The sequence below is a fragment of the Rhodococcus sp. (in: high G+C Gram-positive bacteria) genome (assembly GCF_049286785.1).
Taxonomy (GTDB): domain Bacteria; phylum Actinomycetota; class Actinomycetes; order Mycobacteriales; family Mycobacteriaceae; genus Rhodococcus_F.
Map to the genome: position 1 here is coordinate 1 of NZ_JBAQEO010000894.1, position 56,435 is coordinate 56,435.

Below are 56,435 nucleotides of genomic sequence, written 5' to 3' on the forward strand. Positions count from 1 at the left end.
CTGCGTGCCCCTGTGCGGAACGCCGGCGGTGGGCTGAACCGGCCGACCGGATGATGTCGACACCTGACCGGAGTGGATCGGTTGTGGACAACACCAAGCAGTGATTCGGAGCGCTCGCGTAGTAGCAGTCGCGGGCCGCCTTGACCGCGTCGCGGAGGGGACCGCTCGCATGATCGACGTTCAAGGGTGGCTTCAGTTTCTCGATGATCGCCAGCTCTACCTCCCGTGGGGTGGTGTGTTCGCACCACGAAAGCCGCAAGTGAGTTTCCATACAAGAAGTGAGTCGGATCTCGTCGGTGTCAGTGAGGACGACTCGATCGGTTCGGCGAGTTCGGTAGCCCTCACTCTCCAGGAGCAGTCCGGCGAGTGTGCGTCGCAGCGTCGAACTCCCACCGTGACCAGCGGTCACAGTGTCACAAAACTTGTCTCATTGCTTCTGTCCGAAAACCGGGCTGCGTCGGTGAGTTCCGCAACGCCCACCAACGGTCTCCAAGCGCAGCACATCGGACTTCGTCGCCGAACCCTGCAAGGTGACCAATCCCTGCCCGCCGGCGGTCTCGAGCACCACCGGATCGGTGTCGAACACCACGATGTCGAACACCACGATGTCGGACGGGGCGAGACCGTCACCGAGCATTGCGTGCGAGATTCTGTGCCTGCGCGCCGAGCACAAAATGCGGGCGACTTCACGCCCGATGTACTTGACCTGTCAGGTCGGGTCAATGCCCGCGTACCTTGTCGGTCAGGTCAGTTCGCTGAATCGTTCGGTGTCGCGGACCTGGCCGGAGACGATGATGGTGTCGCCCGGCGCGATGACGGTATCGGCGGTGGCGTAGGTGAAACCCTCGCCGGGTCGTTTGATCGCGACGACGGTGACCCCGTACGTGGTGCGGACGGTGGTGTCGCCGAGCCGTTTCCCTACCACGGCCGCGGGTGGGGTGGTCTTGACCATTGCGAAGCCGTCGTCGAATTCGATGTAGTCCATCATGCGGCCGCGCACCAAGTGCGCCACCCGCTTGCCCATGTCGTGCTCGGGCCGCACGACGTGCTGGACACCGATCTGGCGGAGGATCTTCGCGTGGGCGTTGCTGATGGCCTTGGCCCACACGTTCGGCACCGACATGTTGATCAACGCCGACGCGGTGAGCAGGCTGGCCTCGAGATCGGAGCCGATCCCGACGACAGCCCGGTCGTAGTCGGGCACCGACAGCTGGCGCAGCGATTCCTCGTCGGTGGTGTCGGCGACAGCGGCGTGCGTGAGGCGATGGGAGACTTTCTGGACCACCGCCTCGTTCGAGTCGATGCCGAGCACTTCGGTGCCCTGCTCCATCAGTTCGAGGGCGAGGGATTTGCCGAACCTGCCCAGGCCCAGCACCACGACGACGTCGGAGGACGGTTTCCTAGCCAATGAAGGGCCTTTCTTCGGGGAGTTGGTAGCGGCGATCCCGCTGCCGGGCAGCGAGGGCACTGACCAGGGTGATCGAGCCGATGCGGCCGAGGTACATCAGCAGGACCAAGGTCAGCTGGCCCCAGGCGGGTAGTTGCGCGGTGATACCGGTAGATAGTCCCACCGTCGCGAACGCGGAGGTGACCTCGAACAGCAGCACGTTCAGGTCGAAGTCGGTGCCCGCCAGCAGCACGATCGTCGGGATGATCACCAGGGCGACGCCGATGAGCGCGACCGACAGCGCCTGCCGCTGGACTCGCGGGGCGATCCGGCGATCGAACACGGTCACCGCACGATCACCGCGCACCTCGGCGACGATCGCGAACAGCAGTAGCGCGAAGGTGGTGACCTTGATGCCGCCGGCCGTGCCGCCGCTGCCGCCGCCGATGAACATCAGCACGTCCGTCACCAGCAGGGTCGCCGGATCCATCTGCGCGTAGTCGGCACTGTTGAAGCCGGCGGTGCGGGGCATGATGCCCTGAAACGCGGCCACCAGCAGCTTCGACCCGAGATCGTGGTGGCGCAGGGTATAGCCCCACTCGAGCGCCAGCACCAGCACCGGGCCCACGACCAGCAGCACCGCGGTGACCGCCAGGGTCAGCCGGGTGTGCAGGCTCCACCGGCCGGAGGTGGTGCCGCGGACCCGTCGCCCCACCTCGAAGAGCACCGGGAACCCGATGCCGCCGAGGATCACCGCGGCCAGCAACGGGACACAGATCCACGGGTCGTCGGCGAATCCGATGATGTTGTCACTGTAGAGCGCGAAACCGGCGTTGTTGAACGCCGAGATCGAATGGAACACCCCCAACCACAATGCCCGGCCGGGCGGCTCGTCGTAACCGATCGCGAACCTCGTTGCCAGGCACAGCGCGGTGACGGCCTCGATGAGGAGGCTGACACGGACGACGCCGACAACGACGCTGCGTACGTCCCCGAGCCCGGACGCCCGGACCTCGGCGGCAGCGTTGAGCCGGGCCCGCAGCCCGATCCGGTTTGCCAGCATCAGCCCGACCAGCGAGGCCATCGTCATGATCCCGAACCCGCCGACCTGGATCAGGCCCAGAATGACCCCCTGACCGAACCCCGACCAGTGGGTGGGGGTGTCGACCACGATCAGCCCGGTCAGGCACATCGCCGACGTCGCCGTGAACAGCGCGTCGATGACACCGGTGCCGGTGCCCGGCTGGGTCGCCGTGGGCAGGAGCAGCAGCCCGGTACCGACGGCGATCGCCGTCGCGAAACCCAGGGCCACCACCCGCACCGGGGTCAGCGTCACCCGTCCCACGGCACGCCGCAGCGCGGAGGCCGGTGACGTACCGGTGCGTGAAGTCACGAACAGGAGGGTAGACCCGGAGGTCACCGATGCCGTGCGCGGATGCGCAGTGCTTCTCGGGTGCGGCCGGTGTCACCAACTCCAAGGAGGGGCCGCGCCGCGGGTGCGACGGGGTGCGCACCGGGAGAACCGGGAGTCCAAAGGCCCGGTGTTGGTGGCACCGGTGAGACCGGGCCTTGGCCGGCGCAGCTCGGGCAGACCGACCACTTCGCGCCGCTGGCGATGTATGTGGCCCGTACCATGCCGGCCGGAGCGGGGCACCGAGGCGTTCTTCGATCACGATGAAGGACTGGTGTCGGGGAGTCGCAGTGATCTCGAACAGCACGCCCGCCCCCGCGAATCAAGTGCGGTGGTGCCCGATCCGCCGTCAGGTGGCAGGATCAACGCTATCGAGATCGGGAATTCGATGTGAGTGCCCGGATCGAGGATATAGGGAGTGTCGCATGGCGCAGGGCATTGTGAAGTGGTTCAACGGTGAGAAGGGCTTCGGGTTCATCGCACCCGACGACGGAACTCCGGACGTCTTCGTGCACTACTCGGAGATCTCGGGCAGTGGCTTCAAGTCGCTCGATGAGAACCAGCGTGTGGAGTTCGAGGTGGGCCAGGGACAGAAGGGCCCGCAGGCCACGAATGTGCGGGCTGTCTAACTAGTTTGCAGGACCGCATCCGGATGGGTGCGGTCCTGATTCGACTGCGAAATGAGCCTCGGCTCTGCGGGCCAGTTCGATCTGCTCGACGACGTCCAGGGATGTCGCCGCACCCATGCACAGGCCGCAGTGAGGGCCACTACGCACGCAACGAGCAGGGCTGCCACATGGCTGCGCCATTCGAGCGGCCCGACTGGCACACTCTGGTTGCTCACTGCGTCCGTGATGGTGCACGTCAGGCCGGGCCGATGCCGACTCCACCATTCTGTGATTCCGGCACCGACCCGCTCCGCGGTCTCAGGGAGGAGGCACTCATGTGGTGTCTCACGAATGCAATGCCACCGCGAGCGATTCCTCGGGGCGGAGTGATCCGCGCATTCACCTTCTTCAGGATCACGGTCAGAGCGACCACGACCCAGATAGTGACGGCGAAACCACTGGGCCCGCCGGCTGTGAAGGTCAGTGTGGCTGCCAGACCGACCAGCACCCACGACGCACAGGAGCGATCTTGCCGTGGCGCGCGATCCGGTCCATCTCGTTCAGCGAGTTGTCCACACAATGCTGTTCGTGGGCGCCGACACCACATGGTTACAGCCGACATGGGTCCCCGAACTCCGAGCCCTTCGATCCGGGAATGTCATCGCTTATTGGGCAGATGCGCCCACTGACGCCCGAGACGACACCACGTCACCGCTGATTGGCCGGCTCTGGGGAACTTTGCTCGGCGGCTCGACAACTCGACCCCCGACAGCCTGCCAACGACGACGGGCACTGTCCTCGGATTGCAGATCCGCTCTCAGCTCGACCGTGAACTCCGTCCCCACGAGTGGGCGCCGGCCCCGGCTCCGACGAGTTCCGTCGTCGGTGTTTTCGTTGGTCCCTCGTTTGCCAGTGCGTGTGTGGCGCTCAGAAGTACACGGGTATGCCGGTGGCGGTGGTGAATTCGTGGTGGCGGGCCGGCCGGTACCCTGAACCCAGGTCACCGAGCGGGCAAACTGCGCCGGAAGGACTTGCATCGTGGCGATGAGGGTGTCACGGACGATGTCCGGAGACCGCCCGCCGGGAAGGTGCAGGAGCATCACGTAGCGGCTGGTCCGCAGCAGTGGTTTCTTCCCGCGGATCAAGCCGCCGCGGACAGGCTGGTAGACGCCTGGTAGATGGTTTCGGGTGCGAGATGCAAATCGGTGAGGTGCGGAAAGTCTCGGCGCAGTCGCCGCACGATCTGCTCGGGACTCCACACCTTGTCGAGATGTCGTTGGATCCGACGCCGCAGCGTGGGGTACTTCACCAGCTTGGCCGTCTTGGATCGTGGGCGGCGCGCGCCGGCACGTTGCTGGGCCGCATACGGCCGGTACTGCCCGTCGGAAGGATCACGGTTGCGACGGATCTCGCGGCTGATCGTCGAGGGGCTCCGGTTCAACTCGCCGGCGATTGATCGAATCGAGCGGCCTTCCCGTATCCGGTCGGCGATGAGGATGCGTTCGGCAGTGCCCAGGTATCGTCCAGACTCTGTGTGCAGGTCCGACTCGCCACCGGCGGGGAACCCGGGTGACCGCCGGAGGGTTTGTGTCCGTTGCGCCACCGCTTGCCGGTGCGGTAATTGATTCCAACGATTCGGCGGGCCCCTTGACTGCTCACGCCCTTGTTCACGAGATCAAAATAGGCGCGCCGTTCCCGATGTAGTGCCTCGCCACGCGAGGGACCCCGTTGCTTCCGTATCTCGAATTCCGTCGCCACCCTGAACTGTCGGGTGTTGCTACGACCGGTGGAACCCAAGGGGTGGGACGCCGGGGCGGAGGGGGGAGCTGACGGGAGCAGGAAGGACCGATAAGCTGGTCAGTCAGCTCAGCATGCTGGTGATGGTGTCGAAGCCGAGGACGGAATCGACCGCGAGACCGACGAAGACGACGGCGAGGTAGTTGTTCGACTGCAGGAACAGCCGGAGCGGCTTGACGGCGGCTCCCCCGCGCACACTGCGGTACAGCTGATGCGCCATCAGCAGGAACCAGGCACCGGCCACGATCGTGACCGCGGCGTACACGACGCCGGCGGCGGGCACGAGAACCAGAGTGGTGACCACCATCGCCCAGCTGTAGAGGACGATCTGCTTGGTGACGTGTTCCTCGGTGGCGATCACCGGCAGCATCGGCACGCCCGCAGCCTTGTAGTCCTCCTTGTACCGCATCGCGAGGGCCCAGGTGTGGGGCGGCGTCCAGAAGAAGATGACCAGGAACAACACGATCGGTTCCCAGTCCAGCGAACCGGTGACGGCCGACCAGCCGACCAGGACCGGCATGCATCCTGCGGCGCCGCCCCAGACGACGTTCTGCCAGGTACGACGCTTGAGCACCATCGTGTAGACGAGGACGTAGAAGGCGATGGTGAGGACGACGAGACAGCCGGCGAGCAGATTGGCCCGCCACCACAGCCACAGGAACGACGCGATACCGAGCGTCACACCGAACACGAACGCGTGGGCGGTGGGCACCGCATCTCGTGCCAGCGGACGCAGTGCGGTTCGCTTCATCACCTTGTCGATGTCCGCGTCCACCACGCAATTGAGGGAGTTGGCACTGGCCGCACCCATCCATCCCCCGAACAGCGTGCTGAGGATCAGGAGGATGTCGACGCTGCCACGATCGGCCAGCAGCATCGCGGGAATGGTGGCGACCAGCAGGAGCTCGATGACTCTCGGCTTGGTCAGGGCGATGTACGCGAGAACTTTTCCCGTGGCGCGGCCGAACACCGTGTCCGGGCGGGTCACGTGGGGGGCGGCACTCGGGCTGCCGAAGCCGTGTCCGCCCGGCTGTTGCCCTGTCCGCACGTTTTCTCCTCGCACCACGCGTCATCCCACATCCGAATGCCGGTGTCTGCTTCACAAGTCGATCCCGGCAGCCGGCGTCCTACTACGAACGATGGTAGTCCGCGGTAATGCCTGAACCGAATCGACCCGGATAGGACCGCGCACTAGGCTGGAGTCGCACAAGAGGCTCACGCATCCTCAGGCTCACGTTCACCCATGTCAGGAGACTTCTGCCCGTGTCGATCACAGACGACATCCACGTCCTTACGCAACCGGTTCATCCAGCCGACTGGACCGACCTGGACACCAAGGCCGTCGACACCATTCGTGTGCTCGCCGCGGACGCGGTGCAGAAGGTGGGCAACGGCCATCCCGGCACGGCGATGAGTCTTGCCCCCCTTGCCTACACGCTCTTCCAGCGTGTCATGCGTCACGATCCGACGGATGCCGACTGGATCGGCCGCGACCGCTTCGTCCTCTCCTGCGGACACTCGAGTCTGACGCTGTACATCCAGCTGTACCTCGCCGGCTACGGCCTCGAACTCGAGGACCTGGAGTCGCTGCGCACCTGGGGTTCGAAGACCCCCGGTCACCCTGAGCACGGGCACACCCGCGGTGTCGAGATCACCACCGGGCCTCTCGGCCAGGGCCTCGCGTCGGCCGTGGGCATGGCCATGGCCGCCCGCCGTGAGCGTGGCCTGTTCGATCCGGAGCCGGCACCGGGCGAGAGCCCCTTCGATCACCACATCTACGTCATCGCCTCGGACGGCGACATCGAAGAAGGCGTCACCTCCGAGGCCTCCTCGATTGCCGGCACCCAGCAGCTCGGCAACCTGACGCTGATCTACGACGACAACAAGATTTCTATCGAGGACGACACCGCGATCGCCCTGTCCGAGGACACGGCCGCACGCTACGAGGCGTACGGCTGGCACGTCCAGGTCGTCGAGGGCGGCGAGAACGTGGTCGCGATCGAGGACGCATTACAAGCGGCACGCGAGGACACCTCCCGACCGTCACTCATCCTGCTGCGCACCATCATCGGCTACCCCGCGCCCACCAAGATGAACACCGGTGCCGCCCACGGTGCCGCACTGGGCGCCGACGAGGTCGCCGCCGTGAAGAAGGCACTCGGCTTCGACCCCGACCAGACGTTCGAGGTGGCGGACGAGGTCATCGCCCACACCCGCAAGGCGGTCGAGCGCGGAGCGCAGGCGCACAAGGAATGGCAGGCGAGCTACGACGACTGGGTCGTGCGGGCACCGGAGGGCAAGAAACTGCTCGACCGGCTCACCGGCCGCGATCTTCCGGAGGGCTGGGCGGACGTGCTCCCCACCTGGGAGCCGGACGGTAAGGGCCTGGCCACCCGAAAGGCGTCCGCCGCGGTCCTCAACGCGGTCGGACCGGTGCTGCCCGAACTGTGGGGCGGCTCGGCCGACCTCGCGGAAAGCAACAACACCACGATCAAGGGCGCCACCTCGTTCGGCCCCACATCGATCTCCACGAGCATGTGGAACGCCGAACCCTACGGCCGCACGCTGCACTTCGGTGTCCGCGAGCACGCCATGGGCTCGATCCTCAACGGCATCGCGTTGCACGGCCCCACCCGCCCGTACGGCGGCACGTTCCTGGTGTTCAGCGACTACATGCGTCCGGCTGTGCGTCTCGCCGCGATCATGAAGACGCCGGTCACCTACGTGTGGACCCACGATTCGATCGGGCTCGGCGAAGACGGCCCGACACACCAGCCGATCGAGCACCTCGCCGCGCTGCGTGCCATCCCCGGCCTGTACGTCGTCCGTCCGGGCGACGCCAACGAGACCGCACACGCGTGGCGCGCCGTGCTCGAGAAGGGTGCCGACGAGGCAACTCGTGCACCGGCGGGTCTGGCTCTCACCCGTCAGGACCTGCCGGTCCTGGAAGGAACCAGCTACGAGGGTGTGTCGCGCGGTGGTTACGTCCTCGCCGAGGCGTCCACCGGTGTTCCCGAGGTCGTCATCATCGGCACCGGCTCCGAACTGCAGCTCGCTGTGGCTGCGCGCGAGGCTCTCGAGGCCGAAGGCACGCCCACCCGGGTGGTGTCGATGCCGTGCGTCGAGTGGTTCGATGCCCAGGACGTGGCCTACCGCGACAGCGTGCTGCCGCCCACGGTCAAGGCCCGCGTGGCAGTCGAGGCCGGCATTTCGATGCCGTGGTACCGGTTCGTCGGCGACGCAGGTGAGATCGTCTCGATCGAGCACTTCGGGGCGTCCGCCGACCACAAGACCCTGTTCCGCGAGTTCGGCTTCACCGCCGAGGCCGTCACCGCGGCCGCACAGCGCTCGCTCGCACGTGTGAAGGGATGAATACAATGACCCAGAACGCCAATCTGAAGAAGCTGTCCGAGGCCGGTGTCTCGGTGTGGCTGGACGACCTCTCGCGAGATCGAATCGAGTCGGGCAACCTTGCCGAGCTCATCGCCACGAGGAGTGTCGTGGGTGTCACCACCAACCCGTCGATCTTCCAGGCCGCGCTGAGTAAGGGCCACGTCTACGACGCGCAGGTCAACGAACTGGCCGCACGCGGCGCCGACGTCGAGGCCACGGTCCGCACGATCACCACCGACGACGTGCGCGCCGCGTGCGACGTGCTCGCCCCGCAGTACGAGGCGAGCCACGGCGTCGACGGACGGGTGTCGATCGAGGTCGATCCGCGGTTGGCCCACGACGCCGACAAGTCCGTCGCGCAGGCAGTCGAACTGTGGAAGATCGTCGATCGCCCCAACCTGTTCATCAAGATTCCCGCCACCGAAGCCGGCATCCCGGCCATCGCCAAGGTGATCGGTGAGGGCATCAGCGTCAATGTCACCCTGATCTTCTCGGTCGAGCGGTACGAGCTGGTGATGGGCGCCTACCTCGACGGTCTCGAGGCCGCCAAGACTGCGGGCCACGATCTGTCGCGCATCCATTCGGTCGCCTCGTTCTTCGTGTCCCGCGTGGACACCGAGATCGACAACCGGCTCACCACGATCGGCACGCCGGCGGCACTGGAGCTGCGCGGTAAGGCCGGTGTCGCGAATGCTCGCCTCGCCTACGCCGCCTACCAGCAGGTGTTCGAGGTGCAGCCGCGCTTCCAGGCTCTCCTCGCGGACGGCGCCCGGCCGCAGCGGGCACTCTGGGCCTCGACTGGTGTCAAGAACCCGGACTATCCGGACACGTTGTACGTCACCGAACTCGTGGCGCCGAACACGGTCAACACGATGCCGGAGAAGACCCTCGAGGCCGTCGCCGACCACGGCAGCATCGTCGGCGACACGGTGTCCGGCACCGCGGTGGAGTCGCAGCAAGTGTTCGACAAGCTCGCTGGGGTGGGGATCGACCTCACGGACGTTTTCCTCGTACTCGAGAACGAAGGCGTCGACAAGTTCGAGGTGTCGTGGAACGAGCTCCTCGAGGCCACGGCGGAGCAACTACGGGCTGCGACCGAAAAGGCGGAGCAACTACGGGCTGCGACCGAAAAGTCGGAGCAGCTCCGCGCGGCGGGGCAGAAGAGCTGACGCGTGAGCGAGTCCGGAGCGTCAGAACACTGGATCAATCCACTCCGCGACGGTAGGGACAAGCGCCTACCACGAATTGCCGGGCCGTGCGCGTTGGTGATCTTCGGTGTCACCGGGGATCTCGCGCGGCGGAAGTTGATGCCCGCCATCTACGACCTGGCCAATCGTGGTCTTCTGCCGCCCGGATTCGCTCTCGTCGGTTTCGCCCGGAGGGACTGGGCCGCCGAGGATTTCGGCAAGGTCGTGCACGACGCCGTACGCGCGCATTCGCGTACCCCGTTCCGGGAGGATGTCTGGGATCGTCTCGCCGAGGGCCTGCGTTTCGTGCAGGGCAGCTTCGACGACCCCGCCTCGTTCGAGGAACTCGCGTCCACCCTTGCAATGCTCGAACGAGAACGTGGGACCGGCGGGAACCACGGGTTCTATCTCGCGATTCCGCCCGGCGCCTTCCCGTTGGTCCTCACACAGCTGTCCGAGGCCGGTCTCGCCCAGTCGACGGACAGCCAGTGGCGCCGCGTGGTCATCGAGAAGCCGTTCGGCCACGATCTCGCCAGCGCCCGTGAACTCAATGCCGTGGTCAATCAGGTGTTTCCCGAGGACACGGTCTTTCGTATCGACCACTATCTCGGCAAGGAAACCGTTCAGAACATCCTGGCGTTGCGGTTCGCCAATCAGTTGTTCGATCCGATCTGGAACGCCCACTACGTCGACCACGTCCAGATCACCATGGCGGAGGACATCGGGCTGGGCGGCCGGGCCGGATATTACGACGGCATCGGCGCGGCTCGAGATGTCATCCAGAACCATCTCCTCCAGCTCCTCGCGTTCACCGCGATGGAGGAGCCGATCAGCTTCGAACCCTCGGAACTGCAGGCGGAGAAGATCAAGGTGCTGTCCGCCACGCGGCTCGCAGAACCTCTCGACGAAACCACCGCCCGCGGCCAGTACGCCGGCGGCTGGCAGGGTGGACTCCCCGTCGTCGGGTTGCAGGACGAGACGGGATTCGCCGCCAACTCCACCACCGAGACCTTCGCCGCGATCACTCTGGAGGTGGATACCCGGCGCTGGGCGGGGGTGCCGTTCTACCTGCGCACCGGGAAGCGTCTGGGCCGTCGTGTCACCGAGATCGCTGTGGTCTTCAAGCGGGCACCACATCTTCCGTTCGATCAGACGATGACCGAGGAACTCGGCCAGAACGCTCTGGTCATCCGGGTACAGCCGGACGAGGGCGTCACCATGCGCTTCGGCTCCAAGGTGCCGGGGTCGAGTATGGAAGTGCGCGACGTCAACATGGATTTCAGTTACGGGCAGGCGTTCACCGAATCATCTCCGGAGGCCTACGAGCGGCTGATTCTCGACATGTTGCTCGGTGAGCCGTCGCTGTTCCCGGTGAACGCCGAGGTGGAGCTGTCCTGGGAGATCCTCGACCCGGTGCTCGAGGCGTGGGCGGCGGAGGGCAAGCCCGAACCGTACGAGGCCGGCACCTGGGGGCCGCCGTCCGCGGACGAAATGATGCACCGCACCGGTCGCGAATGGAGAAGGCCGTAGATGATCATCGACATTCCCTCGACCACGACCGGGCAGGTCAACAAGAAGCTCGTCGAACTCCGCAAGACCGGTGGCGCGGTGACGTTGGGCCGAGTTCTCACACTCGTGGTGTGCACGCGCGACAGTGCGAATTCCGAAGACATCATCGACGCAGCCAACGAGGCGAGCCGCGAGCATCCGTGTCGAGTAATCGTCGTAGCACGGGGATCGCGCGACGCGGCGCCCCGACTGGACGCCCAGATCCGTGTGGGCGGTGACGCAGGCGCCTCGGAGGTCGTGGTGCTTCGCCTGTTCGGAGAACTCGCCGACCACGAGAGCAGTGTGGTGGTGCCGTTCCTTCTTCCGGACACGCCGGTGGTCGCGTGGTGGCCCGAGACGGCGCCAGCTGTTCCCGCACGAGACCCGGTGGGCAAGCTTGCGATCCGGCGCATCACCGACGCCACGGACCGCGCGGACCCTGCCGCCGAGATCAAGGGACGTCTCGCGTCCTACACGGCCGGCGACTCCGATCTGGCCTGGAGCCGCATCACATACTGGCGTGCGCTCCTCGTCTCCGCGGTGGACCAGCCGCCGCACTCGCCGATCACATCCGCGGTCGTGTCGGGTCTGACCGACGAACCGGCCGTCGACATGATCGCGGGTTGGCTGGCGAGCCGTCTCGACGTGCCGGTCACGCGGCGGGCGGGGTCACTGTTCGTGGAACTGCGGTTCGCCGACGACGGCGTGCTGACGATCAGCCGGCCGCAGTCCGGAACCACCGCAACTCTCAGCCGCACGGGCAAACCGGACGCACTGGTTGCCCTGGGGAGACGTGAAACACGGGACTGTCTGGCCGAGGAACTGCGTCGGCTGGACGCGGACGAGGTCTACGAGGCCGCCCTCGCCGGACTGACGAAGGTGACGTATGAGTGACATTCATGTGGAAGTCCATCCCGACATCGACACCTTGGTTGCGGAGGCAGCTCGTCGATTCGTCGACACGGTCGTCGCAGCGCAGAAGACGCGCGGCATCGCGTCGGTGGTGCTCACCGGTGGCGGAACCGGGATCGGGCTGCTCGAGAAGGTCCGAGAGAGTCCCGGGGCCATCGACTGGCGGGCTCTCGACGTCTTCTGGGGCGACGAGCGTTTCCTGCCCGCCGGTGATCCGGAACGAAACGAGGTACAGGCGCGGGCTGCTCTGCTCGATCACGTCGACGTCGACCCGGATCGGGTGCACACCATGCCGGTGTCCGACGGGATCTACGAGGGCGATCCGGAAGCGGCTGCAGCGGCGTACACCCAGGTGCTCGGCGCGCATGCCGGCGGCCGGCAGGTTCCGGTCTTCGACGTCCACCTCCTCGGAATGGGCGGTGAGGGGCACATCAATTCGCTGTTTCCCGACACGGATGCCGTACGCGAGGAACAGCGGTTCGTCGTTGCCGTCACCGACTCCCCCAAACCACCGGCTGTTCGCGTCACGCTGACACTGCCCGCCGTCCGGCATGCGGACGAGGTTTGGCTGATCGTGTCCGGCCGATCGAAGGCCGAGGCGGTGGCCGCCGCGGTGGCCGGCGCCCCACCGGTGGAGGTTCCGGCGTCCGGTGCCCGTGGACTCACGGCCACCCGCTGGTTTCTCGACACGGCGGCTGCTTCCCTGTTGCCCTGCTGACCGCTCTCTCATCGCCCGGGATCCTCGTCTTCGTCGGCCGGTATCGCGGCCGGCGGGCGGGGATCGGTCTCGGTCGGCAGCCGAGTTACCTCACAACCGGCGATCGACCTCCTCGTCGACCGTGGCCCGCACACCCCTGACCCCTGCCGGCCCACTCCCCCACGCCGGTACCGGGAACCCCCTACGCAGTGCCTCATCCGTCACCCCATTCCGAGTTGGACGCCCGAGCCGGAGTCTCGAGCCCTTTCCCCGTTCGACGCAGGCGGCACCCATTCGGTTCCCACCCACACAAGGAGACGTCCACCCTCTCGGGCGCCGTGTCGGACAGATGATCATCCGCTGTTACGCAGTGCGGTCGCGAGGCCGTTCATCGTCAGCTGGATTCCTCGTCGGACCTCGTCGCTGTCATCTCCCGCACGGTAGCGCCGCAACAGTTCCACCTGCAGATGGTTGAGCGGTTCGAGATAGGGGAAACGGTTGTGCACCGACCTCTCCAGGCCCGGGTTGTCGGCGAACAGGGTGTCGTTGCCGGTGACGGCCTTGTACATGCGGATGGTGCGCTCATGCTCCGCAGCGATCTTCCCGAAGACCCGTTCGCGCAGATCGCGGTCGGGGACCAGTTCCGCATATCGGGCGGCGAGACCCATGTCGGATTTGGCCATCACCATTGCCAGGTTCGACAGCACGGTCCGGAAGAACGGCCACTGCCGGTACAGCCCCGACAGGGCGACTACCTTGTCGGTGTCGCCGTTCGTCCACTCCTCGAACGCCGTTCCTGTCCCGTACCAACCGGGCAGCATCACCCGCGACTGGCTCCACGACAGCACCCACGGAATGGCGCGGAGATCCGAGATGGACGTCGTCTGCTTCCGGGAGGCGGGGCGACTACCGATGTTGAGGGCACCGATCTCCGCCACCGGCGTCGACATCTCGAAGTACTGCACGAAACCTGGTGTCTCGTGCACTAATTCGCTGTACGCGCGGCGGGCCCGTGCGGCCAGGTCGTCGAGAATGAGGTAGGCGGGTTCGGCGTCGTCGCCGAGGCCCTCGATGTCGAGCAGGGTGGCCTCGAGTGTGGCCGCCAGCAGGGTCTCGAGGTTTCGCTGCGCCAGGCGCGGCTCCGCGTACTTGGCGGCGATCACCTCGCCCTGTTCGGTGATACGGAGTGACCCGGCGACGGCGCCGGGAGGCTGCGCCAGGATGGCCTCGTAACTGGGTCCACCGCCACGCCCGACGGTGCCGCCGCGACCGTGGAACAACCGCAATCGAATTCCCGTCTTACGCGCGGCATCGACCAGATCGAGTTCGGCGCGGTACAGTGCCCAGTTGGCAGCGAGGTACCCGCCGTCCTTGTTGGAATCGGAGTAGCCGAGCATCACCTCCTGAGCGTCGCCCCGCGACGCCACCAGTGCGCGGTACACCGGCACCTCGAGAGTGGCTTCGAGTGTCGCCGCACCCTGCTGCAAGTCCTCGATCGTTTCGAAGAGCGGCACGATTCCCATCGGACACGTGGGTTCGTGTCCCGCCCCCGGATCGAGTAGGCCCACTTCCTTCAGGAGAACCGCGGCCTCCAACATGTCGCTCACCGATGTGCACATGCTGATGATGAAGTTCGGAACAGCATTCGCGCCGAGGGCCCGCACCGCCTCCGCGCCGGCGGCGAGGATGGCGAGTTCCTTGGTGGTCAGCTCACCGAACTCCGCCTGTGGCGTCGTCAGTGGCCGTCTCGTGGACAGCTCCGCCGACAGCAACTCCACCCGTTGCTCCTCGCTCAACGAGGTGTAGTCCTCATGGACGCCGGCCCACGACAGCAGTTCGGCGACGACGGTCTCGTGCACTTCCGAGTTCTGTCGCATGTCGAGGCCCGAGAGGTGGAACCCGAACACCTCCACCGACTCCCGGAGCCGGGCGAGGCGATCGTCCGCGATCGCCCCGTCGCCACTCCGGCGCAGCGAGTCGTCGACGACGTCGAGTTGGTCGAGCATCTCGCGCGGCGTCTCGTAGGGTGCCAGCCCGAGGTCGAGCCCATGGTCGGGCACGGCGCCGAGGATCCGTTGTGCCGTCGCGGTGAGCCGCCCCCGTATCCCGCGCACCGCGCGCCGATAAGGCTCGTCCGCCCGGAACGGCGATTCGTCCTTCGAGTCGGCGGCAAGGAGGTCGAGAGCCGGTGTCATGGTGACGAGCCGGGCCGACATCGACAACTCACGTTCGAGGGTCGCGAGATGTTCGAGGTGGTGGGCGATGGCGGTGGCGGCGGCACGCTGCGTGGCCTGCCGGACGACATCATCGGTGACGTACGGATTGCCGTCCCGGTCGCCGCCGATCCACGAACCCGGGCGCAGGATCGGTTCCCGTCCGAGATCCGCGTCGGGCCAGCGCGCCTGCAACGCGTCCCGCACCTCCGCGTTGATCTGGGGAACCACCTCGAACAGCGCAGCGTCGTAATAGCGCAACCCCACCTCGATCTCGTCCTGAATACGCAACCGCGACAGGCGGATCAGAGCGGTCTGCCACAGCGTGAGGATCTGGCGGCGCACCCGGACGTCCACCTCCGCGAGTTCGGCGTCGGTGAGTGCGGTGCGTTCCCGGTAGCGCATCAGCTCGGTGATGCGCGTCTGCGTTTCGAACACCGTCCGGCGGCGGGTTTCGGTGGGGTGTGCGGTGATGACCGGCGAAACCAGTGCGTTGCGCAAGGCTTCGGCGACTACCGCACTGTCGAGGTGGACGGCGTCCAGTTTCGCGTAGGTGGCGGCCAGGGTACTGTCCGGGGCCGGTTCGCCGGCCGCGATATGGACGGCACGCCTGCGTTCCCGGTGAATGTCCTCGGCAAGATTTGCCAGCAACGCGAAGTGGCTGAAAGCTCGAATGACAGGGATGGCGTCGTCGGTGGACACCTGTGAGAACAGTTCTGCTAGTTCGGCCCGGTCGATCTCGGAACGACGGACGCGAAACGATTCGACGCGCGCCTTCTCGACCAGATCGAAGACCTGATCCCCCGCCTGTTCCCGGATGATCTCACCTAGGATTCCACCCAGCAGACGAATGTCTTCACGGAGCGGTTCGGTGGCCTCACGGGGCGTTTCGGTCATGCTCCCAGTATCGACCGGGGCCGTCGGCCCCGCAGGGCGAAGCCGGCCGGTGGATCAGCCGAACTTGATCTCCAGGCCGATGCCGACGATGGCGATCACCCAGATCAGGCCGGTGAAGACGGTGAGACGATCGAGGTTCTTCTCGACCACGGTGGAACCGGACAGGCTCGACTGGACGCCGCCACCGAAGAGGCTGGACAGTCCGCCGCCCTTACCACGGTGCAGGAGCACCAGCAGGATCAGCAGCAAGCTGGTGACGACCAGCAAGATATCCAGGAACAGTTCCATGTCTGTCTACGTCCACCCATCCAGAAGCTACAGCGACAACTTCGTACACCCTACAGGCGCGGCGCACCTGTGCACCCTTCCGGTAGCGACTGCCACCGGAAGGGTGCACGAGTGACGTAGCCGCCTACGGCAACGGGCCGCCTGCGGCAATCGCCGACAGCGTGGCGAATTCGTCCGCCTTGAGGGACGCACCACCCACGAGGGCGCCGTCCACGTCCGACTTCCCGACGATTTCGCCGACGTTCTTGGCGTTGACGCTGCCGCCGTAGAGCACTCTGACCGACGACGCCACTGCGGGAGATGCCAGCTTTCCGAGTTCCTCGCGGATCGCGTTGCACACTTGCTGCGCGTCGGCTGCCGACGCCACCTTGCCGGTGCCGATGGCCCACACGGGTTCGTACGCGATGACGACCTTGGCGATGTCCTCTTCGGACAGCCCGGCGAGTGAGCCCTGCAACTGCTCGACGTTGTATGCCACGTGGTCGCCGGCCTCGCGGATCTCCAAGCCCTCGCCGATGCAGACGATCGGGGTGATTCCGTTCTTCAGCGCTGCCTTGGTCTTGGCCAGGACAGTCTCGTTGTCCTCACCGTGCAGGGTCCGCCGTTCGGAGTGACCGACGATGACGTACGTGCAGCCCAGCTTGGCAAGCATCGAGCCGCTGATCTCGCCGGTGAAGGCACCCGCGTCGTGAGCAGACACGTCCTGAGCGCCGTAGGTGAGCAGGAGTTTGTCGCCCTCGATCAACGTCTGCACGCTGCGGATGTCGGTGAACGGCGGAATGACCGTCACGTCGACCTTGTCGAAATACTTTGCCGGGAGCGAGAAGGCGATCTTCTGAACCAGCGCGATGGCTTCGAGGTGGTTCAGATTCATCTTCCAGTTGCCGGCGATGAGGGGCTTGCGTGCCATCAGTCCTCCAGAACCGAGATGCCGGGCAGTACCTTGCCCTCGAGGTACTCGAGGGACGCACCACCGCCGGTCGAGATGTGCGAGAAGCCGTCCTCGGGGAGCCCGAGCAGACGCACCGCCGCTGCGGAGTCACCGCCGCCGACGACGCTGAACGCGCCCTTGCCGGTCGCTTCGATGATCGATTCGGCCACGCCCTTGGTGCCTGCCGCGAACTTCTCGAACTCGAACACACCCATGGGACCGTTCCAGAACACCGTCTTGGCCCCGGTGAGGATCGCCGCGAAACGCTTCACCGATGCCGGGCCGATGTCCAGACCCATCCAGCCGTCGGGAATCTCGAGCACGGACACGGTTTTCGCCTCGGCATCCGCGGAGAACGCATCGGCGATCACGACGTCCCGCGGAATGTGGATCACATCGCCGAAGCGCTCCAGCAGCCCCTTGCAGGTGTCGATCATCGACTCCTCGCACAGCGAGTTGCCGACCGGGACGCCTTGAGCGGCGAGGAATGTGTAGAACATTCCCCCACCGATCACCAGGGTGTCGACCTTGGGGGCCAGCGCCTCGATCACCGCAAGCTTGTCCGACACCTTCGAACCGCCGAGCACCACCGCATACGGGCGCTCCGGATCCTGCGTGAGCTTGCCGAGAACCTCGACCTCAGCGGCGACGAGCGCGCCCGCGTAGTGCGGGAGCAGCTTCGCCACGTCGTACACCGACGCCTGCTTGCGGTGGACGACCCCGAATCCGTCGGACACGAAGGCGCCGTCGTCACCGACGAGTTCGACCAGAGCCTGAGCGAGCTTGGTGCGCTCCGCGTCGTCCTTGCTGGTTTCCCGCGGATCGAAACGGATGTTCTCGAGCAGGAGAACGTCCCCGTCGGTCAAACCCTCCGAACGCGCCAGCGCATCCTGGCCGACGACATCGCCGGCGAGCTGGACGTTGCGGCCCAGCACGTCGGCGAGCTTGACGGCCACGGGAGCGAGGGACAGCGCGGGGTCGGGTTCACCCTTGGGCCGGCCCAGGTGAGCGGTCACGATCACCTTCGCGCCCGCCTCCGCCAATGCCTTCAGCGTCGGCGCGGACGCGATGATGCGTCCGGGATCGGTGATCTGATCACCGTCGAGCGGAACGTTGAGGTCCGAGCGCACCAGCACACCGCGCCCCTCCACCCCGGCGTTCAGCAGATCCTGGAGAGTCTGAACAGCCACTGTTATCCGACCTTCGCTCAGAGAGACTTGGCGACGAGGCCGATGAGGTCGGCCAGACGGTTGGAGTAACCCCACTCGTTGTCGTACCAGGAGACGATCTTGGCCTGGTCGTCGATGACCTTGGTGAGCCCGGAGTCGAAGATCGAGGAGTGCGGATCGGTGACGATGTCGGACGACACGATGGGAGCGTCCGTGTACTTGAGAATGCCCTTCAGCGGTCCCTCTGCGGCAGCCTTCATCGCAGCGTTGATGTCCTCGACGCTGGCCGACTTCTTCAGTTGGGCGGTGAGGTCGGTGACAGAGCCGGTGGGGATCGGCACGCGCAGTGCGTAACCGTCGAGCTTGCCGAGCAGCTGCGGAAGCACCAGGCCGATGGCCTTGGCCGCACCGGTGCCGGTGGGGACGACGTTGAGGGCCGCGGCGCGGGCCCGACGCAGGTCGCTGTGCGGGCCGTCCTGCAGGTTCTGGTCCTGGGTGTAGGCGTGGACCGTGGTCATCAGGCCCTTGACGATGCCGAACTCGTCGTCGAGCACCTTGGCGATGGGGCCGAGGCAGTTGGTGGTGCACGAGGCGTTCGAGATGATGTTCTGGCTGCCGTCGTACTTGTCATCGTTGACGCCCATCACGATGGTGATGTCCTCGCCCTTGGCGGGCGCCGAGATGATGACCTTCTTGGCGCCGGCGTCGAGGTGACCCTTCGCCTTGGCCGCATCGGTGAAGATGCCGGTGGACTCGACGACGACGTCGACACCGAGCTCACCCCAGGGCAGCTCGGCCAGCGGGCCGCGGTGCGCGAGTGCCTTGATCTTGCGGTCACCGACCACGATGGTGTCATCGCCCTCGAGCGACACGTCGTACGGAAGGCGACCCAGGATCGAGTCGTACTTCAGGAGATGCGCCAGCGTCGCGTTGTCCGTGAGGTCGTTGACCGCCACAATCTCGATGTCGGTGGTTCCCAGCGCCTTCTGCGCATCCACCGCCCTGAAGAAGTTACGTCCGATACGGCCGAAGCCGTTTACGCCTACCCGGACAGTCACAATCTGCTCCTTTGCGCACGATTCTGGTGTACAGCTCTGCTGCTCCCGCACCACTCCAGGTCCACGTGTGCGTGGCCGGGCGCGAGGGTTCATCGGTCGATGTGCGTCTTACCCTAGTGCGCGGGATCTCACCTTGCGCACTCCGCCCACGCACCGGGCGTCCCGTCGGTGGGACAAGGTGCGGCGTCGGCAGTCAGGCGTCGTCGAGCAGGTCCGCGGTGACGGCCGACTCTGTGTCGGGGATGCCGGTCTCCTTGGCCTTGCGATCGGCCATCGACAGGAGCCGGCGGATCCGTCCGGCAACGGCATCCTTGGTCATCGGAGGGTCCGCCAGCTGGCCGAGTTCCTCGAGCGAGGCCTGCCGATGCTCGACCCGGAGATGCCCCGCGGCCGCCAGATGGTCGGGGACCTCGTCACCCAGGATCTCGAGCGCCCGCTCCACCCTCGCGGCGGCGGCGACAGCAGCACGCGCCGAGCGCCGCAGGTTGGCGTCGTCGAAGTTGGCGAGACGGTTGGCGGTGGCCCGCACTTCCCGGCGCATCCGGCGTTCTTCCCACACGAGCCGGGTGTCCTGCGCGCCCATCCGGGTCAGCAACGCACCGATGGCTTCGCCGTCGCGGATCACCACTCGGTCGGTGCCACGGACCTCGCGCGCCTTGGCGGAGATTCCGAGACGGCGGGCCGCTCCGACGAGTGCGAGCGCCGCCTCGGGTCCGGGGCAGCTGACTTCGAGGGCGGACGACCGGCCGGGTTCGGTGAGCGAACCGTGCGCGAGGAATGCACCGCGCCATGCGGCCTCCGCGTCGGCGACGCTGCCACCGACCACCTGTGCGGGCAGGCCACGAACCGGTCGTCCACGCAGGTCGAGCAACCCGGTCTGGCGGGCGAGTGCCTCCCCCTCCTTCGCCACGCGCACGATGTATCGGGACGACTTGCGCAACCCACCTGCGCTCAGGACATGGACGTCCGCACTGTAGGTGAAGAGGTCGAAGATCTCCCGCCGCAGACGGCGTGCGGTGGAGCCGAGATCCACCTCGGCCTCGACCACAACCCGCCCCCCGACGATGTGCAGTCCCCCGGCGAACCGCAGCAGCGACGACACTTCGGCCTTCCGGCAACTCACGCGAGTGATGACGAGACGACTGAGTTCGTCTTTGACCTCTGCTGTCATTGCCACGAAGCGCTCTTCCTTTCGTCTGGTGCCCCGGCCGTGTCGGCCGCTGAAGCCCCGGCCGTGTCGGCCTGTGCTGCCCCGGCCGTGTCGGCCTGTGCTGCCTGGGCCCCGTCGCTTTCCCGGGATCCCGGATCAGGATCGTGCCAGAGCTTTTCGAGAACGGAGGCAAGTTTGCCCGCGTGATGTGTATGTGTACCGTTTTCCGCCACATCGGCGTACACGACGCGTGCCCCGATCTGGCCCGCGGCGCGGGCCAGATGTTCACGCTCTCGTCCGGGCGGCACCGATCCCGAATCCACCACGACGTAATCGACGGTGAGATCGGGTGCGTGCTGGCACAGTACGTGCAGGTGACGTTCGGTGGAAAATCCCGCGGTCTCCCCCGGCTCCGGGGCGAGGTTGAGGACCAGCACCTTCCGTGCCTTGGTTTCGATCAGAGTATCGAGTAGTTCCGGCACGAGGACGTGCGGGATCACGCTGGAGAACCAGGATCCGGGACCGAGCACCACCATGTCGGCGATCTCGATGGCGCGCACCGCGTCGGGGCACGCCGGCGGATTGGCCGGCAGCAGACGTACTCGCCGCACCTTTCCCGGAGTGGTGGCCACCGCGACCTGACCACGAATACACCGGCCGACTCGTGGGTCGGCCTCGAGACCCTGGACGTCTGCCTCGATGTCCAGGGCGATCGGTGACATCGGCAGCACCCGGCCGTTGATACGCAGGAGTTTGGCGAGTTCGTCCAGGGCTGCCACGGGATCACCGAGCACCTCGGTGAGTCCGGCCAGCATGAGATTGCCCACCGAATGCCCGGCGAGTGCTCCGATCCCCCCGAATCGATGCTGGATGGTGTCCGTCCAGTCCTGGACGTCGGGATCGTCGGCGGCGAGAGCGGCAAGCGCCATCCGCAGGTCACCCGGTGGAATCACACCGAGTTCGGAGCGTAACCGGCCCGAGGATCCTCCGTCGTCGGCCACGGTGACGACAGCCGTGACGGAACGGCTGAGCCTTCGCGCCGCGCTGAGCGTGGCGAACAATCCATGCCCCCCACCGAGGGCCACCATCACCGGCGAGTCGTCCGGTTCGCTCATTCGCGCCCCAGATCCCGGTGAACGACACGCACACCCAGTCCAGAGTCCTTCTCGAGACGGCTTGCCAACGCCTCCGACATCGCGACACTGCGATGCTTTCCGCCGGTGCAACCCACCGCGACAGTCATGTAACGCTTCCCCTCCCGGCGATACCCGGCGATCGTGAGATCGAGCAGATGGTGATAGGTGATCAGATAGTCTTCCGCACCTTCCTGCGACAGCACGTAGTCCCGCACCGGCGCACTCTGGCCGGTATGCGGGCGCAGGTCCGGGATCCAGTGCGGGTTGGGCAGGAACCGGACGTCGCACACCAGGTCTGCGTCCATCGGAAGACCGTACTTGAAACCGAACGATTGGATCGTTACCTGCAGCGTGCGGTGCGCTGCGTCGCCGAACGAGTCCTCGATCTTGTGCCGCAACTGATGCGCAGCAAGGGCGGACGTATCGATCACGAGGTCGGCCGCGGCCTTCACCTTCGCGAGCTGGTCACGTTCGGCGGCGATGCCCTCGGACAGTGTGCCCTCCGCCCCACCCCCGGACAGCGGGTGGCTTCGCCGGACCTGTTCGAACCTTCGGACCAGCACCTCGTCGGACGCGTCGAGGTACAGGACCCTTGTGTGTACCGGCTTGCTCTGGAGTTCGGTCAGGACCGAACCGAGGTCACCGGTGAACAGCCGGCTACGCACGTCGATGACGACGGCGAGCCGCTCGAGGCGTGAATCCGACTCCAGGCTCAGGTCCACCATCCGTGAGATCAAACCCGGCGGCAGATTGTCGGCCACGTACCATCCGAGATCCTCGAGGACCTTGGCTGCGGTCTGCAATCCGGCGCCCGAAAGTCCCGTGACGAGAAGGAAGTCCATCGGCCGGCCCCGGGGTGGGCGGCCACCCCCCGCGTGCTGATCGTTCACTCGACACTCTGCCCTGTCCGTTGCGAATCGCTGCGTCCTGCTGCGGTGGCCGGCCCGTTCGGCGCGGTCCCGTGGCGATCGGGTACATCATCCCCCACTACCGCGACGTCCGCAGACGGTTCTACGGCGCCGAGCGCCGCGAGCACCGCCCTGGCGGTTGCGGTACCGATCCCCGGCACAGCGGTGATCTCCTCGACGGACGCCTGCTCGAGACGTGCAACGGACCCGAAGTGCGTCACGAGCGCGGTGCGCCGCGCCTCGCCGAGGCCGCGGACCGAGTCGAGTGCCGACGCCGTCATGCGCCGGGACCTCTTGCTTCGGTGGAACGTGATCGCGAACCGGTGCGCCTCGTCCCGGACCCGCTGCAGCAGGTACAGCGATTCACTCGTGCGCGGGAGAATCACCGGATCCTCCTCACCCGGCACCCATACCTCTTCGAGTCGCTTGGCCAGCCCGATCACCGCTATGTCGGTGATACCCAGTTCGTCGAGGACCGCGGAAGCCGCGGCGACCTGAGGGGCGCCGCCGTCCACGACGAACAGATTCGGCGGATAGGCGAATCGTCTCGGCCGGCCGGTGCTCGGGTCGATGGCCGCCTCGGGTGCGAGGTCTCCGCCGTCCCCGCCCTGAGCCGCGACGGCGCCCGCCTCGGCCCGCAGCACACCGACGTCCCGGTTGTGCCGGAGGAAACGGCGTCTGGTGACCTCCGCGATACTCGCCACGTCGTCGGAACGCCCGTCACCCGCCGCCTCCTTGATCGCGTAGTGCCGGTAGTCGGACTTGCGGGGCAGACCGTCCTCGAAGACCACGAGGGACGCCACCACATCGGTGCCCTGCACGTGGCTGATATCCACGCATTCGATGCGAAGGGGAGCGGAATCGAGGTCCAGTGCCTCCTGGATTCCCTGCAGCGCCGCCGACCGCGAGGTGAAGTCACCCGCGCGCCGCAACTTGTGCTGAGCGAGCGCTTCCAGCGCGTTGCGTTGCACGGTCTCGGCAAGCGCCTTCTTGTCTCCGCGCTGCGGCACCCGTATCCGGACCGCCGATCCGCGCAGTCCGCTGAGCCACTCCTGCACCTGCTCCACGTCGGGCGGCAGGACGGGTACCAGCACTTCGCGTGGGACTGCGTTGGTGCCTGCCTCGGCGTCGGCGGCACCGGACAGGGTCGCCTGCTCACCGTAGAACTGGGTGAGGAACTGTTCCACCAGCAGCGGCAGGTCGGATCCGGCCTCGGAATCGACCGTCGCCCAGTCGATCACGTCGCCTGCCTTCTCCACCACCCAGCCACGCTGGCCCCGGACTCGGCCGCCGCGGACATGGAACACCTGCACCGCAGCCTCGAGTTCGTCTGTCGCGAACGCCACGAGATCGGCATCGGTACCGTCCCCGAGCACCACAGCCTGCTTCTCCAGTGCCCGGCGCAGAGCGGCGACGTCGTCCCGCAGTCGAGCGGCATGCTCGAAGTCGAGTTCCTCGGACGCCTTGTGCATGCGCGCCTCGATCTCGCGGACGAGCCTGTCGGTCTTGCCAGACAGGAAGTCGCAGAAGTCCACCACGATCTGGCGGTGCTCGGCCGGCGACACCCGTCCGACGCACGGGGCCGAGCACTTGTCGATGTATCCGAGCAGGCAGGGCCGGCCGATCTGAGTGTGACGCTTGAACACCCCGGCGGAGCAGGTCCGGGCCGGAAATACCCGGAGCAGCAGGTCGAGCGTCTCGCGGATCGCCCACGCGTGCGAGTAGGGCCCGAAGTAGCGCACACCCTTGCGCCGCGGACCGCGGTACACGAACAGCCGCGGGAACTCCTCGTTCAAGGTGACGGCCAGCACCGGGTAGGTCTTGTCGTCCCGGTAACGGACGTTGAATCGGGGATCGAATTCCTTGATCCAGTTGTACTCGAGTTGGAGTGCCTCCACCTCGGTGCTCACGACCGTCCACTCGACGCTGCCCGCGGACGTCACCATCTGCCGGGTACGCGGATGCAGGGTGGAGACGTCCGCGAAGTAAGAACTCAGGCGTGATCGGAGACTCTTCGCCTTACCGACATAGATGACCCTGCCGTGTGGGTCGCGGAACTTGTAGACCCCCGGCGCCACCGGAATGGTTCCGGGCGCGGGGCGATATGTCGAAGGATCGGGCACTCCTCCACGTTAGTCGGCGCCACCGACCGTCCCCGCAGCAGCGACCCCACCAGGTGTCACCGTCAGGACGGGGCGAACTCCGCTTCCGCCTCCCGAAAGCGGCGAACCGCGTCGACGGCGTACTCCCGATCATTGGACTGGATCGCCATCACCGAGATGTGTTCGTCGTCGGGAAGCTCGAGGCGCGCCCACGCCGCGCCATCCGGAAAGGACAGGCCCAGGCACAGATCCCAGTCCACGATCCGCTCGCCGAGCACATTGCGTACCGCCACTCCACGGCGGCTCACCCGCAGTCGCGGACGGGTGAGAAGAAGTACCGCAGCGGCGAGCAGGCAGCCGATCCCGGCGAAGGCGAGTTGGTCGGCAAGCCTGAAGTACACACCCGTCGATTCTCCACGCAGGAGTATCGCGAACGTCACATGAACCACGACGAGGAAGACCGCCGCCGCAATCGCCCACCGCTTCGACTTGCGCGGGGTCGCGACCAGTTCCCACTCGGTGCCGGTGTCGTCGGAGGTCACCGCTCGCCCCGATTCACGCGAAGGATTTCTCGACGCGGCCCCGGCGCAGCCGGGCCAGCGTGACCGCGGTGTCGAGTGCGGCGGCGCAGGCCTGCCCGCCCTTGTCCTCGACGGAGCCCGGAAGCCCGCTGCGATCGATAGCCTGCTGTTCGGTGTCGGTCGTCAGCACACCGTTGCCCACGGGGGTGCTCTCGTCGAGAGAGACCCGCGTGAGCCCGGCGGTCACCGCGTCGCACACGTACTCGAAGTGCGGGGTACCGCCGCGGATCACGACGCCGAGCGCCACGACTGCGTCATGTGTTCGTGCCAGCTGCTGCGCCACCACGGGAAGCTCGATCGCTCCGGCGACGCGAACGAGCGTGACGTTCTTCACGTTCGCCTCCGCGGCCACCCGCTGCGCACCATCGACGAGTGCATCGGAGATCGTGGCGTGCCAGCTCCCGGCGACGATCGCGAGCCTCAGATTCTCCGCGTCACCCAGTTGCAGCCCGGGTAGTCCCTCACCGCTCACAGCATCTCTCCCGCCTCGAAGTCGTCGAGCCCGATCAGGTCGTGGCCCATCCGGTCGCGCTTGGTGCGCAGGTACGTGAGGTTCTCGGCATTGGCGCGCAACGGCATCGACACCCGTTCGGTGATCTGCAGTCCGTAGCCGTCGAGTCCCACCCGCTTGGCCGGGTTGTTGGTGAGCAGACGCATCGAGGAGATACCGAGATCCACCAGGATCTGTGCGCCGATGCCGTAGTCGCGGGCATCGGCGGGCAATCCCAGCTCGAGGTTGGCGTCGACGGTGTCCGAACCCGCGTCCTGCAACTGGTACGCCTGCAGCTTGTGCATCAGGCCGATACCGCGGCCCTCGTGCCCGCGCATGTAGAGGACCACGCCGCGGCCTTCCTGTGCGACCATGTCGAGCGCCGCGTCGAGCTGAGGACCACAATCACATCGCAGCGAGCCGAAGACGTCACCGGTGAGGCATTCGGAATGGACGCGGACGAGGACGTCGCTGCCGTCACCGTCCGGTCCGGGAAGATCCCCGCGCACGAGCGCGACGTGTTCGACATCGTCGTAGATGCTGCGGTAGCCCACTGCGGTGAACTCACCGTGCCGGGTCGGGATCCGCGCCGCGGCCACCCGTTCCACATGCTTCTCGTGCTTGCGCCGCCACGCGATGAGGTCGGCGATCGAGATGAGTGCCAGGTCGTGGTCGTCGGCGAATACCCGCAGCTCGTCGGTCTGCGCCATCGCCCCCTCGTCCTTCTGGCTGACGATCTCGCAGATCACCCCGGCCGGACGCAGGTCCGCCATCCGGGCGAGGTCGACAGCCGCCTCGGTGTGACCGGGACGACGAAGCACGCCGCCCTCCTTGGCCCGCAGAGGAACCACATGGCCGGGCCGGGTGAAGTCGTGGGCATTGCTCGTGGGGTCGGCGAGGAGCCGCATGGTCGCCGCGCGGTCGGATGCCGAGATGCCGGTGCCGATTCCGTGGCGAGCATCGACGGTGACCGTGTAGGCGGTACCGTGCTTGTCCTGGTTCGTCGCGTACATCGGGGGCAGGCCCAGCCGATCGCAGTCGTCGCCGTCGAGCGGGACGCACAGGTACCCGGACGTGTACCGGACCATGAAGGCAACCAGTTCGGGGGTAGCTTTCTCAGCCGCGAAAATGAGGTCGCCCTCGTTCTCCCGGTCTTCGTCATCGACGACGACAACCGCTTTACCTGCGGCGATGTCGGCAACGGCGCGCTCGATAGTGTCGAACCTGGTCACGTGCTCGGTCTCCAAAGTCTTGACTCACGCATCTACGAATACATCCGATGCACCCGTGGGATGCCCTTCAACAGTACGACTCACCTTTCAGCGGCTCGTAAGCGCTCCACATACTTGGCGATCACGTCCACCTCGAGGTTGACGGCAGTTCCCACAGCGGCCGTCCCGAGCGTCGTCAGCTCGAGGGTGGTCGGAATCAGCGAAATCTCGAAGTACTCGTCGCCCGGATCACCGCCGAGAGCCGACACCGTCAGCGACACCCCGTCGACCGTGATCGATCCCTTCTCCACGACGTACCGGGAAATGGCGTCGGGCAGGGAGATCCGCACCACCTCCCAGTTCTCGGACTGGCTGCGGCCGATGACATGACCGGTGCCGTCCACATGCCCCTGGACGAGGTGTCCACCGAGCCTGCTGTTCAGTGCCGCCGCCCGCTCGAGGTTGACGCGGCTGCCGACGTCGAGTTTCTGCAGGCTCGACCTGTTCAACGTCTCCTGCATCACGTCGGCGGTGAACGAGCCGTCCGCGAGCACGTCGACCACGGTGAGGCACACTCCGTTCACGGCGATCGAATCGCCATGTGACGCATCGGAGGTCACCACCGGGCCACGCACGGTGAACCGTGCGGCGTCGGGCAGTTCTTCCTTGGCGACGACCTCACCCAATTCTTCAACGATCCCGGTGAACACAGCGGTTACTCCTCGACTCGGGTGACGACACGTGCGTCAGCACTTTCGGACACATCAGGAACCAGACTCGACAACAGGTCGGGGCCGATCATCTCGACGGACTCGTGCCGAAACCGCAGCGCACCGCTGAGGGTTCCGACGCCGGCGTCGGACACCGCGGGTGTGCCGGCACCGAGAACCAGCGGGGCCAGATACGCCTGGATCCGGTCCACCCGACGCGCCGCCAGAAACGCACCTGCCAGCCTCGGCCCGCCCTCGAGGAGCACATCGGTGAATTCGCCCAGCGCGGAGAGCACCTCGTCGACGTCCCGGGTGCGGAGCAGGAGGGTCGGCGCCGAGTCGTCCAGCACCCGCGCGGTGGCCGGAATGTCGGTGAGCCCTACAACCACTCGCACAGGCTGGTGCGCAGCCGGGGAGCCGTCCGGCATGCGGGCCGTCAGCCGGGGGTCGTCGGTGAGCACAGTGCCCGTGCCGACCACGATCGCGTCGAGCTTGGCCCGGTCTTCGTGCACCCGGGCCCGGGCCTGGGGTCCGGTGATCCACTGGCTCGTGCCGTCGGCTGCCGCGCTGCGCCCGTCGAGGGTGGCCGCGTATTTCAAGGTCACATGGGGTCGTCCGGTGCGCTGACGGTGAAGCCACGCCCGCAGCGGGCCCCGTTCGACGTCCTGCGCGCGCAGTCCACCCTTCACCTCGACACCGGCGGAGAGCAGTGTCTCCGCGCCTCCGGCCGCCTCCGGATTCGGATCTCCCACCGCGTAATGGACCGCGGCGATGCCGGCCTCGAGCAGAGCCTGCGAGCACGGGCCGGTTCGGCCGTGGTGGTTGCATGGTTCCAGCGTGACGACGACGGTGCCGCCACGTGCAGCGTCACCCGCTTCCCGCAGTGCCACGACCTCGGCATGGGGACCGCCCGGCGGCTGCGTCATCCCGACGCCCGCGATCCGCCCGGCGGAATCGAGGACCACTGCGCCGACCGGTGGGTTCGGGCTCGTATAGCCCCGTGCGGACTCTGCAGCGCCGATGGCAATCTGCATCGCCGCATCGAGATCGGCCGGTGAATTCTCGTGACGCGCGTGGCGGTTCACCGCGAATGTGCCGCCGTCACCGGATGATGCTCAGGTGCGGCGACGCCTTTGCCGCACTGGCACGAAGGGCGCGCACCGCCTCGGCCGGATCGGCGGCGCCGTAGACGGCCGACCCTGCGACGAAGCAGTCGACTCCGGCTTCCGCCGCGGCCTCCACGGTGTCGGCGTTGATGCCGCCGTCGATCTCCACGATCAGGGTCAGCTCCCCCGAGTCGACGAGGCGTCGGACGGCTTTCGCCTTCGCGAGCACCTCGGGCATGAAGGACTGCCCACCGAAACCGGGTTCCACGCTCATCACGAGGAGGGTGTCGAAATCCTTCAGGATTTCCAGGTAGGGCTCGATCGGAGTGCCGGGCTTGACGCTGAGTCCGGCCTTTGCGCCCGCGGCGCGAATGTCGCGGGCCACCCGGCGCGGATCGTCGGCCGCCTCCGCGTGGAACGTGACGTTGTGCGCGCCGGCCTCCGCGTAGGGCGGTGCCCACCGTCCGGGATCGTCGATCATGAGGTGGCAGTCGAGGGGAATGTCCGTCGCGGCGAGCAGGCTCTCGACCACCGGAAGGCCGAGGGTCAGATTCGGTACGAAGTGCGCATCCATCACATCGACGTGTAGCCAGTCGGCGCCGGCGACGGCCTCCGCCTCCTGGGCGAGGCGTGCAAAATCGGCAGCGAGGATGGACGGTGCAATCATCGGGGTTCCCACCTGCCGAAGTTTAGTCTCACACCGATTCCGGGGTCGCTCGGCGGTACCACGGACCGGGAACGACCCCGGGGACGAGCGTCAGAGCCCGAGCTTGAGACCTGCTCCGGCGTCGATGCGCAGTTGCTGCCCGGTGACGAACCGGGACTCGTCCGACGCGAGGTACACCACCGCATGCGACACGTCCTCGGGTTCCACCCACGGAGTGGGCATCGCCTGCATGAACGGAAAGGTGACCGCCGCGTCCTCTGCTGTCGGGTTCTCCAGATCCGGCCGGAAGATGCCGTACATCGGCGGGCTCTGCAGCATGTCGGTGTTGCAGTTGGTGGGATGGAGCGCATTCACTCGAATGGATTTCGGCCCCAGAGTCAGCGCGAGCGAGGTGGTGTAGGTCATCAGCATCTTCTTCGCCAGGCCGTAGCCGTCCCCACCGGGCCCCTGCAGCGCCTGCTGACCGTTGAAACCGGTCTGCGGAACCAGGCCTGCAACCGAACCGGTCGCAATGATGGAAGCACCACTGTCGAGATGCGGGATCGCCACGTGAATCGTGTTGATCACACCCACGAAATCGACGTCGAACGCATCGACGAACCCCTCGACGGGCACGTCGTTGCCGAGGGGTGCGATACCGGCGTTGGCGACCACTACATCGAGTCGGCCGAGTTTCGCGACGGCAGCGGCGAGTTCCCGCTTCAACGCCGCACGGTCACGCACGTCGACCTTCGCGGTGACGACCCGCCTACCCGACTTCTCGACCAATGCACCGGTCTCCTCGAGATCGGCCGGCGTTGCCAGCGGGTATCCGTTCGAGGCGATGTCCTCGCAGAGATCGAAGGCGATGATGTCGGCCCCCTCGTCCGCCAGATGTACTGCGTGACTGCGCCCCTGACCTCGTGCCGCCCCCGTGATGAGTACGACCTTGCCCGCAACCCTGTTCATCCCGACTCCCCTCGACATGTGACTTCCGTCTCCCGCAAGGTGAATTAGAACACGTTTTACCCCTCGATGGAACAGGTTCTACTTTTCGCGGATCGACCGAATTCACGGCTTCCGCAGTGCGGCGAAGAACATCGCGTCCGTGCCGTGCCGGTGCGGCCACAGCTGCACGCTCGGACCGTCACCCGGATTCGGGACGCCGGGGACGAGTTCACGCGTGTCGAGCTCGATGAGCCGATGGCGCCGGACGGCGTCGGCGACCACCCCTACCGTCTCCGACAGGTGCGGCGAGCAGGTGGAATACAGGATCACCCCGCCGGGACGCACCAGCCGCACAGCCGAGGCGAGCAGCTCCCGTTGCAGCCGGACCAACCCGGCCACATCGGACGGCTGCCGGCGCCACCGTGCTTCCGGGCGTCGTCGAAGCGCACCCAGACCGGTGCAGGGAGCGTCGACCAGGATGCGGTCGTAGCCACCCTCGAGCCCGGGATCCCGGCCGTCCGCCACATGGACGTCGACGGGAAGCTCACGCGTCGTCTTGCGGATCAGATCCGCCCGGTGCGCCACCGGCTCGACCGCGTCGAGGCGGCCGCCCTCGATACCCGCCAACGCGCCCAGCAGGGCGGCCTTGCCGCCCGGTCCGGCGCAGAGGTCGAGCCAGCGCCCCTTGTCCGGACCCTCGAGGGGTGCGAGCGACAAGGCACGGGCGACGAGCTGACTTCCCTCGTCCTGCACCCCCGCGAGTCCCTCGCGCACCGCGTCGAACAGGCCCGGGTCTCCGCCGTCGAGATACACCGCATACGGCGAATACCGGCCCACCTCGCCGCCGGTCGCGAGAGCCAGCTCCTCCGCCGAGATCTCCCCCGGTCGCGCTACCAGATGCACCGCGGGCCGGGTGTCGTCGGCAATCAGAACGTCCTCGAGCTCACCGGCCCGCTCCCCGAGTGCATCCGCGAACACCTGGGCGATCCACTTCGGATGGGCGTGGGCGAACGCGAGACGCCCCACCGGATCGGCCGGCGCCAGCCGTTCCACCCATTCGGACTCGGATCGCTCCGATACCCTGCGCAGCACGGCATTGACGAAGCCCGCCTTGCCCTGACCTGCTTCGGCACGCACGAGGTCCACCGACGTGGCGACCGCGGCATGCGGCGCCACTCGTGTCCGCAGGAGCTGGTATGCGCCCAGCTCGAGGACGTCGAGCAGCGGTCCGTCGATCTCCTCGATGGGCCGGCCCGCGCAGTCGGCGATCACGGCATCGAGCAGTCCCTTCGCACGCGCCGCACCGTAGGCCAGCTCCGTGGCGAGGGCGGCATCCCGGCCGTCGAGGCGCCGCTCGCGCAGCAGTCCCGGCAGCACAAGATTCGCGTAGGCGTCCCTCTCGCGGACGGCCCGCAGTACATCCCTGGCCGCGAGCCGCGGCTGGTCGAGCCCGGCCTGCGCGGCATCGGGCCGACGAGCCTGCCGAGGTCGGTTGTTCCGCGCCCCCGAACCCGACCCGCCCCGGCGTGCCGGTCTTCTGGATTCACTCACTGTGCTCGTACCTCCGCGTCGAGTCGTGCTCCCCGTGCCCAGTCGACAGCGGACATCTGTTTCTTGCCTTGGGGCTGGATACGATCGAGCGCGACCGCGGTCGTGGCCGTCCCGACGAGGAAGCCACGCCGGGTCACCGAGATCTCGCCCGGCTCGAGCGGTTCGTCGGTCGGGGTGACGGGTCCGACCTTCACGCGGACGTCGCCGATCATCGTCCAGGCCCCGGGCGACGGTGTGACCGAACGCACGTGCCGGTCGACGACGGAAGCCGTTCGGTCCCAACGGATCCGAGCCGATTCCACCGTCACCTTCGGGGCGTGGGACACTCCCTCGGAAGCCTGTGGAACGGCGGAGATTGTGCCGTCCTCGAGACCGTCGAGTACCGATTCCAGGAGTACCGCCCCGCTGTCCGCCAACCGGTTGAGCAGGTCTCCGGAGGTGTCGGTGGGCCGGATACGTTCTGTGACCACGCCGTACACGGGCCCGGTGTCGAGACCCGCCTCGAGCCGGAACGCGCTGGCCCCGGTCATGTCGTCACCGGCGTTGATCGCAGCCTGAACGGGCGCAGCGCCACGCCAGGCGGGCAGCAACGAGAAATGCAGGTTCACCCAGCCGTGAACCGGGATGTCCAGCACCTTCTGCGGAAGCAACGCCCCGTAGGCCACCACCGGCGCGCAGTCGGGCGCGATGTCGGCGAGACGTGCGACGAACTCGGGATCCGACGGTCGCTCGGGTGTCAGCACCTCGATACCAAGCGTGTCCGCGACCTCAGCGACGGGCGACCGCACCATCTTGCGACCACGTCCGGCCAACGTGTCGGGCCGGGTGATCACGGCGACCACCTCGTGACGCGGCGAACGAATCAACCGTTCGAGGGACGGAACCGCAGGCTGGGGCGTTCCTGCAAAGACTAGGCGCACGTCATCAACCCGCACGGGCGACGGTGGCCGGCGCTCCGGGCCCACACGATACTCACGAAAGAATGCTCCCTGGTTCGACGACTGTGCCGACCAGTCTAGGGATCGGGCGGAGCGGTGCGCGCACGCCGCCGGGTGCGACACGGATTGTGCAGGTCTTCCTGTGGGCGCAGGTTGTCGCGAAACTCGCGGAACAGGCCGCCGCGGCGGGCGAATGTATCGTTCAGCGCGCTGATGGCGTCGAAAGGTACATTCGCCCGTGCTAGGAGTCCGACTCGCCCGTGCTCCGGTCGTCCTCGGCGAGTAGCCGGTAGAGAGACCTGCGAGCCTCGGTGAGGATCTCGCCGGCGCGTCGGATCTGCTCGTCGTTGCCGACGGCTGCCACCTGCCCGGCGGCTCCCATGAGCGGACCGATCAGGCTCCGCAGATCCTCCGCGGGTCGTCCCACGGCCTCGCGGACGTCGTCCCACGGCGATCCCAGTTCTGCGGCATGAGCTTCGACGTACGCCTTGCCCTCCTCGGTCAGTTGTGCCGTCTTTCTGCCCGCCAGCTTCTCGATGATCACCAGCCCTTCGTCCTCGAGTTGCGACAACGCGGGATAGATGGAACCGGGACTCGGCTTCCAGACCCCGTCGCTACGTTCGACTATCTGCTGGATCAGTTCGTATCCGTGCATGGGCGATTCGGCGAGTAGCAACAGGATTGCCGCACGGACGTCACCTCGCCTTCCCCTTCCACCGCGTCCCCGCCCACGGCCGAAGTGCATTCCGGCACCGAAGGACGGGTCGCCCTCCGGGCCGAAGCGTCCGCGCCGATGGCCGCGACCGGGCGGGCCTTCCGGGCGTCCGGTGCGTCCGCGGCCGAATCGGTCGCCGCGAGGACCTCTGCGTTCGAAATTGACGTCTTCCATGTCAGCCTCCTCAGGCCTGATCTCGATACCTGTTGCATCGATGATGCATCAACGATATATCGCCAGTCCATCGATGACAAGAGGCCACCTACTTCAATCTCCGGGCTACCCGATGTGGATCGGATCGATCTGCACCCGTGCCGGCTGCGAGTCCCTGCGCGCGCTCCGCAGCGCCTGCGCCTCTCTCAGCGCCTTGCCCAGACGGGTTCCCTGCGCGCGAGGCACCCGAACCAGCATCCGCTCGACGTCCAGCGGTTCCGGTGCGTCGCCCGAGAAGGGCAGCCGCTCCCCCGGAGGCAACTCCACGGGCCCCAGTAATTCCGCGTTATCGGGAAGGTCGGCCACCGCGAGCAGATCCGCGATCGAGGTCGCGGTACCGTCGATCGCGGCCAGGTGTACGGCCGGCGGGAAACCCACCTCGGCACGCTCCTCATATTGTGCCCGGGCATGCCAGACGGGATCCCAGCGCACCAGCGCCTGAACCGTCGGGATACCCGAATCCGCAACCACGACGACCTCGCCGCCGTCACCGAACGGCCGGACGAGGGCCGACGCCGTCATCCACCGACGCATCGTCTCCTCGGCTGCCCGAAGATCGGGTCGTCCGAGTAGCGCCCACCCGTCGAGAAGCAGCGCGGCGCCGTACCCGCCCGTCATGATCGGTTCGGCCCCCACCGTCGCCACTACGAGAACCGGCCCCTGCTCCACTGCGTCGAGTACATCGGTGCCACCCGACATGCGGACCGCGACACCCGGAAACGCGCGCCCCAACTCCTCTGCCGTTCGTCCCGCCCCCACGACGACGGCGCGCAGCGCGCGTGCCCCGCACGCATGGCAGCGATGTGCGGTATCGGCCACACCGCACCAGCGGCACGTGGGTGTCGCCGCACCGTCCGGTCCGGCCGCCGACGGTAGTGCGAGCGGGCCGTTGCACCGCCGGCATCGGGCGGGCGCGCGACATTTTGCACACGCGAGACTGGGAACGTAGCCGCGGCGCGGTACCTGCACGAGAACCCCACTGCCCGCAGCCAGGGCTTTGCGGGCGGCGGCAAAGGCCACTGCCGGCAACCGGGCCGCTCGCGCACCCGGATCCCGGGCCAGCGCATGGTCGCTGTCCGCGAGGGCCGTGATCTTCGGGGCCGCAGCCCGCACGACGTCGCGCGAGGCCACCAGGTCGTGGGCCCACCCGGAATCGACGAGGGCCTGCGCCTCCGCAGTGCGGGCATGTCCGGCGAGAACCAGGGCGCATCCCGACGAGTAGGCGCGCAGCAACGCCACCTCCCGGGCATGCGGGTAAGGCGCCCGCGGCTCGGAATGGTTGTCGTCACCGTCGTCCCAGAGCACGATCAACCCGATCCGGGGTGTCGGCGCGAACACCGTGCTGCGGGTTCCGACGACGACTCTCGCCGTACCGCGCAGAGCCGACAGCCAACGCCGGTATCGGGCGGCGGGACCGAGACCCGCGGCAAGGCCGACCACGAGATCCGCACCCATGAGCGCCTCGCACGCGGCGACCACCCGGTCGAGATCCCGTTGATCGGGCACGACGACGACCGTGCTCGCCTCGGTACCGGCGCCGATCGATGCCAGTTCCGCCAGCCGGGCGGGCCAGTCTTCGCCGGGCAGCGCCTGCCAGACCGCACGCGGGTGACGGCCCGTCTCCAATGCGGTCAGAAAAGCCTCGCCGTGGACGTAGCGAGCCCAGGCGTCACGGGTGATCTCGACATCCGGAGTCGGAGCGCGCTCCCGCCCGGCTTCGGCTTCGGCTTCGGCCCGGGCATGCCGCGGCGGAATGGCCAGTCGCAGTACATCTGCCCGAGTTCCCGCATACCTGCCGGCAACCAGGTCGACCAGGCCGGCGATCTCGGGGGTCAGCACCGGTTCCGCGGAGATCACTCTCTCGAGCCAGCCGAACCGACCCTGATGCTCACTGGAGGCCGTCCTGGCGACGACAAAGCCGTCCACCAGGCGGCCTGCGAAACGGATACGCACGCGTACCCCGGGCCGGGCCTGCTCGGCGAGTTCGCGCGGCACCAGGTAGTCGAACTCACGATCCAGGTGGGCGAGCGGCAGCATCGGCAGAACCCGTGCGACCGGATCCGTCTCTGCCGCTACCTTGTCCCCGCTCACCGACGATTCCGGGAGGTGCGCGAAGCCGATCCGTTCCCGACGATCAGAGCCCTGCGGCTGCGCGCAGCTTCTCCGCCCGGTCGGTGCTCTCCCAGGGCAACGCGATGTCGGTACGCCCGAAGTGACCGTATGCAGCGGTCTGCGCGTAGATCGGACGCAGCAGATCGAGGTCCCGGATGATCGCGCCGGGACGCAGATCGAAGGTCTCGATGATGGCCTGCTGGATCCGGACGGGATCGGTCTTCTCCGTACCGAACGTCTCGACGAACAGACCCACGGGCGCAGCCTTGCCGATGGCGTAGGCCACCTGGACCTCGATGCGTTCGGCGAGACCGGCGGCCACCGCATTCTTGGCCACCCAGCGCATCGCGTACGCGGCGGAGCGGTCCACCTTCGACGGATCCTTGCCCGAGAACGCGCCGCCACCGTGACGGGCCATGCCGCCGTAGGTGTCGACGATGATCTTGCGGCCGGTCAGCCCGGCATCGCCCATGGGCCCGCCGAGCACGAATTTACCGGTGGGGTTGACCAGCAACCGGATGTCCGAGGTGTCGAGTTGCGGCATGGCGAGATCGGCGAGCACCGAGCCCAGGACCTTCTCCCGCAGATCGGGGGTGAGGAGGTTGTCGAGATCGATGTCGGCGGCGTGCTGGGTGGAGATGACGACGGTGTCGAGACGGACGGGCTTGTCGCCGTCGTACTCGATGGTGACCTGGGTCTTGCCGTCCGGTCGCAGGTACGGCAGCACACCGGTCTTGCGGACCTCGGTGAGCCGGCGCGACAGCCGATGCGCCAGCGCGATGGGCAGCGGCATCAGTTCGGGCGTGTCGGTGGTGGCGAAGCCGAACATCAGTCCCTGGTCGCCGGCACCCTGACGCTCGATCTCGTCGTCGGTGAGTCCACCCGTGCGGGCCTCGTGCGAGTGGTCGACGCCCTGTGCGATCTCGGGCGACTGTGCACCGATCGCCACGTTGACACCGCAGGAGTTCCCGTCGAAACCCTTGGCCGAGGAGTCGTAGCCGATCCCGAGGACGGTATCGCGCACGATCTTGGGGATATCGGCGTACGCGGTGGTCGTCACCTCACCGGCGACGTGGACCTGACCCGTGGTGACCAGGGTCTCCACGGCCACCCGGGCACGGGGGTCATCGGTGAGGATCGCGTCGAGAATGGAGTCGCTGATCGCATCACAGATCTTGTCCGGGTGACCCTCGGTCACAGACTCGCTGGTGAATAGCCGACTACCGGACTGGCTCACAGAATTCCCTCTCGACGCGTTGTCCCTGTACAGCACTGAAAACAGCTTAACTGCGTAATACCGCGAACGACCTTAACGCCACCATCCCCGCAGTGACACCCTTCGACTCACCGGAACTTCGGCCGGCTTCTACACCCGGTTCTGCAGGAGATGATTCACGGCGTCGAGCACACGACTCGCCATCAACGCCTTCGATCCGTGCTCGAGCGCCGCTTCCGACCCGTCGGCTCCCAGTAACCAGCCGTCGTTGTGATCGACCTCGAATGCTTTGCCTTCACCGACCGCATTGACGACCAGCAGGTCGCATCCCTTGCGCGCGAGCTTGGCACGCGCATACGACAGCACGTCTCCATCCGCGTCACCGGTCTCCGCCGCGAATCCGACGATCACCGACTCCGCAGGGATGTCGCCGTCACGCCGCGACTGCACCAGTCCCGCAAGGATGTCCGCATTCTTGGTCAGGGCGATGGAGTCGGGTTCACCGGCGCCCTTCTTGATCTTGCTCGCGACCGTCGTACTCGGCCGGAAATCGGCGACCGCCGCCGCCATGATGACGACGTCGAAGTCGGGAGCGTGCTTGGACACCGCCACATTCATGTCTTCGGCGGTGCGCACGTGAACCACGTCGACCGCCGCCGGCTCACCCAGATCCGCGGTGTATCCGGACACCAGGGTGACATCGGCGCCCCGCTGAACGGCCAGCCGGGCGATGGCGTATCCCTGCTTGCCCGAACTCCGGTTGCCGAGGAAACGCACCGGATCCAGTGGTTCGCGGGTACCGCCGGCCGACACGAGGATCCGACGACCCTCGAGGTCGCGAGGCAGCGCATCGGGACGCTCGAGCAGCAATGACGTCAGTCCCACGATCTCGTCGGGTTCCGGTAGTCGTCCCGCGCCGGTGTCCTTACCGGTCAGCCGGCCCGACGCCGGTTCGATGACCGTCACGCCGCGCACACGCAGGGTGGCGACGTTGGCGACCGTCGCGGGGTGCTCCCACATCTCGGTGTGCATGGCCGGCGCGAAGACCACCGGACACCGTGCGGTGAGAAGGGTGGCGGTGAGAAGGTCGTCGGCCCGGCCGGCGACGGCGCGAGCCATCAGATCCGCGGTGGCGGGCGCGACGACCACCAGGTCGGCTTCCTGCCCGAGTCGCACGTGGGGAACCTGCGGGACGTCGGCGAACACGCCTGTATGCACAGGATTGCCCGACAGCGCCTCGAAGGTGGCCCGTCCGACGAACTCCAGTGCCGACTCGGTGGGGATTACCCGGACATGGTGGCCGGCCTCGGTGAACGCGCGAACGATCGCGCAGCTCTTGTATGCGGCAATTCCGCCACCGACACCGACGACTATGCGTTTGCGCCCGGTCGCCGTGGGAGACGCTGCGGGTGAATCCGTGCCGTGGCCGTCGAGACGGCCCGCTGTGTGATCGGGCACGGCAGACGCTCCGCTCACTCGCCTTCGGTGTGCTCGAGCAGATCGGCGTGGATTTCGCGCAGTGCGATCGACAGCGGCTTTTCCTGCAGGCCCGGCTCCACGAGGGGGCCGACGTACTCGAGGATGCCGTCACCGAGCTGGTTGTAGTAGTCGTTGATCTGGCGGGCGCGCTTGGCCGCGAAGATCACCAGTGCATACTTCGACGACGTCCGCGAGAGCAGCTCGTCGATCGGCGGATTGGTGATTCCGAGCGGGGTGTCGTAGGCAGGCAGTGCGTGGCTGGGCGATGCGGACGCGACTGCGGGGGTGCTGCTCACTCGGTATCTCCTGAAATAGTTCTGGCTGGTTTGATGTGAGAACTAGTGGGTCGACTCGGACTGTTCCGGTCGTCCGACCAACAAGGATACCAATTCGTCGCACGAACGGCTGACATCCTTGTTGACGATGACCTCGTCGAACTCGTCCTGGGCGGCAAGTTCGACCCGGGCGGTCTCGAGTCGCCGCGCCACCACGTCGGCGGATTCGGTTCCCCTGCCGGTCAGTCGCTCGACCAGCACGTCCCAGCTCGGTGGGGCCATGAACGCGAGAACAGCTTCCGGCATCACGTCGCGGATGGCCCGCGCACCGGCCAGATCGACCTCGATCAACACCGGTTTGCCCCGTTCGAGCGCATCGCGGACGGGCGCTGCGGGGGTTCCCGACAGCTGCAGACCCCCGTGGATCTCCGCCCACTCGAGGAGCTCTCCGGACTCGATCATGCGCTGGAACTGCTCACGGGAGGTGAACCGGTAATCCCTGCCGTCCACCTCGCCCGGACGCGGATCCCGGGTAGTCGCGGACACGCTGAAGACGAGTTCGGGCATCCGTTCCCGCAGCACGCGCACCACGCTGGACTTGCCGACAGCCGAGGGGCCGGCCAGTACCACCAGCCGACCCCTCCGCACTCCGGTCTTGCTGTCCGACACTCGAGCGTCAGCTGTCACTGTCGTGCTCAGGCCTCGAAATCGAACTTGGTGAGCAGTGCCTTGCGCTGCCGATCGCCGAGGCCGCGCAGGCGACGGGTCGGAGCGATCTCGAGCTCGGTCATGATCTCCTGCGCCTTGACCTTGCCCACCTTGGGCAGGGCCTCGAGCAGTGCGGACACCTTCATCTTGCCCAGGATCTCGTCGTCCTCGGCGTCCTTGAGAACCTGCTTGAGGTCGGTGCCGCCACGCTTCAGGCGCTCCTTGAGCTCAGCCCTGGCCTTGCGGGCAGCAGCTGCCTTCTCCAAAGCAGCGGCGCGCTGCTCATCAGTCAACTGGGGAAGGGCCACGGTTCCTCCGTCTCGTCGTGTGCATTTGGTCCGAACCGCTGGATAACCAGCAGCGATAGCGACCGTACTCACGCCCGGCGCCGATTGCGAACCCACCCCCCAAGGTCAGAGCCGGATTCGGGTGGGTTATGAGAGCGCCGACTCGATCTCGTCACGCACCGCCACGGCGGCGTCACGCAGTGCCCCCGCCGACGGTCCGGCCCGAAGAACACCCCGAGATGTGTTCGGCAACAACAACTCTCGTGAATCGGGAAAAATCTCTGCGAGGTCCGCGGCCGTGGCGCCCTGCGCGCCGAGCCCGGGCGCGAGAATCGGTCCGGAAAATTCCGACAAATCCAGGCCGTGTCCGCGTGTCGCGCCCACGACGATGCCCACCATGTCCGGTTCGTCCTCGTTCCGGGCCACCGCGCTGTTCACCACGGACTGGGCGACGGACGCCCCTGCGGCTGTGCGTGCCACCTGCAGCTCGCCGCCCTCGGGATTGGACGTGCGCGCGAGCACGAAGACCCCGCGACCGTGCTCCGCCGCCAACGTCAGCGCCGGATCGAGCGCCCCGAACCCGAGGTACGGCGACACCGTCACGGCATCCGAGGACAGCGGGGAGTCCACACCGAGCCACGACTGCGCGTACGCCGCCATTGTCGAGCCGATGTCGCCGCGTTTCGCGTCGGCGACGACGAGCGTGCCTGCCTCTCTGAGGACACAGATGGTCCGTTCCAGCACCGCATACCCGGCGGAGCCGTACGCCTCGAAGAAGGCGATCTGAGGCTTGACCACGGCCACCTCACCGACGAAGGACTCCACGCAGATCTCCGCGAAGGTCTCGAGCCCCTCTGCGGAGACCGGCAGGCCCCACGCCTCGAGTAGCGCGGGGTGCGGGTCGATGCCGACACACAACCGTCCTCGTTCCCGCACCGCCGACCTCAGCCGCTGCCCCCAGGACTCTTCGCGCCGATCCGTCACGGGGCGACGGTTCCGGTTGCGACCGAATCCTGCGACGGCGCCCGCAGGCGTGCATGCAGTGTCTGAAGGGACTGCACACCGATGTCCCCGCGGATCGCGGCCTCGATGCCCTGCACCGCAGCCGACGCACCCTGCACCGTCGTCACGCACGGAATGTTCACCGACACCGCGGCGCTGCGAATCTCGTAGCCGTCGACGCGAGGACCCGAATTGCCGAACGGCGTGTTGATCACCATGTCGACCTCGCCGTCGCGGATCTGCTCCACGATGGTGCGGGCCCCCTCTTCCAGCGTCTCCCCGGAGTGCTTGTGGACGTTTTCGCAGGTGATGCCGTTGCGCCGCAGGACCGCGGCCGTGCCCTCCGTGGCGAGGATCCGGAAACCGAGGTCGGCGAGCCGCTTGACCGGGAAGATCAGCGAACGCTTGTCCTTGTTCGCCACCGAGACGAACACCGAACCCGACGTCGGAAGCGATCCGTACGCGGCGGTCTGGCTCTTCGCGAAGGCGGTACCGAAGTCCACGTCGATGCCCATGACCTCGCCCGTCGACTTCATCTCGGGGCTGAGCAGGGTGTCCACGCCGGTGCCGTCGGCGCGCCGGAACCGGTTGAACGGCAGGACGGCCTCCTTGACCGCGACAGGTGCATCCGCAGGCACCTCTCCCCCGTCACCGCTCGCCGGCAACAGCCCGATCTCACGCAGTTCGGCGATGCTCTGGCCGAGCATGACCCGCGCGCAGGCCTTCGCCAACTGCACGGCCGTCGCCTTGGACACGAAGGGCACCGTGCGGCTCGCGCGCGGGTTCGCCTCGAGGACGTACAGGACGTCGTCCTTGAGGGCGTACTGCACGTTGAGCAGCCCCTTCACGCCGATGCCCTTGGCGAGCGCCTCGGTGGACCGCCGGACGTTCTCGAGGTCGGCACGCCCGAGGGTGATCGGCGGCAGCGCACACGCCGAGTCGCCGGAATGGATGCCCGCTTCCTCGATGTGTTCCATGACGCCGCCGAGGTATACCTCGGTGCCGTCGCACAGCGCGTCGACGTCGATCTCGATGGCATCTTCCAGGAATCGGTCCACGAGCACCGGGCGGTCGTCGGAGATCTCGGTGGCGCGAGAGATGTAGTCCTGCAACGACTTCTCGTCGTAGACGATCTCCATGCCGCGACCGCCGAGCACGTACGACGGGCGCACGAGCACGGGGTAGCCGATACCCGCGGCGATGTCGCGGGCACCGTCGAACGTGGTGGCGGTGCCGAACTTGGGTGCAGGCAGGCCGGCCTCGGTGAGAACCCGGCCGAACTCGCCACGATCCTCCGCGAGGTCGATGGCTTCCGGGCTGGTGCCCACGATGGGAACCCCGGCCGCCTTCAAACGCTTCGCGAGCCCGAGCGGGGTCTGACCTCCCAACTGCACGATCACCCCCGTGACGGTGCCCGAGATCGACTCGGCGCGATACACCTCGAGGACGTCCTCGAACGTCAGCGGCTCGAAGTACAGGCGATCGGCGGTGTCGTAGTCGGTGGACACCGTTTCCGGGTTGCAGTTGACCATGACCGTCTCGTAGCCGGCCTCGGACAACGTCATCGCCGCGTGCACGCATGAGTAGTCGAATTCGATGCCCTGGCCGATCCGGTTGGGCCCGGAGCCGAGGATCAGGACCTTCGGGCGTTCCGTCTGCGGGGCCACCTCGGTCTCCGCGTCGGGGTCCAGCTCGTAGGTGGAGTAGTGGTAGGGGGTCTTGGCCTCGAACTCGGCCGCGCAAGTATCCACCGTCTTGTAGACGGGATGGACGTTCCACTCCTCGCGCAGCGCCCGGACCGCGTCCTCGTCACCGATGTCGGGTCGAAGCGCGGCGATCTGCCGATCCGACAGACCGTGGTGCTTCGCATGGCGCAGAACCCGGGCGTTCACCTCGGGTGCCCTCCGCAGCTCGTCGCCGAGCTCGGAGATCTGCTGCATCTGGTCGAGGAACCAGGGGTCGATCTTGGTGGCGTCGAACAGCTGCTCGATGGTGGCGCCGAGCTCGAAAGCCTTCTGGATTCCGTACATGCGGCCGTCGTGAGGGACGGCGAGTTCCTCGAGCAACGTGTCGAGACTGTCCGCTTCCACCTCGGGGCCCGTCCAGTACCCGGCCCGCTTGGTCTCGAGCGAGCGCATGACCTTGCCGAACGCCTCGGTGAAGTTGCGGCCGATCGACATGGCCTCACCGACCGACTTCATGGTGGTGGTGAGTGTGCCGTCCGCACCCGGGAACTTCTCGAACGCGAACCGCGGCGCCTTCACCACGACGTAGTCGAGGGTCGGCTCGAAGCAGGCAGGTGTTTCCCTGGTGATGTCGTTGACGATCTCGTCGAGGGTGTAGCCGATGGCGAGCTTGGCGGCCATCTTCGCGATCGGATAGCCCGTCGCCTTCGAGGCCAGTGCCGACGAGCGCGACACGCGTGGGTTCATTTCGATGACGACCAGGCGGCCGTCCGCCGGATCCATCGCGAATTGGATGTTGCAGCCGCCGGTATCGACACCGACCTCACGCAGGATGTCGATCGAAAGATCGCGCATCTTCTGGTACTCGCGGTCGGTGAGCGTCATCGCCGGCGCGACGGTGACCGAGTCACCGGTGTGCACGCCCACGGGATCGACGTTCTCGATCGAGCAGACGATCACGACGTTGTCGCGGCCGTCGCGCATCAGTTCGAGTTCGTATTCCTTCCATCCGAGGATCGACTCCTCGATCAGGACGTTGGCCGTCGGGGATGCCGCGAGGCCGCCGCCGGCGATCCGGGTGAGGTCGTCGTCGTCGTACGCCATGCCCGACCCGAGGCCACCCATGGTGAACGACGGCCGCACGACCACCGGGAAGCCGAGTTCGGTCACGGTGTCGCGCACCTCGTCCATCGTGTAGCACACCCGCGACTTCGCGGACTCGCCGCCGACCTTGGCGACGATGTCCTTGAACTTCTGCCGGTCCTCGCCGCGCTGGATGGCATCGAAGTCGGCGCCGATCAGTTCCACGTCGTACTTCTCGAGGATGCCCTGCTCGTGCAGAGCGACCGCGGTGTTGAGGGCGGTCTGGCCGCCGAGCGTCGCGAGGACGGCGTCGATCGGGTGCCCGTTCGCTGCCTCGAGGGCGATGACCTTCTCGACGAACTCGGCCGTGATGGGTTCGACGTAGGTGGAGTCCGCGAACTCGGGGTCGGTCATGATCGTGGCCGGATTGGAGTTGACCAGGCTGACCCGCAGGCCCTCCTCCTGCAGGACCCGGCAGGCCTGCGTACCCGAGTAGTCGAACTCACAGGCCTGGCCGATGACGATCGGACCGGAGCCGATCACCAGGATGTGCTTCAAATCTGTACGGCGTGGCATCAGTTCGTGACTCCGGTTTCTTTCCGTGCGGAGAGCAGACTCGTGAAGCGGTCGAAGAGGTACGCGGCGTCGTGCGGACCGGCAGCGGCCTCCGGGTGGTACTGGACGGAGAAGGCCGAGTCGTCGAGCAGCCGGACACCCTCGACGGCACCGTCGTTGGCGCAGGTGTGGCTCACCACTGCGCGTCCGAACGGGGTGTCGAACTCCTGGCCGGCCTCACCCTCGAGGGCGAAGCCGTGATTCTGGGCGGTGATCGCGATGCGACCCGTTTCGTGCTCGACCACCGGGATGTTGATACCCCGGTGCCCGAACTTCATCTTGTACGTGCCGAGGCCGAGTGCCCGGCCCAGGATCTGGTTGCCGAAGCAGATGCCGAACAGCGGCAGACCCTGACCGATGACCTCCTTGGTGAGGTGCACGACGCCGTCGGCGGTGGCCGGGTCGCCGGGACCGTTGGAGAGGAACACCCCGTCGGCCTTCACGTCGAGAATCTGCTCGAGGGTGGCGTCGGACGGCAGGACGTGCACCCGGATGCCGCGCTGGGCGAACATGCGCGGGGTGTTCGTCTTGATCCCGAGGTCGATGGCCGCCACGGTGAAGCGCGCCTCTCCCCCGGTCGGCTCGACGACGTATCCGGTGGTGGTGCTCACCTCACCGGCCAGGTCGGCGCCCAGCATCGACGGCTGGCTCTTCACCCGATCGAGCAGAACCTCGGTGTTCGCCAGCGCGCCGCCGGAGAAGATGCCGGCACGCATCGAACCGCGGGTACGCAGGTGCCGGACCAGGGCGCGGGTATCGATGCCCGCGATACCGACGACGTTCTGACGCACCAGTTCGTCCTGCAGCGACCCGGTAGCCCGCCAGCTGGAGGTGCGCCGCGAGGGGTCACGGACGACGTATCCGGCCACCCAGATCTTCGCCTCGGCCTGGCTGCCACCGGGGCCGACGGACTCGTCGTCCTCGTCGTTCCAACCGGTGTTGCCGATCTGCGGCGCCGTGGCGACAACGATCTGGCGGTGGTAGCTCGGATCGGTCAGGGTCTCCTGGTAACCGGTCATCCCGGTGCTGAAGACGGCCTCACCGAGGGTCTGGCCGACCGCACCGAACGTGGCGCCGCGAAACACGCGGCCGTCCTCGAGTACCAGGACTGCCGAGTCACTCTCATAGCCGCTCATGCGTTCTCTCCGTTCTGCAGGGTCTCACCAGAGCTCGCCGCATTCGCTGAATCTTCATTGTCCGTCTCGGCAACATCCGTGCCGGCAACCGACTTCACACCCGACACCCAGTCCGGGTACACCGACTTGTCGTCGCCACGGAACCCGGTGTCGATCTCGGTGCCCGTCGGCAGTTCCCACCGGATCACCAGGACGCCGTCCTTGCTCATGACCTTGCCCGCGAGGCCGCGCTCGGTGCGGATCGCCCGGATCGAATCCTGCGGAATCCAGATCGCCGAGGCCCCGTCGCGCTCGAGGAGGATCCCCGTCTCGTAGCGGGACAGCTCGCCGGCAGCACGGAACCCGAGGTCGCCGACGGCGATGCGGTCCTGCCAGCTGGGTGCGAGAGTGCTGCCCACGTAGAGGCCGGTACTCGGCGAAATCGTCTGCTGCCCGAGTTGCGCCGGCACGGCGGGCAGCTGCCCGATCCGGTCGTTCTGGCGACGCGCCCGGCCCCGCCAGCCCACATACATCAGGAACAGCGCCAGTGCCCAGAAGACCACGAGGCCGACGACCCAGAGGAGTCGTTCCATGTCCACCGCTATCGCCTGCCGTTCCGCGCCGGGACCCGGGCATGCCCGTCGCGCGCGGTGACACGGCCACGCAGGATCGTGGTGGTCACCCGCGCGGGCAGCGTCATCGACTCGTACGGAGTGTTCGACGCCACGCTGGCGAGCGCCGGTCCGGAGACCGTCCATTCGGCGTCGGGGTCGATCAACACCAGATTGGCGGGCTCGCCGACCTCGATCGGACGGCCCTGATCGTCGAGTCCGACGATCTCGGCGGGACGCTCGCTCATCACCCGCGCCACTCCTCTCCAGTCGAGAAGACCCGGCCGGACCATGGTCAGCGCGACGACCGACAGCGCAGTCTCGAGACCGAGCATGCCCGGGCGGGCGGCCGCGAACTCGCAGCACTTGTCCTGCTCCGCGTGCGGGGCGTGGTCGGTCGCGACACAATCCAGGACGCCTTCCGCGAGTCCGGCCCGCAGGGCGGCGACATCGCTGCTCTCGCGCAGCGGCGGGTTGACCCGGTTGATTCCGTCGTATGTCGCGAGCCGGGAATCGTCGAGCAGAAGATGATGCGGGGTCACCTCGGCGGTGATCGAGATTCCCTGGCCGCGGGCCCACCTCACCAACTCGACGGTGCCGGCCGTGGATGCGTGGCAGATGTGGACGCGCGCGCCGGCGTCCCGGGCGAGCAGAGCGTCACGCGCGACGATCGATTCCTCCGCTGCGCGGGGCCAGCCGGCGAGACCGAGACGGGCAGCCGTGGGTCCCTCGTGGGCAACCGCCCCGACCGTGAGCCGGGGTTCCTCCGCGTGCTGCGCAATGAGGACGCCGAGAGAGCTCGAGTACTCGAGTGCGCGGCGCATGATCAGCGGGTCATGGACGCAGTGGCCGTCGTCCGAGAACATCCGGACCCGGCCGACGCCGGCGGCCATCGTCGCCATCTCGGCAAGCTGCTTGCCCTCGAGTCCCACGGTGACCGCGCCGACCGGGTGCACGTCGACGAGGCCGACTTCCTGACCGCGCCGCCACACGTGATCGGTGACCACCACCGAGTCGGCGACGGGACTGGTGTTGGCCATCGCGAACACAGCGGTGTAGCCACCGAGCGCGGCCGCGGCGGAACCGGAGTCGATCGTCTCCGTGTCCTCGCGGCCGGGTTCACGCAGATGCGTGTGCAGGTCGACGAACCCGGGCAGCAGAATCTGCCCGGTGGCGTCGATCACCTCGGCGGCAGCATCGTTGTTCTTGCCGGCATCCGGGCCGATCGCGACGATCATGCCGTCGGCGATCAGGACATCGGTGGGTTCACCCTCGCCGTACAGCGATGCGTTCTTGATGAGCACTGTCACTCCCGTTCCTGCGTTGTCGCTCATCGGACGGCATCCTCCGCTCCGACGAGCAGTCGGAACAGCACGGCCATCCGCATATGCACCCCGTTGGTCACCTGCTGCAGCACGGCCGTTCTGGATGAATCGGCGACCGCCGACGCGATTTCCATTCCGCGCAGCATCGGACCGGGATGCAGTACCACCGCGTGGTCCGGGAGCAGCGCGAGCCGCTTCTCGGACAGGCCGTAGGTGATCGAGTACTCCCGCTGGGACGGGAAGAAGCCGCCGTTCATCCGCTCCGCCTGTACGCGCAGCATGAGGACCGCGTCGAGACCGGGCAGTTCGGCGTCGAACGAGTGTGCCACCGACACCGGCCAGGTCGACACACCGATCGGAAGCAGAGTGGGCGGAGCCACGAGCACCACCTAGGCACCGAGCATCGACAGCAGCAAAGCATTCTATCGGGCGACCCGGCTGTGCAGGATGTCGCCGACGATGGCGATTCGTCTTCCTTCGATATACCCGAGGCGTTGCCGGAGAGTGAGCGCGTCGAGCAATGCCTGCGTGGGATGTTCGTGCGTGCCGTCACCGGCATTGATCACCGACGGCCCGCCCTCACCTTGATGGGAGGTCCAGGAGGCGATCTGGTGGGCGGCACCCGACGCCGGGTGCCGGACGATGAGGGCGTCGGCGCCGGCGGCGCGCAGTGTCATCGCGGTGTCGCGCAGCGACTCACCCTTCGACACCGACGAACTCGAGGCGCTGACGTTGATCACGTCCGCGCTCATCCATTTACCCGCCACCTCGAACGACACCCGGGTGCGAGTGGAGTTCTCGAAGAAGACGGTCATCACCGTCCGTCCACGCAATGTGGGGAGCTTGCGCACCTCCCGGCCCAGGAGAGCCTGTTCGAAACGTTCCGCCTCGTCCAGGAGTTCGACGGCAGATTCCCGGTCGAGATCCGCAATCGACAGGAGGTGCTTCACGAGATCTTTCCCCCGGAGATCATGACCGCGTCGCGGCCATCGTGTTCGGACAGCAGAACCTTCACGTCCTCGGTGCGGGCTGTCGGAACGTTCTTGCCGACGTAATCCGCACGCAACGGGAGTTCGCGGTGGCCGCGGTCGATGAGGACCGCCAGCTGAACGGCCCGGGGGCGGCCGAGGTCGCGCAGCGCGTCGAGGGCCGACCGCACGGTGCGGCCCGAGAACAGCACGTCGTCGACGAGGACCACCAGCGCGTTGTCGATGCCGCCGTCGGGCACCGAGGTGCGCTCGAGCGGGCGATGCGGCTTGGTCCGCAGGTCGTCGCGGTACAGGGTGATGTCGAGGGAGCCGACGGGAGGACGCACTCCGGAGAATTCTTCGACCTTGCCGGCCAGACGTGCCGCGAGTGTGGTGCCCCGGGTGGGGATGCCGATGAGAACAACGCGGGGAGTGTCACCGTCCGCGCCGTCGAGGGCCGTCTTCTCGATGATCTGATGCGCGATGCGAGCGATCGTCCGGCCGACATCGGCTGCGGAGAGCAGCTCGCGGGCTGCCGAATCGACGGATGACGATGTTTCGGGTGTTGAATCTGCCGGATCTCCGGCAGAGCGGGGCCCTTCGGGCACGCGCATACAACGACCTCCTTCTCCGCCTCACTGGACGGATCGTTAAAGGATGCCTGACAGCTTCTCAGCCTAGCAGCGGCATCCGGCCGGGCAGAACGAAGAGCACGTGAGGATGCGCACATACGGTTGGCGGCGGAGATGGCGAGAGCCGGCACCGAGCGGGTGGACGCACCGAGAGGGTCGCCGACTACCGTCGAGGATCGATTCGATCGGCGGACCTACTGCGATCGACGCGCGCCTACTCCGACGGCTCGGGAGGTGGCGTAGAACCCTCGGCCGGTTCCGCGGAACGCGACGAGGTGGCCGCGGCGGCCGCCCGCACCTGCGGGGCCACCAGCACGACTTGTCCGAGGATGCCGTTGACGAACCCGGGCGAGTCGTCGGTGGAGAGCTGCTTGGCCAGCTCGACCGCCTCGTCGACCGCGACGACCGGCGGGACGTCGGTGGCGTGGAACAGCTCCCACACCGCGATACGCAGGATCGCGCGGTCGACGGCGGGGAGCCGTCCCAGCGTCCAGTCCTGCAGATGAGAGGAGATGACGTCGTCGATCCGATCGAGATTCTCCGCGACCCCCGTGACCACGGTCAGGGTATAGGGGGCGACCGGCGCGACCGATTCGTCCTTGCCCGATAGATCCGCGCGCTCGGTTGCGAGGTCGACGGGATCGAGATCCCGGGCCTCGGCCTCGAAAAGGAAGTCGACAGCGCGCTTACGGGCCTTGTGCCGTGCGCCGAGCTTCTTATGGGTACCGGACACTCAGGAATTCACACGCCCGAGGTAGTTGCCGTCACGGGAGTCGACCTTCAGCTTGTCGCCGGTGTTGATGAACAGCGGCACCTGGATCTCGGCGCCGGTCTCGAGCGTCGCAGGCTTGGTGCCACCCGTGGAGCGGTCGCCCTGCAGTCCGGGATCGGTGTGCTTGACGTGGAGTTCGACGGTGACCGGCAATTCCACGAACAACGGCACATCCTCGTGCACAGCCACCTGGACGGCCATGTTCTCGAGCAGGAAGCGCGCACCGTCGCCCACCGTCGCCTCGTTGATGGATATCTGGTCGTAGGTGTCGCCGTCCATGAAGATGTAGTCCGAGCCGTCGTGGTACAGGTACGTCATGTCCCGGCGGTCGACCGTAGCCGTCTCCACCTTGACACCGGCGTTGAACGTCTTGTCGACGACCTTGCCGGAGAGAACGTTCTTCAGCTTGGTCCGCACGAACGCGGGACCCTTGCCGGGCTTCACGTGCTGGAACTCGATGATCGTCCACAGCTGCCCCTCGATCTGAAGGACAAGGCCGTTCTTGAAATCACTGGTGGAAGCCACTTGCTTCGCGTCTCCTCGATAAGGTCGTAACCGTCTACACGACAGTCAGGTCTTTGGTGGTGAGTGTCAGCAGCTCCGGCCCCTGTTCGCGAACCACGAGCGTGTCCTCGATCCGAACGCCTCCGCGCCCGGAGAAATACACGCCCGGTTCGACGGTCACAGCCGCACCGTCCAGAAGTGTACCGGTGCCCAACTTGCCGATTCCCGGTGCTTCGTGGATCTCGAGTCCGACACCGTGTCCGAGTCCGTGCAGAAACAGGTCCCCGAAGCCGGCGTCCTCGATCACGGAGCGTGCCGCGGCGTCGACGGCGGTGACCTCGGCCCCGGGCCGCAGCGCCTCCCGGCCGGCCTCCTGCGCCCGCGCGACCAACGCGTAAAGATCCCGCTGCCACACCGAAACATGCTCCAGCACATAGGTTCTTGTCATATCGGAGTGGTAGCCACCGACCACGGCACCGAAGTCGAGTTTGATGAAGTCCCCGCTCTGCAGGACCGCGTCCGTCGGACGATGGTGAGGAATCGCCGAGTTCGCGCCAGCCGCGACGATCGTCTCGAACGAGATACCGTCCGCACCGGAATCGAGCATCAGTGCCTCGAGTTCGCGACCCACCTCCTTCTCCGTCCGCCCCGGCCGGAGCCCGCCGCGTTCGATCAACGCGGCAAGGGCGGTATCCGCCGCGGCACAGGCGGCGCGCAGCAACCCCACCTCGTAGTCGTCCTTCACCATGCGCAATTCCTCGACGAGACCCGGAACGGGCGCCAGTCGCAGGTCCGGCGCCAGGAGCGACCAGGAAGCGAACTCGTCCACCGTGACCACATGGCTCTCGAATCCGAGCGAGACAGGTGCCCGCCTGAGCGTCGACTCGATCAGATGGGCCGCGCTGGAGCGGGCGATCGTGGCGTTCAGGTCGGGAACCTGTGCGGCCACCTGCGTAAGGTACCGGCCGTCGGTACAGATGACCGTGCGTTCCTCCGCTCCCGCTGCGTCGGCCGTATGGACGAGCAGCGCGGCATTCGAACCGGTGAACCCCGTGAGGTAGCGGACGTTCACGAGATTCGTCACCAGGTACGCATCGAGGTCTCGTTCGGTCAGTATTCTTCGCAGCGCCGCGCGCCGGGCCCCGTGATCAGCTGACATATCCCGAACCTACCGGCAATCGCACGGCACCACGGGCGCGATCGGCATGTGCGCATGCCCGAGAACCTGTTACAGAAGGGCGGATGTGGGTTAGCCCACACCGAAAAATTCCTCGAGGTTACGCTGTGCCCATGAATGCGTGGGTGGTACGCGGCCTCGGCATGGCCCTGATACATGTTTTCGTTCGTGTGATCCTGGGTGTGTCGATCACTCAGTGGCCCCTTCAGGGGACCACTCTGAGATGGTTCGCACTCCTGATCGTCATTCTCTTCGCCCTGGTCTGGGCCGGTATCGACGGGATTCGGGACCGTCGGAGCCATCCCGATCCCGGCGACAGCGCCGACCTCACGATGCTGTGGCTGAAGGCGTCGCTGCTCGCTGGCATCGTGGCCGGCGTGGTCTCGTGGCTCGTCAATCTCGTGCCCTCCCTCAACGTCACCCAGAACACGTTCTTCTTCGAGATCACGTCCGGTGCAGCCTTCACGGTGCTGCTGGTGTTCGTGCCGGCAATGCTGGCCGTCTTCCTCGGCCGGTTCTTCGTCGAACGTGAGGCGAAGAGGTCGGTGCGGAAAGGCGAGAACCAGGAGGCGCCACGAAGCGCCGGAGTTGCGGCAGCAGCGGGGGCGGGGGCTGCCGGCTCTGCGGCCGCGGCGGTGACCGACGCCGAAGGCTACGCCCAGGGCTATCCCCCGCAGGGTTACGACTACCCGGCGGACACCGGCTACACCGACCCCGACGCCGAGACGACCTCGTTCGAACCCGTGCACGACTACCGCGAGGACACCTCCGATCTCGCTGGCCGGCAGGACACCTCCGACCTCGGTCGATCGGATCAGGCGAACACGCCGTGGCAGGCTCCGGCGGATCTCGGCACATCGGAGACCGACACTCCGCGGCGCGAGCAGTAACGAATCCTCGTCGGCGAAGACCCGGCGGTGTCTTCGCCGCTACCCGTTACCGCTCACAGAAGAACGGCGTCCCCGCCGGAGGACTGCTCGTCCCGGGCCACCGCCGAGTACGCGGCGAACAGAAGCGACGGATCGGGCCCCTCGAGTCGACCGGGCTTGGCCAGTCCGTCGAGTACGACGAACCGCAGAAGCCCCGCACGGTTCTTCTTGTCGGTCCGCATGCCTTCGAGCAGCTGACCGAACGCATCGGCATCGTAGGTGGTGGGAAGTCCGACGAGCTGCAGAATGCTGCGGTGCCGATCGGCGGTCGCGTCATCGAGCCGTCCCGCGAGCCGACCCAGTTCGGCCGCGAAGACGAGGCCCACCGCGACTGCCGCGCCGTGGCGCCAGCGGTACCGCTCCCGCCGCTCGATCGCGTGCCCGAGAGTGTGCCCGTAGTTCAAGATCTCACGGAGATCGGACTCGCGGAGATCGGCGGCCACGACCTTCGCCTTGACCTCCACCGAACGGCGGATCAGCTCCGGCAACACGGTTCCGGTCGGATCCAGAGCGGCCTCGGGATCGCTCTCGATGAGGTCGAGGATGACAGGGTCGGCGATGAACCCGGTCTTGATGACCTCGGCCATACCGGCGACGATCTCGTTGCGGGGAACGGTCTCGAGTGTCGCGAGATCGACGAATACCGCGGAGGGCTCGTGGAAGGCGCCCACCAGGTTCTTGCCGGCCTCGGTGTTGATGCCCGTCTTTCCACCCACGGCCGCGTCGACCATTGCCAGCAACGTGGTGGGCACGTGCACGACCCGCACACCGCGCATCCAGGTGGCTGCCACGAAACCGGCGAGATCGGTTGCCGCCCCGCCGCCGAGGCTGACCACCGCATCGCTGCGGGTGAGCCCGATGCGGCCGAGCACCTCCCAGCAGAAACCGGCGACAGCCAAGTCCTTGCCGTCCTCGGCATCCGGGATCTCGATGCGGTGGGCATCGACACCCGTCTCGGCCAGCGCCGCCCGCACCGCTTCCGCTGTCGCGGCCAGCGGTGGCTGATGGAAGATCGCGACCGTTCGGGTACCGGTCAGCTCCTCCACCAGGTCACCGAGCAAGCCACGCCCGATGACGACCGGATAGGGATCAGCCGTCTTCACCTCTACACGTACGGGTTCGGTCACTGTCTGCTGCTCCGCTCCGTCTGTTTCCAAGTTCGTCTTCAGGTTCTCACCCGGGCAGCCGGTCACTGCGCGAGTTTCTCCACCAGCTGCTGCACCACTCGTGCGGGACTCCGCCCGTCGGTCCGTATGCGGATGGTCGCCACCTGCCGGTACAGCGGGCGACGCCGTCGCATCAGCTCGGTGTATTTCTTTCGCGGGTCGCTGCCCGCCAGAAGTGGACGACCCGTGTTGGTTCCCGTCCGCTTGAGCCCCTCCGCGACACTGATTTCCAGGTAGATGACTTTCTGACCCTTCAGCAATTCACGGGTGCGCTCGGACAGGATCGACCCGCCGCCGAGCGAGACTATGCCGTCGGAATTCTCGATGGCCTTGCGGACCACGTCTTCCTCGATCGCCCGGAAGGCCGGCTCGCCGTCCTCGCGAAAGATTTCCGGGATGGTGCGTCCGGTTTCTTCCTCGATCGCCGCGTCGGTGTCGAACAGCGGAACATCGAGGGCCTGGGCGAGGCGCCTGCCGATGGTCGATTTACCGGCTCCGGGTGGACCGACGAGCACTGCTCTGGGTGGCATCACCGATCACGACCGAGGAATCCGGACCGACCGGTCATCGGGCGAGCCGGGCGGCGACTCCCGATGCGTACCGTTCGAAGTTGTCGGAGGTCTCGGCGATCGAGTCGCCCCCGAACTTCTCGAGCGCCGCCTGCGCCACGACGAGTGCCACCATCGCCTCGGCCACCACACCTGCGGCAGGAACCGCGCAGACGTCGGAGCGCTGGTGAATGGCCACCGCTTCGTCTCCGGTCGACATGTCTACCGTGGCGAGCGCCCGGGGCACCGTGGAGATCGGCTTCATCGCAGCCCGCACCCGCAGGGCCTCACCGTTTGTCATCCCGCCTTCGAGTCCGCCGGCCCTGTTGGTCGACCGTACGATGCCGTCGGAACCCGGCCGCATCTCGTCGTGTGCCTCGCTGCCGCGGCGGCGGGCGGTCTCGAAGCCGTCACCGACCTCGACGCCCTTGATGGCCTGGATTCCCATGAGTGCCGCCGCGAGACGCGAGTCGAGCCGATCGGCGCCGCTGATGAACGAGCCGAGTCCGACGGGAAGTCCGTGCACGACCACCTCGACCACACCACCGAGGGTGTCGCCGTCGCGCTTGGCGGCCTCGATCTCGGCGATCATCGATTCCTCTGCGGCCTTGTCGAAGGCGCGCACCGGGCTGGCGTCGATCGCCGCGAGGTCGGCCGCGGTGGGCTCGGGTCCCACGTACGGCTCGGACGCTCCGATGGAGATCACGTGCGAGATCACCTCGACACTGAACAACTGGCGCAGAAGGGCGCGAGCGAAGGTGCCCGCGGCGACCCGTGCGGCGGTTTCCCGGGCGCTCGCGCGCTCGAGCACCGGACGGGCGTCGTCGAAGCCGTACTTGAGCATTCCCGAGTAGTCGGCGTGCCCGGGCCGGGGCCGGGTGAGAGGGGCGTTCCGCGCCTGATCGGCCAGGAGTTCGGCATCGACAGGGTCGGCTGACATGATGGTTTCCCACTTGGGCCACTCGGTGTTGCCCACCTCGACCGCGATCGGACCACCGAGGGTACGCCCGTGGCGAACCCCTCCGATGATCGTGACCTTGTCGGCCTCGAACTTCATTCGCGCGCCGCGTCCGTATCCGAGACGACGGCGCGCCAGTTGGGTCGAGATGTCCTCGGATGTCACTTCGACACCCGCAATCATCCCCTCGAGCACGGCAACGAGGGCGGGACCATGGGATTCTCCGGCAGTTATCCAGCGCAGCACACCGATATCCTTCCACGTCGCCGCCTGCGGCCGTGACAGTGGTCCTCCCGGCCACCGCGGCTCGGGGCCGTGCTCAGGACATCTGTGCGCACAACAGTGCCAGTAGTGTTCCGGCACACATCGCGGGACCGTGCGGGACTCTCACGCGTGCCGGTGCGCCCCGTCGCACACAGAGCACCACGCATCCGGCCGCGGCCGTCAGCACCGGGGCGAGTCCGGCCGCGTACAGCCAGGTGTCACCTCCTGCCATCCCCGTGACGGCGCCCGTGGCCAGTGCCAGCTTCACGTCCCCGGCCCCCAGTGATCGGGGTGCGCACAGGTATGCCGTGAGATACATCGCCGCGAGCAGCAGGCCACCCACCACTGCAGCGGTCGCTCTCCCGGTCCCGACCCCGAATCCGACGATGACCGGGAGCGCAGGGAGGGTGAGTAGATTCGGCAGGCGCTGGGAGCAGAGGTCGGTGGCCGCGAGCGTGAGGCACCACCACAGCAACAGCGCCGCCGCGGGTAGCAGCCACACGCGTGGTTCGCGGCCGAAGACGAGGCACCAGCCGGTGACCGCCGCACCCAGCGCGCCGAGTGCCTCGTACCCGCTGCCCCGGATCGCGGTGTCGCCCACAAACAGATTCGCCGTCCGTTGTGCACCCCAGCCGAGGCCCGCACCGGCGAGGAGCGCCGCCGAGAGAAACACCCACATGCCGCTGAGCGTGCCCTGACAGGGCATGCACCCGCGATCACGACCTGCACGAACATTCCGGGCTGTGGATGGGACGGCGGGTTGTGGACAACTACGCCAGAGCGGCCGCCATCTCCGCGCGCGGGGCCGGGAGACCGGTAAACTGCTCGACCTGCCCGTAAGCCTGGTTGAGGAGCATCGCCAATCCGCCGACGATGACTCCTCCGGCCGCCTGCACCGCTCTCGCCAGTGGTGTCGGCCACGGGTCGTAGATCGCATCGAGAACGAACGGCGCCCGGCCCAGAACCTCGGCGCGGTCGGCGATGGCGGTGGACGGAACCGTGCTGACGAGGACCGCGGACGCCTCACAGCGCGCACCCAGGTCCGGACTCGCGAAGCCCAGCAACCGCACAACCAGTCCCGCAGCCTCCGCGCACTCCAGTGC

Annotated in this window: 50 protein-coding genes and 4 pseudogenes; 7 read left to right on the forward strand and 47 right to left on the reverse strand. The window is 67.0% G+C overall.

Translation table 11 applies throughout. The features are described from left to right. The 4 genes and pseudogenes from WAW17_RS31880 to WAW17_RS31895 form a co-directional block, all read right to left on the reverse strand. Window positions 1-409 (reverse strand): GIY-YIG nuclease family protein (locus tag WAW17_RS31880; RefSeq protein WP_422336827.1); only part of this gene is annotated, 409 nt, incomplete at its 3' end. A gap of 72 nt (window positions 410-481) precedes the next feature. Beyond that, window positions 482-640 (reverse strand): annotated as a pseudogene (locus tag WAW17_RS31885) (potassium transporter Kef); the annotation flags it as partial. 102 nt (window positions 641-742) lie between these two features. Then, window positions 743-1,408, reverse strand: a complete 666-nt coding sequence (locus WAW17_RS31890; RefSeq protein ID WP_422336828.1) for a potassium channel family protein — start codon at window positions 1,406-1,408, stop codon at window positions 743-745. Then, window positions 1,401-2,780: a TrkH family potassium uptake protein gene (locus WAW17_RS31895; protein ID WP_422336829.1), complete on the reverse strand. Its 1,380-nt coding sequence runs from the start codon at window positions 2,778-2,780 to the stop codon at window positions 1,401-1,403. The genes WAW17_RS31890 and WAW17_RS31895 overlap by 8 nt, the downstream gene beginning before the upstream one ends. A 443-nt stretch (window positions 2,781-3,223) precedes the next feature. Here WAW17_RS31895 and WAW17_RS31900 point away from each other — a divergent pair, with 443 nt between their 5' ends. Further along, entirely contained in the window at window positions 3,224-3,427 is a 204-nt protein-coding gene (locus WAW17_RS31900; RefSeq protein ID WP_073365012.1) for a cold-shock protein, read from the forward strand. A 1,120-nt stretch (window positions 3,428-4,547) separates the two neighbouring features. Here the strand turns inward: WAW17_RS31900 and WAW17_RS31905 are convergent. The 3 genes and pseudogenes from WAW17_RS31905 to WAW17_RS31915 form a co-directional block, all read right to left on the reverse strand. Next, a complete protein-coding gene (locus tag WAW17_RS31905; RefSeq protein WP_422336875.1) occupies window positions 4,548-4,847 on the reverse strand; it encodes a hypothetical protein in 300 nt (99 codons plus the stop codon). Between the two features lie 9 nt (window positions 4,848-4,856). Further along, a pseudogene (locus tag WAW17_RS31910) lies at window positions 4,857-5,009 on the reverse strand (hypothetical protein); the annotation flags it as partial. Window positions 5,010-5,267: 258 nt separating this feature from the next. Next, window positions 5,268-6,251 carry a heme o synthase gene (locus tag WAW17_RS31915; RefSeq protein ID WP_422336830.1) on the reverse strand — a complete coding sequence of 328 codons (984 nt, stop codon included), beginning with the start codon at window positions 6,249-6,251 and terminating at the stop codon, window positions 5,268-5,270. Between the two features lie 215 nt (window positions 6,252-6,466). Between WAW17_RS31915 and tkt the strand changes: the two genes are divergently transcribed. The 5 genes from tkt to pgl are packed head-to-tail and all read left to right on the forward strand — an operon-like array spanning window position 6,467 to window position 12,961. Further along, complete coding sequence (gene tkt, locus WAW17_RS31920; RefSeq protein ID WP_422336831.1) at window positions 6,467-8,575, forward strand: transketolase; 2,109 nt, start codon at window positions 6,467-6,469, stop codon at window positions 8,573-8,575. Between the two features lie 5 nt (window positions 8,576-8,580). Further along, window positions 8,581-9,765: a transaldolase gene (gene tal, locus WAW17_RS31925; protein WP_422336832.1), complete on the forward strand. Its 1,185-nt coding sequence runs from the start codon at window positions 8,581-8,583 to the stop codon at window positions 9,763-9,765. Between the two features lie 3 nt (window positions 9,766-9,768). Beyond that, window positions 9,769-11,313: a glucose-6-phosphate dehydrogenase gene (gene zwf, locus WAW17_RS31930; protein WP_422336833.1), complete on the forward strand. Its 1,545-nt coding sequence runs from the start codon at window positions 9,769-9,771 to the stop codon at window positions 11,311-11,313. Beyond that, window positions 11,314-12,225 carry a glucose-6-phosphate dehydrogenase assembly protein OpcA gene (gene opcA, locus WAW17_RS31935; protein ID WP_422336834.1) on the forward strand — a complete coding sequence of 304 codons (912 nt, stop codon included), beginning with the start codon at window positions 11,314-11,316 and terminating at the stop codon, window positions 12,223-12,225. Next, a complete protein-coding gene (gene pgl, locus WAW17_RS31940; protein ID WP_422336835.1) occupies window positions 12,218-12,961 on the forward strand; it encodes a 6-phosphogluconolactonase in 744 nt (247 codons plus the stop codon). The genes opcA and pgl overlap by 8 nt, the downstream gene beginning before the upstream one ends. 332 nt (window positions 12,962-13,293) lie before the next feature. Here the strand turns inward: pgl and ppc are convergent, their stop codons facing one another. The 35 genes and pseudogenes from ppc to WAW17_RS32115 form a co-directional block, all read right to left on the reverse strand. Next, complete coding sequence (gene ppc, locus WAW17_RS31945) at window positions 13,294-16,050, reverse strand: phosphoenolpyruvate carboxylase (protein ID WP_422336836.1); 2,757 nt, start codon at window positions 16,048-16,050, stop codon at window positions 13,294-13,296. A 54-nt stretch (window positions 16,051-16,104) separates the two neighbouring features. Continuing rightward, window positions 16,105-16,338: a preprotein translocase subunit SecG gene (gene secG / locus WAW17_RS31950; protein ID WP_422336837.1), complete on the reverse strand. Its 234-nt coding sequence runs from the start codon at window positions 16,336-16,338 to the stop codon at window positions 16,105-16,107. Between the two features lie 124 nt (window positions 16,339-16,462). Continuing rightward, window positions 16,463-17,248 (reverse strand): triose-phosphate isomerase, encoded by a 786-nt coding sequence (gene tpiA, locus WAW17_RS31955; protein WP_422336838.1) that lies wholly within the window; start codon window positions 17,246-17,248, stop codon window positions 16,463-16,465. Then, the gene (locus tag WAW17_RS31960; protein WP_422336839.1) at window positions 17,248-18,459 is read right to left on the reverse strand and encodes a phosphoglycerate kinase; all 1,212 of its coding nucleotides are present in this window, start codon (window positions 18,457-18,459) and stop codon (window positions 17,248-17,250) included. Before WAW17_RS31960 ends, tpiA begins: the two co-directional genes overlap by 1 nt. 17 nt (window positions 18,460-18,476) lie before the next feature. After that, entirely contained in the window at window positions 18,477-19,496 is a 1,020-nt protein-coding gene (gap, locus tag WAW17_RS31965; RefSeq protein ID WP_422336840.1) for a type I glyceraldehyde-3-phosphate dehydrogenase, read from the reverse strand. A gap of 193 nt (window positions 19,497-19,689) precedes the next feature. Beyond that, window positions 19,690-20,673, reverse strand: coding sequence for a DNA-binding protein WhiA (gene whiA, locus WAW17_RS31970; RefSeq protein WP_422336841.1), 984 nt, complete (start codon window positions 20,671-20,673; stop codon window positions 19,690-19,692). Beyond that, entirely contained in the window at window positions 20,664-21,761 is a 1,098-nt protein-coding gene (locus tag WAW17_RS31975) for a gluconeogenesis factor YvcK family protein (protein ID WP_422336842.1), read from the reverse strand. Before WAW17_RS31975 ends, whiA begins: the two co-directional genes overlap by 10 nt. Further along, window positions 21,758-22,624, reverse strand: coding sequence for an RNase adapter RapZ (rapZ, locus tag WAW17_RS31980; protein WP_422336872.1), 867 nt, complete (start codon window positions 22,622-22,624; stop codon window positions 21,758-21,760). Before rapZ ends, WAW17_RS31975 begins: the two co-directional genes overlap by 4 nt. A 44-nt stretch (window positions 22,625-22,668) precedes the next feature. Further along, window positions 22,669-24,813 carry an excinuclease ABC subunit UvrC gene (gene uvrC / locus WAW17_RS31985; RefSeq protein ID WP_422336843.1) on the reverse strand — a complete coding sequence of 715 codons (2,145 nt, stop codon included), beginning with the start codon at window positions 24,811-24,813 and terminating at the stop codon, window positions 22,669-22,671. A gap of 62 nt (window positions 24,814-24,875) precedes the next feature. Next, the gene (locus WAW17_RS31990) at window positions 24,876-25,334 is read right to left on the reverse strand and encodes a PH domain-containing protein (RefSeq protein ID WP_422336844.1); all 459 of its coding nucleotides are present in this window, start codon (window positions 25,332-25,334) and stop codon (window positions 24,876-24,878) included. Between the two features lie 13 nt (window positions 25,335-25,347). Then, a complete protein-coding gene (gene ribH / locus WAW17_RS31995; RefSeq protein WP_422336845.1) occupies window positions 25,348-25,845 on the reverse strand; it encodes a 6,7-dimethyl-8-ribityllumazine synthase in 498 nt (165 codons plus the stop codon). After that, window positions 25,842-27,095 (reverse strand): bifunctional 3,4-dihydroxy-2-butanone-4-phosphate synthase/GTP cyclohydrolase II, encoded by a 1,254-nt coding sequence (locus WAW17_RS32000; protein WP_422336846.1) that lies wholly within the window; start codon window positions 27,093-27,095, stop codon window positions 25,842-25,844. The genes ribH and WAW17_RS32000 overlap by 4 nt, the downstream gene beginning before the upstream one ends. Before the next feature lie 80 nt (window positions 27,096-27,175). Next, the gene (locus WAW17_RS32005) at window positions 27,176-27,784 is read right to left on the reverse strand and encodes a riboflavin synthase (RefSeq protein WP_422336847.1); all 609 of its coding nucleotides are present in this window, start codon (window positions 27,782-27,784) and stop codon (window positions 27,176-27,178) included. 5 nt (window positions 27,785-27,789) lie between these two features. Continuing rightward, window positions 27,790-28,818 carry a bifunctional diaminohydroxyphosphoribosylaminopyrimidine deaminase/5-amino-6-(5-phosphoribosylamino)uracil reductase RibD gene (gene ribD / locus WAW17_RS32010; RefSeq protein WP_422336873.1) on the reverse strand — a complete coding sequence of 343 codons (1,029 nt, stop codon included), beginning with the start codon at window positions 28,816-28,818 and terminating at the stop codon, window positions 27,790-27,792. Window positions 28,819-28,885: 67 nt separating this feature from the next. Continuing rightward, window positions 28,886-29,557, reverse strand: a complete 672-nt coding sequence (gene rpe, locus WAW17_RS32015; RefSeq protein ID WP_422336848.1) for a ribulose-phosphate 3-epimerase — start codon at window positions 29,555-29,557, stop codon at window positions 28,886-28,888. Window positions 29,558-29,647: 90 nt separating this feature from the next. Beyond that, window positions 29,648-30,505 carry a mycofactocin-coupled SDR family oxidoreductase gene (locus tag WAW17_RS32020; protein ID WP_422336849.1) on the reverse strand — a complete coding sequence of 286 codons (858 nt, stop codon included), beginning with the start codon at window positions 30,503-30,505 and terminating at the stop codon, window positions 29,648-29,650. Window positions 30,506-30,607: 102 nt separating this feature from the next. Continuing rightward, window positions 30,608-32,035 carry an RsmB/NOP family class I SAM-dependent RNA methyltransferase gene (locus WAW17_RS32025; protein WP_422336850.1) on the reverse strand — a complete coding sequence of 476 codons (1,428 nt, stop codon included), beginning with the start codon at window positions 32,033-32,035 and terminating at the stop codon, window positions 30,608-30,610. Then, the gene (fmt, locus tag WAW17_RS32030) at window positions 32,032-32,955 is read right to left on the reverse strand and encodes a methionyl-tRNA formyltransferase (RefSeq protein ID WP_422336851.1); all 924 of its coding nucleotides are present in this window, start codon (window positions 32,953-32,955) and stop codon (window positions 32,032-32,034) included. The genes WAW17_RS32025 and fmt overlap by 4 nt, the downstream gene beginning before the upstream one ends. A gap of 259 nt (window positions 32,956-33,214) precedes the next feature. Next, complete coding sequence (locus WAW17_RS32035; RefSeq protein WP_422336852.1) at window positions 33,215-33,862, reverse strand: PadR family transcriptional regulator; 648 nt, start codon at window positions 33,860-33,862, stop codon at window positions 33,215-33,217. 105 nt (window positions 33,863-33,967) lie between these two features. Beyond that, window positions 33,968-35,992 (reverse strand): primosomal protein N', encoded by a 2,025-nt coding sequence (locus tag WAW17_RS32040; protein ID WP_422336853.1) that lies wholly within the window; start codon window positions 35,990-35,992, stop codon window positions 33,968-33,970. Between the two features lie 43 nt (window positions 35,993-36,035). Further along, the gene (gene metK, locus WAW17_RS32045) at window positions 36,036-37,250 is read right to left on the reverse strand and encodes a methionine adenosyltransferase (RefSeq protein WP_422336854.1); all 1,215 of its coding nucleotides are present in this window, start codon (window positions 37,248-37,250) and stop codon (window positions 36,036-36,038) included. A 129-nt stretch (window positions 37,251-37,379) separates the two neighbouring features. Beyond that, window positions 37,380-38,687, reverse strand: a complete 1,308-nt coding sequence (gene coaBC / locus WAW17_RS32050; protein WP_422336855.1) for a bifunctional phosphopantothenoylcysteine decarboxylase/phosphopantothenate--cysteine ligase CoaBC — start codon at window positions 38,685-38,687, stop codon at window positions 37,380-37,382. Window positions 38,688-38,701: 14 nt separating this feature from the next. After that, window positions 38,702-39,004 carry a DNA-directed RNA polymerase subunit omega gene (gene rpoZ, locus WAW17_RS32055; RefSeq protein WP_422336856.1) on the reverse strand — a complete coding sequence of 101 codons (303 nt, stop codon included), beginning with the start codon at window positions 39,002-39,004 and terminating at the stop codon, window positions 38,702-38,704. 42 nt (window positions 39,005-39,046) lie between these two features. Further along, window positions 39,047-39,613 (reverse strand): guanylate kinase, encoded by a 567-nt coding sequence (gene gmk, locus WAW17_RS32060; protein WP_422336874.1) that lies wholly within the window; start codon window positions 39,611-39,613, stop codon window positions 39,047-39,049. 65 nt (window positions 39,614-39,678) lie between these two features. Continuing rightward, window positions 39,679-39,999, reverse strand: a complete 321-nt coding sequence (gene mihF, locus WAW17_RS32065; RefSeq protein ID WP_422336857.1) for an integration host factor, actinobacterial type — start codon at window positions 39,997-39,999, stop codon at window positions 39,679-39,681. 126 nt (window positions 40,000-40,125) lie between these two features. Beyond that, window positions 40,126-40,962 (reverse strand): orotidine-5'-phosphate decarboxylase, encoded by an 837-nt coding sequence (pyrF, locus tag WAW17_RS32070; protein WP_422336858.1) that lies wholly within the window; start codon window positions 40,960-40,962, stop codon window positions 40,126-40,128. Then, window positions 40,959-44,324 (reverse strand): carbamoyl-phosphate synthase large subunit, encoded by a 3,366-nt coding sequence (gene carB, locus WAW17_RS32075; protein WP_422336859.1) that lies wholly within the window; start codon window positions 44,322-44,324, stop codon window positions 40,959-40,961. The genes pyrF and carB overlap by 4 nt, the downstream gene beginning before the upstream one ends. Next, window positions 44,324-45,499, reverse strand: coding sequence for a glutamine-hydrolyzing carbamoyl-phosphate synthase small subunit (carA, locus tag WAW17_RS32080; RefSeq protein WP_422336860.1), 1,176 nt, complete (start codon window positions 45,497-45,499; stop codon window positions 44,324-44,326). The genes carB and carA overlap by 1 nt, the downstream gene beginning before the upstream one ends. Next, window positions 45,496-46,071, reverse strand: coding sequence for a transporter (locus WAW17_RS32085; protein WP_422336861.1), 576 nt, complete (start codon window positions 46,069-46,071; stop codon window positions 45,496-45,498). The genes carA and WAW17_RS32085 overlap by 4 nt, the downstream gene beginning before the upstream one ends. Before the next feature lie 8 nt (window positions 46,072-46,079). Continuing rightward, on the reverse strand, window positions 46,080-47,423 hold the full coding sequence (locus tag WAW17_RS32090) for a dihydroorotase (protein WP_422336862.1): 1,344 nt from the start codon (window positions 47,421-47,423) through the stop codon (window positions 46,080-46,082). Further along, a pseudogene (locus tag WAW17_RS32095) lies at window positions 47,420-48,364 on the reverse strand (aspartate carbamoyltransferase catalytic subunit). Before WAW17_RS32095 ends, WAW17_RS32090 begins: the two are co-directional and overlap by 4 nt. Next, complete coding sequence (gene pyrR / locus WAW17_RS32100; RefSeq protein ID WP_422336863.1) at window positions 48,361-48,996, reverse strand: bifunctional pyr operon transcriptional regulator/uracil phosphoribosyltransferase PyrR; 636 nt, start codon at window positions 48,994-48,996, stop codon at window positions 48,361-48,363. The pseudogene WAW17_RS32095 and the gene pyrR overlap by 4 nt, the downstream one beginning before the upstream one ends. A gap of 232 nt (window positions 48,997-49,228) precedes the next feature. Further along, window positions 49,229-49,747 carry a transcription antitermination factor NusB gene (gene nusB, locus WAW17_RS32105; RefSeq protein WP_422336864.1) on the reverse strand — a complete coding sequence of 173 codons (519 nt, stop codon included), beginning with the start codon at window positions 49,745-49,747 and terminating at the stop codon, window positions 49,229-49,231. Beyond that, window positions 49,748-50,311: an elongation factor P gene (efp, locus tag WAW17_RS32110; protein ID WP_422336865.1), complete on the reverse strand. Its 564-nt coding sequence runs from the start codon at window positions 50,309-50,311 to the stop codon at window positions 49,748-49,750. A 34-nt stretch (window positions 50,312-50,345) separates the two neighbouring features. Beyond that, on the reverse strand, window positions 50,346-51,449 hold the full coding sequence (locus tag WAW17_RS32115; RefSeq protein WP_422336866.1) for a M24 family metallopeptidase: 1,104 nt from the start codon (window positions 51,447-51,449) through the stop codon (window positions 50,346-50,348). 131 nt (window positions 51,450-51,580) lie between these two features. Here WAW17_RS32115 and WAW17_RS32120 point away from each other — a divergent pair, with 131 nt between their 5' ends. Then, window positions 51,581-52,357 (forward strand): B-4DMT family transporter, encoded by a 777-nt coding sequence (locus tag WAW17_RS32120; protein WP_422336867.1) that lies wholly within the window; start codon window positions 51,581-51,583, stop codon window positions 52,355-52,357. Window positions 52,358-52,410: 53 nt separating this feature from the next. On the opposite strand, the gene aroB is transcribed toward WAW17_RS32120, so the two are convergent. From aroB to WAW17_RS32145, 5 genes and pseudogenes are all read right to left on the reverse strand, one after another. Beyond that, entirely contained in the window at window positions 52,411-53,523 is a 1,113-nt protein-coding gene (aroB, locus tag WAW17_RS32125; protein ID WP_422336868.1) for a 3-dehydroquinate synthase, read from the reverse strand. 62 nt (window positions 53,524-53,585) lie between these two features. Then, window positions 53,586-54,092 (reverse strand): shikimate kinase, encoded by a 507-nt coding sequence (locus WAW17_RS32130; RefSeq protein WP_422336869.1) that lies wholly within the window; start codon window positions 54,090-54,092, stop codon window positions 53,586-53,588. A 34-nt stretch (window positions 54,093-54,126) separates the two neighbouring features. After that, window positions 54,127-55,314, reverse strand: a complete 1,188-nt coding sequence (aroC, locus tag WAW17_RS32135; RefSeq protein WP_422336870.1) for a chorismate synthase — start codon at window positions 55,312-55,314, stop codon at window positions 54,127-54,129. Between the two features lie 73 nt (window positions 55,315-55,387). Then, window positions 55,388-56,011, reverse strand: coding sequence for a prepilin peptidase (locus WAW17_RS32140; protein WP_422336871.1), 624 nt, complete (start codon window positions 56,009-56,011; stop codon window positions 55,388-55,390). A 91-nt stretch (window positions 56,012-56,102) separates the two neighbouring features. Continuing rightward, a pseudogene (locus WAW17_RS32145) lies at window positions 56,103-56,435 on the reverse strand (shikimate dehydrogenase); the annotation flags it as partial.

Bases quoted from the DNA above. Each gene is read 5' to 3' on its own strand.
- WAW17_RS32090 (WP_422336862.1), bottom strand. From the start codon at position 47,423: ATGAGCGACAACGCAGGAACGGGAGTGACAGTGCTCATCAAGAACGCA.
- pgl (WP_422336835.1), top strand. From the start codon at position 12,218: ATGAGTGACATTCATGTGGAAGTCCATCCCGACATCGACACCTTGGTT.
- WAW17_RS31975 (WP_422336842.1), bottom strand. From the start codon at position 21,761: ATGAGCGAACCGGACGACTCGCCGGTGATGGTGGCCCTCGGTGGGGGG.
- ribD (WP_422336873.1), bottom strand. From the start codon at position 28,818: ATGCAGATTGCCATCGGCGCTGCAGAGTCCGCACGGGGCTATACGAGC.
- carA (WP_422336860.1), bottom strand. From the start codon at position 45,499: ATGAGCGGCTATGAGAGTGACTCGGCAGTCCTGGTACTCGAGGACGGC.
- WAW17_RS31900 (WP_073365012.1), top strand. From the start codon at position 3,224: ATGGCGCAGGGCATTGTGAAGTGGTTCAACGGTGAGAAGGGCTTCGGG.
- WAW17_RS32140 (WP_422336871.1), bottom strand. From the start codon at position 56,011: ATGTGGGTGTTTCTCTCGGCGGCGCTCCTCGCCGGTGCGGGCCTCGGC.
- tal (WP_422336832.1), top strand. From the start codon at position 8,581: ATGACCCAGAACGCCAATCTGAAGAAGCTGTCCGAGGCCGGTGTCTCG.
- tpiA (WP_422336838.1), bottom strand. From the start codon at position 17,248: ATGGCACGCAAGCCCCTCATCGCCGGCAACTGGAAGATGAATCTGAAC.
- WAW17_RS32115 (WP_422336866.1), bottom strand. From the start codon at position 51,449: ATGTCAGCTGATCACGGGGCCCGGCGCGCGGCGCTGCGAAGAATACTG.
- secG (WP_422336837.1), bottom strand. From the start codon at position 16,338: ATGGAACTGTTCCTGGATATCTTGCTGGTCGTCACCAGCTTGCTGCTG.
- WAW17_RS32020 (WP_422336849.1), bottom strand. From the start codon at position 30,505: ATGAACAGGGTTGCGGGCAAGGTCGTACTCATCACGGGGGCGGCACGA.
- WAW17_RS32035 (WP_422336852.1), bottom strand. From the start codon at position 33,862: ATGGAAGACGTCAATTTCGAACGCAGAGGTCCTCGCGGCGACCGATTC.
- WAW17_RS32085 (WP_422336861.1), bottom strand. From the start codon at position 46,071: ATGGAACGACTCCTCTGGGTCGTCGGCCTCGTGGTCTTCTGGGCACTG.
- ppc (WP_422336836.1), bottom strand. From the start codon at position 16,050: ATGACCGAAACGCCCCGTGAGGCCACCGAACCGCTCCGTGAAGACATT.
- pyrR (WP_422336863.1), bottom strand. From the start codon at position 48,996: ATGCGCGTGCCCGAAGGGCCCCGCTCTGCCGGAGATCCGGCAGATTCA.
- WAW17_RS32130 (WP_422336869.1), bottom strand. From the start codon at position 54,092: ATGCCACCCAGAGCAGTGCTCGTCGGTCCACCCGGAGCCGGTAAATCG.
- rpe (WP_422336848.1), bottom strand. From the start codon at position 29,557: ATGATTGCACCGTCCATCCTCGCTGCCGATTTTGCACGCCTCGCCCAG.
- rapZ (WP_422336872.1), bottom strand. From the start codon at position 22,624: ATGGACTTCCTTCTCGTCACGGGACTTTCGGGCGCCGGATTGCAGACC.
- WAW17_RS32120 (WP_422336867.1), top strand. From the start codon at position 51,581: ATGAATGCGTGGGTGGTACGCGGCCTCGGCATGGCCCTGATACATGTT.
- opcA (WP_422336834.1), top strand. From the start codon at position 11,314: ATGATCATCGACATTCCCTCGACCACGACCGGGCAGGTCAACAAGAAG.
- carB (WP_422336859.1), bottom strand. From the start codon at position 44,324: ATGCCACGCCGTACAGATTTGAAGCACATCCTGGTGATCGGCTCCGGT.